General features: G+C 61.5%; 48 protein-coding genes (2 of these 48 running past the window's edge). 23 read left to right on the plus strand and 25 right to left on the minus strand.

Annotated features, from left to right (window positions below):
• From H0241_RS22530 to H0241_RS22565, 8 genes are all read right to left on the minus strand, one after another.
• Nucleotides 1-1,343: the 5' portion of a bifunctional salicylyl-CoA 5-hydroxylase/oxidoreductase gene (locus H0241_RS22530; RefSeq protein WP_181060047.1), read on the minus strand. Its footprint begins 952 nt before the window's first position; 1,343 of the gene's 2,295 nt are visible here — the first part of the coding sequence; its start codon is at nt 1,341-1,343; the stop codon falls past the left edge of the window.
• 142 nt (nt 1,344-1,485) lie between these two features.
• Nucleotides 1,486-2,085 carry a VOC family protein gene (locus tag H0241_RS22535; protein WP_181060048.1) on the minus strand — a complete coding sequence of 200 codons (600 nt, stop codon included), beginning with the start codon at nt 2,083-2,085 and terminating at the stop codon, nt 1,486-1,488.
• A gap of 72 nt (nt 2,086-2,157) precedes the next feature.
• Nucleotides 2,158-2,988 (minus strand): ATP-binding cassette domain-containing protein, encoded by an 831-nt coding sequence (locus H0241_RS22540; RefSeq protein WP_181060049.1) that lies wholly within the window; start codon nt 2,986-2,988, stop codon nt 2,158-2,160.
• On the minus strand, nt 2,981-3,859 hold the full coding sequence (locus H0241_RS22545; RefSeq protein WP_181060050.1) for an ABC transporter ATP-binding protein: 879 nt from the start codon (nt 3,857-3,859) through the stop codon (nt 2,981-2,983). Before H0241_RS22545 ends, H0241_RS22540 begins: the two co-directional genes overlap by 8 nt.
• On the minus strand, nt 3,856-4,704 hold the full coding sequence (locus H0241_RS22550; RefSeq protein ID WP_181060051.1) for an ABC transporter permease: 849 nt from the start codon (nt 4,702-4,704) through the stop codon (nt 3,856-3,858). The genes H0241_RS22545 and H0241_RS22550 overlap by 4 nt, the downstream gene beginning before the upstream one ends.
• On the minus strand, nt 4,697-5,704 hold the full coding sequence (locus H0241_RS22555) for an ABC transporter permease (protein ID WP_181060052.1): 1,008 nt from the start codon (nt 5,702-5,704) through the stop codon (nt 4,697-4,699). Before H0241_RS22555 ends, H0241_RS22550 begins: the two co-directional genes overlap by 8 nt.
• A 189-nt stretch (nt 5,705-5,893) precedes the next feature.
• Nucleotides 5,894-7,423: an ABC transporter substrate-binding protein gene (locus H0241_RS22560; RefSeq protein WP_181060053.1), complete on the minus strand. Its 1,530-nt coding sequence runs from the start codon at nt 7,421-7,423 to the stop codon at nt 5,894-5,896.
• Between the two features lie 110 nt (nt 7,424-7,533).
• The gene (locus H0241_RS22565) at nt 7,534-9,108 is read right to left on the minus strand and encodes a phytoene desaturase family protein (RefSeq protein ID WP_181060054.1); all 1,575 of its coding nucleotides are present in this window, start codon (nt 9,106-9,108) and stop codon (nt 7,534-7,536) included.
• Between the two features lie 119 nt (nt 9,109-9,227).
• Here H0241_RS22565 and H0241_RS22570 point away from each other — a divergent pair, with 119 nt between their 5' ends.
• Genes H0241_RS22570 through H0241_RS22590 form a run of 5 tightly spaced genes read left to right on the plus strand, consistent with a single transcriptional unit; the run spans nt 9,228 to nt 15,876 of the window.
• The gene (locus H0241_RS22570) at nt 9,228-10,019 is read left to right on the plus strand and encodes a cyclase family protein (protein ID WP_181060055.1); all 792 of its coding nucleotides are present in this window, start codon (nt 9,228-9,230) and stop codon (nt 10,017-10,019) included.
• Between the two features lie 14 nt (nt 10,020-10,033).
• Nucleotides 10,034-11,605 carry a phytoene desaturase family protein gene (locus tag H0241_RS22575; protein WP_181060056.1) on the plus strand — a complete coding sequence of 524 codons (1,572 nt, stop codon included), beginning with the start codon at nt 10,034-10,036 and terminating at the stop codon, nt 11,603-11,605.
• Nucleotides 11,605-12,087, plus strand: a complete 483-nt coding sequence (locus H0241_RS22580; protein ID WP_181060057.1) for a MarR family winged helix-turn-helix transcriptional regulator — start codon at nt 11,605-11,607, stop codon at nt 12,085-12,087. Before H0241_RS22575 ends, H0241_RS22580 begins: the two co-directional genes overlap by 1 nt.
• 44 nt (nt 12,088-12,131) lie before the next feature.
• Nucleotides 12,132-14,285 (plus strand): thiamine pyrophosphate-dependent enzyme, encoded by a 2,154-nt coding sequence (locus H0241_RS22585; RefSeq protein WP_181060058.1) that lies wholly within the window; start codon nt 12,132-12,134, stop codon nt 14,283-14,285.
• Complete coding sequence (locus H0241_RS22590) at nt 14,278-15,876, plus strand: indolepyruvate oxidoreductase subunit beta family protein (protein WP_181060059.1); 1,599 nt, start codon at nt 14,278-14,280, stop codon at nt 15,874-15,876. The genes H0241_RS22585 and H0241_RS22590 overlap by 8 nt, the downstream gene beginning before the upstream one ends.
• Before the next feature lie 213 nt (nt 15,877-16,089).
• Here H0241_RS22590 and H0241_RS22595 read toward each other — a convergent pair whose 3' ends face one another.
• The 6 genes from H0241_RS22595 to H0241_RS22620 are packed head-to-tail and all read right to left on the minus strand — an operon-like array spanning nt 16,090 to nt 20,444.
• Nucleotides 16,090-17,349, minus strand: coding sequence for an ABC transporter substrate-binding protein (locus H0241_RS22595; protein WP_181060060.1), 1,260 nt, complete (start codon nt 17,347-17,349; stop codon nt 16,090-16,092).
• A 49-nt stretch (nt 17,350-17,398) separates the two neighbouring features.
• Nucleotides 17,399-17,827 (minus strand): DUF4440 domain-containing protein, encoded by a 429-nt coding sequence (locus tag H0241_RS22600; RefSeq protein WP_181060061.1) that lies wholly within the window; start codon nt 17,825-17,827, stop codon nt 17,399-17,401.
• Nucleotides 17,824-18,879: an aldo/keto reductase gene (locus H0241_RS22605; protein ID WP_181060062.1), complete on the minus strand. Its 1,056-nt coding sequence runs from the start codon at nt 18,877-18,879 to the stop codon at nt 17,824-17,826. The genes H0241_RS22600 and H0241_RS22605 overlap by 4 nt, the downstream gene beginning before the upstream one ends.
• Complete coding sequence (locus H0241_RS22610) at nt 18,876-19,229, minus strand: TIGR04076 family protein (protein WP_181060063.1); 354 nt, start codon at nt 19,227-19,229, stop codon at nt 18,876-18,878. The genes H0241_RS22605 and H0241_RS22610 overlap by 4 nt, the downstream gene beginning before the upstream one ends.
• A 1-nt stretch (nt 19,230) precedes the next feature.
• Nucleotides 19,231-19,713: a DUF3830 family protein gene (locus H0241_RS22615; RefSeq protein WP_181060064.1), complete on the minus strand. Its 483-nt coding sequence runs from the start codon at nt 19,711-19,713 to the stop codon at nt 19,231-19,233.
• Nucleotides 19,710-20,444: a GntR family transcriptional regulator gene (locus H0241_RS22620; RefSeq protein ID WP_181060065.1), complete on the minus strand. Its 735-nt coding sequence runs from the start codon at nt 20,442-20,444 to the stop codon at nt 19,710-19,712. The genes H0241_RS22615 and H0241_RS22620 overlap by 4 nt, the downstream gene beginning before the upstream one ends.
• A 129-nt stretch (nt 20,445-20,573) precedes the next feature.
• Between H0241_RS22620 and H0241_RS22625 the strand changes: the two genes are divergently transcribed.
• From H0241_RS22625 to H0241_RS22645, 5 genes are read left to right on the plus strand one after another with little or no spacing between them, the layout of a single operon-like run.
• Nucleotides 20,574-21,371, plus strand: coding sequence for an ABC transporter ATP-binding protein (locus H0241_RS22625; RefSeq protein WP_181060066.1), 798 nt, complete (start codon nt 20,574-20,576; stop codon nt 21,369-21,371).
• Complete coding sequence (locus H0241_RS22630; protein WP_181060067.1) at nt 21,368-22,117, plus strand: ABC transporter ATP-binding protein; 750 nt, start codon at nt 21,368-21,370, stop codon at nt 22,115-22,117. Before H0241_RS22625 ends, H0241_RS22630 begins: the two co-directional genes overlap by 4 nt.
• Complete coding sequence (locus H0241_RS22635; RefSeq protein WP_181060068.1) at nt 22,114-23,022, plus strand: branched-chain amino acid ABC transporter permease; 909 nt, start codon at nt 22,114-22,116, stop codon at nt 23,020-23,022. Before H0241_RS22630 ends, H0241_RS22635 begins: the two co-directional genes overlap by 4 nt.
• Nucleotides 23,019-23,999 (plus strand): branched-chain amino acid ABC transporter permease, encoded by a 981-nt coding sequence (locus H0241_RS22640; protein ID WP_181060146.1) that lies wholly within the window; start codon nt 23,019-23,021, stop codon nt 23,997-23,999. Before H0241_RS22635 ends, H0241_RS22640 begins: the two co-directional genes overlap by 4 nt.
• On the plus strand, nt 23,996-25,291 hold the full coding sequence (locus tag H0241_RS22645) for an NAD(P)/FAD-dependent oxidoreductase (protein ID WP_181060069.1): 1,296 nt from the start codon (nt 23,996-23,998) through the stop codon (nt 25,289-25,291). The genes H0241_RS22640 and H0241_RS22645 overlap by 4 nt, the downstream gene beginning before the upstream one ends.
• A gap of 194 nt (nt 25,292-25,485) precedes the next feature.
• Here H0241_RS22645 and H0241_RS22650 read toward each other — a convergent pair whose 3' ends face one another.
• Nucleotides 25,486-26,382, minus strand: coding sequence for a LysR family transcriptional regulator (locus H0241_RS22650; protein WP_181060070.1), 897 nt, complete (start codon nt 26,380-26,382; stop codon nt 25,486-25,488).
• A 291-nt stretch (nt 26,383-26,673) separates the two neighbouring features.
• Between H0241_RS22650 and H0241_RS22655 the strand changes: the two genes are divergently transcribed.
• Complete coding sequence (locus H0241_RS22655) at nt 26,674-27,408, plus strand: SDR family NAD(P)-dependent oxidoreductase (protein WP_181060071.1); 735 nt, start codon at nt 26,674-26,676, stop codon at nt 27,406-27,408.
• A 41-nt stretch (nt 27,409-27,449) separates the two neighbouring features.
• Nucleotides 27,450-28,049 (plus strand): NADPH-dependent F420 reductase, encoded by a 600-nt coding sequence (locus tag H0241_RS22660; RefSeq protein WP_181060072.1) that lies wholly within the window; start codon nt 27,450-27,452, stop codon nt 28,047-28,049.
• Between the two features lie 17 nt (nt 28,050-28,066).
• Here H0241_RS22660 and H0241_RS22665 read toward each other — a convergent pair whose 3' ends face one another.
• The 5 genes from H0241_RS22665 to H0241_RS22685 form a co-directional block, all read right to left on the minus strand.
• Nucleotides 28,067-29,614 (minus strand): putative bifunctional diguanylate cyclase/phosphodiesterase, encoded by a 1,548-nt coding sequence (locus H0241_RS22665; RefSeq protein WP_181060073.1) that lies wholly within the window; start codon nt 29,612-29,614, stop codon nt 28,067-28,069.
• Nucleotides 29,615-30,169 carry a heme NO-binding domain-containing protein gene (locus tag H0241_RS22670; RefSeq protein WP_181060074.1) on the minus strand — a complete coding sequence of 185 codons (555 nt, stop codon included), beginning with the start codon at nt 30,167-30,169 and terminating at the stop codon, nt 29,615-29,617.
• A gap of 192 nt (nt 30,170-30,361) precedes the next feature.
• On the minus strand, nt 30,362-30,664 hold the full coding sequence (locus H0241_RS22675; RefSeq protein ID WP_181060075.1) for a hypothetical protein: 303 nt from the start codon (nt 30,662-30,664) through the stop codon (nt 30,362-30,364).
• 1,099 nt (nt 30,665-31,763) lie between these two features.
• Nucleotides 31,764-33,110 carry an HlyD family type I secretion periplasmic adaptor subunit gene (locus H0241_RS22680; RefSeq protein WP_181060076.1) on the minus strand — a complete coding sequence of 449 codons (1,347 nt, stop codon included), beginning with the start codon at nt 33,108-33,110 and terminating at the stop codon, nt 31,764-31,766.
• Nucleotides 33,107-34,867 carry a type I secretion system permease/ATPase gene (locus tag H0241_RS22685; protein ID WP_181060077.1) on the minus strand — a complete coding sequence of 587 codons (1,761 nt, stop codon included), beginning with the start codon at nt 34,865-34,867 and terminating at the stop codon, nt 33,107-33,109. The genes H0241_RS22680 and H0241_RS22685 overlap by 4 nt, the downstream gene beginning before the upstream one ends.
• 1,279 nt (nt 34,868-36,146) lie before the next feature.
• Here H0241_RS22685 and H0241_RS22690 point away from each other — a divergent pair.
• Nucleotides 36,147-37,613 (plus strand): coiled-coil domain-containing protein, encoded by a 1,467-nt coding sequence (locus tag H0241_RS22690; RefSeq protein WP_181060078.1) that lies wholly within the window; start codon nt 36,147-36,149, stop codon nt 37,611-37,613.
• Between the two features lie 459 nt (nt 37,614-38,072).
• Complete coding sequence (locus tag H0241_RS22695; RefSeq protein WP_181060158.1) at nt 38,073-38,240, plus strand: hypothetical protein; 168 nt, start codon at nt 38,073-38,075, stop codon at nt 38,238-38,240.
• Between the two features lie 226 nt (nt 38,241-38,466).
• Here H0241_RS22695 and H0241_RS22700 read toward each other — a convergent pair whose 3' ends face one another.
• Nucleotides 38,467-39,216 carry a Crp/Fnr family transcriptional regulator gene (locus H0241_RS22700; protein WP_210285038.1) on the minus strand — a complete coding sequence of 250 codons (750 nt, stop codon included), beginning with the start codon at nt 39,214-39,216 and terminating at the stop codon, nt 38,467-38,469.
• 378 nt (nt 39,217-39,594) lie between these two features.
• A complete protein-coding gene (locus tag H0241_RS22705) occupies nt 39,595-40,173 on the minus strand; it encodes a hypothetical protein (protein ID WP_181060080.1) in 579 nt (192 codons plus the stop codon).
• A 427-nt stretch (nt 40,174-40,600) separates the two neighbouring features.
• Here H0241_RS22705 and H0241_RS22710 point away from each other — a divergent pair, with 427 nt between their 5' ends.
• The 9 genes from H0241_RS22710 to H0241_RS22750 all read left to right on the plus strand — a co-directional run bounded on the left by H0241_RS22710 (nt 40,601) and on the right by H0241_RS22750 (nt 55,239).
• Complete coding sequence (locus tag H0241_RS22710; RefSeq protein ID WP_235984414.1) at nt 40,601-42,685, plus strand: GumC family protein; 2,085 nt, start codon at nt 40,601-40,603, stop codon at nt 42,683-42,685.
• A gap of 15 nt (nt 42,686-42,700) precedes the next feature.
• Nucleotides 42,701-43,264, plus strand: coding sequence for a transcription termination/antitermination protein NusG (gene nusG, locus H0241_RS22715; protein ID WP_181060081.1), 564 nt, complete (start codon nt 42,701-42,703; stop codon nt 43,262-43,264).
• A gap of 33 nt (nt 43,265-43,297) precedes the next feature.
• Nucleotides 43,298-45,274 carry a nucleoside/nucleotide kinase family protein gene (locus H0241_RS22720; RefSeq protein WP_235984415.1) on the plus strand — a complete coding sequence of 659 codons (1,977 nt, stop codon included), beginning with the start codon at nt 43,298-43,300 and terminating at the stop codon, nt 45,272-45,274.
• Between the two features lie 263 nt (nt 45,275-45,537).
• Entirely contained in the window at nt 45,538-45,981 is a 444-nt protein-coding gene (locus H0241_RS22725; RefSeq protein WP_181060082.1) for a GFA family protein, read from the plus strand.
• A gap of 69 nt (nt 45,982-46,050) precedes the next feature.
• Nucleotides 46,051-47,271, plus strand: coding sequence for a glycosyltransferase (locus tag H0241_RS22730; RefSeq protein ID WP_181060083.1), 1,221 nt, complete (start codon nt 46,051-46,053; stop codon nt 47,269-47,271).
• Nucleotides 47,272-47,403: 132 nt separating this feature from the next.
• Entirely contained in the window at nt 47,404-48,777 is a 1,374-nt protein-coding gene (locus H0241_RS22735; RefSeq protein WP_235984416.1) for a polysaccharide biosynthesis/export family protein, read from the plus strand.
• Nucleotides 48,778-49,109: 332 nt separating this feature from the next.
• Nucleotides 49,110-49,988 carry a sulfotransferase family protein gene (locus tag H0241_RS22740; protein WP_181060084.1) on the plus strand — a complete coding sequence of 293 codons (879 nt, stop codon included), beginning with the start codon at nt 49,110-49,112 and terminating at the stop codon, nt 49,986-49,988.
• 157 nt (nt 49,989-50,145) lie between these two features.
• Complete coding sequence (locus tag H0241_RS22745) at nt 50,146-51,651, plus strand: lipopolysaccharide biosynthesis protein (RefSeq protein WP_328824788.1); 1,506 nt, start codon at nt 50,146-50,148, stop codon at nt 51,649-51,651.
• Nucleotides 51,652-51,792: 141 nt separating this feature from the next.
• Nucleotides 51,793-55,239: a hypothetical protein gene (locus tag H0241_RS22750; RefSeq protein WP_181060085.1), complete on the plus strand. Its 3,447-nt coding sequence runs from the start codon at nt 51,793-51,795 to the stop codon at nt 55,237-55,239.
• A 237-nt stretch (nt 55,240-55,476) separates the two neighbouring features.
• Here the strand turns inward: H0241_RS22750 and H0241_RS22755 are convergent, their stop codons facing one another.
• The 3 genes from H0241_RS22755 to H0241_RS22765 form a co-directional block, all read right to left on the minus strand.
• Entirely contained in the window at nt 55,477-55,719 is a 243-nt protein-coding gene (locus H0241_RS22755; protein ID WP_328824793.1) for a hypothetical protein, read from the minus strand.
• Nucleotides 55,720-55,802: 83 nt separating this feature from the next.
• Nucleotides 55,803-56,795: a nucleotidyltransferase family protein gene (locus tag H0241_RS22760; RefSeq protein WP_181060151.1), complete on the minus strand. Its 993-nt coding sequence runs from the start codon at nt 56,793-56,795 to the stop codon at nt 55,803-55,805.
• Nucleotides 56,795-57,671, minus strand: the 3' portion of a protein-coding gene (locus tag H0241_RS22765) for a PqqD family peptide modification chaperone (protein ID WP_181060086.1). It continues 284 nt past the right edge of the window; 877 of the gene's 1,161 nt are visible here — the last part of the coding sequence; its start codon lies beyond the right edge, outside the window; the stop codon is at nt 56,795-56,797. The genes H0241_RS22760 and H0241_RS22765 overlap by 1 nt, the downstream gene beginning before the upstream one ends.

Consider the following 57,671-nt stretch of genomic DNA (forward strand, 5'->3'; position numbering starts at 1 on the left):
TCGATATAGACAAGCCCGGCGCCGCCCTTGGCACGCTCGGCATAGTGGGCGAAATGCCAGTCGGTCGGACAGCCATCGACGGCCTTGTACTGCGCCATCGGCGAAACGACCATGCGGTTGTTGAGCTGCATGTCGCGCAGCTTGAATGGGGCGAACATCGGCGCCCGGCGCTGCCTGTTGCCGCCTGCCCCCGCCTGGCGCTGGAACCATTCCTCGGCGCTTTCAAGCCATTTGGCATCGCGCAGCCGCAAATTCTCGTGGCTGATGCGCTGCGAGCGGGTCAGCAGCGAATAGTTGAACTGCACCGGATCGAGGCCGAGATAGCGCTCGACCTCCTCGAACCACTCCAGCGAATTGCGCGCCGCTGACTGCAGCTTCAACACCTCGGTGCGGCGGGCGTCCTCATATCTACGGAAGGCGGCGTCGAGGTCCGGTTCGGTTTTGACATACTCGGCCAGCGCCACCGCGCTTTCCAATGCAAGCTTGGTGCCGGAGCCGATCGAGAAATGCGCCGAGGCCGCCGCGTCGCCCATCAGCGCCAGGTTCTTGTAGGACCAGCGTTCGCACAGCACGCGCGGGAAATTGATCCAGGCCGAACCGCGGATGTGATTGGCATTGGTCATCAGCGCGTGGCCGCCGAGATGCTTCTCAAAGATGCGCTCGCACATGGCGATGGATTCCTGCTGCGACATCGCACCGAAGCCGAAGGCAGCCCAGGTCTGTTCGCTGCACTCGACGATGAAAGTCGCCGTCTCGCTGTCGAACTGATAGGCGTGAGCCCACACCCAGCCATGCTCGGTCTTCTCGAAGATGAAGGTGAAGGCGTCGTCGAATTTCTGGTTGGTGCCGAGCCAGACGAATTTGCATTTGCGGGTGTCGATGTCGGGCTTGAAGACATCGACGAAGGTGTTGCGCGCCCTTGAGTTCAGCCCGTCGGCGGCAACAACCAGATCATGCGACGCCATGTAGGGCTGAGGGTCGGCGATATCGCTCTCGAACATCAGCTTGACGCCGAGTTCGCGCGCGCGCCGCTGCAGCAGGATCAGAAGTCGTTTGCGGCCGATGCCACAGAAACCGTGGCCCGACGAGACCGTTCGCACGCCGTCATGGATGACGGCGATGTCGTCCCAATAGGCGAAATGCTTCTTGATCCAGACAGCGCTGACCGGGTCGTTTTTGGCAAGGTTGTCGAGTGTTTCGGCCGACAGCACGACGCCCCAGCCGAACGTATCGTCGGCGCGGTTGCGCTCGAACACCGTGACCTCATGCGCGGCGTCTCTCAGCTTCATCGAAATGGCAAAGTAGAGGCCAGCTGGTCCGCCGCCGAGAACCGCAACCTTCATCCGTGCGATCTCCTCTTCGCTTGCTGCACCCCAAGTATCGCGCTAGAGATAAAATATTTCAAGCTTAAAGTTTCGTACCGAATGATTGTCTGGACATCGGGTGGCGCGCTTGCGAGCCAGTCCCGCAAGCGCGCTCTGGAAATCACTTGTCCGGGTTCTTCGGGCTCCACAGGACGGTGTCGGCGCTCTTCTCATAGGCCATCCCGTCGGGATAGCTGATCGCCTCCAGTTGCAGCCCCCATGGCGCCTGGAAATAGAGGATGGTCTGGCCGGCGGCCGGACCTTCCTTGACCGGCAGCGGCCCCATACGCGTCTTCACACCCTTGCCATCGAGATAGGCTTTCGCCGCGGCGACATCATCGACATACAAGGCAATGTGGAAGCCGCCGATATCGCTGTTCTTCGGCGTCAAATCCTTCTGGTCGGGCGCGGTGTATTTGAACAGCTCGATGTTCGATCCATAGCCGCAACGAACCATGGTGACCTGCTCGATGACAGCCTTCGGATCGACGCCCAGAAGATCCTGCATGAAGGTGCCCTTGTCGTCAGCGAACGGACCGAACGACATCGCCTTCTTGCAGCCGACGACGTCGGTGAAGAAGTCGACCGCCTGCTTCATATCGGGCACGGTGATGCCGGTGTGGTCGTGGCCGCGCATGCCGGGGATCGCATCGGCCGAGGCCGCTCCCATCGAGCCGAACAGGATCGCGGCAAGCATCGTGCCGCGGGTTGCGTGGTTCATGTCACCCTCCGTTCGCGGGCTGATTTTGCCCATCATGCACGTCCGAGGCCCGCGGTTCGGCGTGCGGGAATCCTATGCCGGCGCTTTCGTCGCTGGCCGCAGCCAGTCCGCGTCGATCTCGGGCAGAGGAATGGCGGCAAGCAGGTCGCGCGTGTAGGTCTCCTTGGGATTGTCGAACAGCGCATCGGTGGCGCTCGCCTCGACGATCCTGCCTTCGCGCATGACGATGACTTGCTGGCAGAGCCGCCTGATGACCGACAGATCGTGGCTGATGAAGGCGACGGTCAGCCCCATCTCCGCCGCTAGCTTCTCCAGCAAGGTGAGGATCTGCGCCTGCGTCGACACGTCAAGGCCGGAGACGATCTCGTCGGCCAGCACGAATTTCGGCGACAGCGCCAACGCACGCGCAATGCCGACGCGCTGGCGCTGGCCACCCGACAGTTCATGACGATAGCGGCTGGCGAAGCTTTGCGGCAGGCCGACGCGATGCAATGCCTCGGCGATGCGTTCCTTGAGCCTGTCGCCAAGCCCATTCTGCTTGAGCGGCGCGGCAATGATGCTGGCGATGGTGCGACGCGGGTTGAGCGACGACATCGGGTCCTGGAAGATCATCTGCAGGTCGCGGCGCTGAGGTCGCAGTTGCGCCTCCGGCAGATGGGTGATGTCGCGACCCTCGAAACGGATGCTGCCGGCGCTCGGCTCCAGCAGGCGCACCAAAGCGCGGCCAAGCGTCGATTTTCCGGACCCGGATTCGCCGACGATGCCGGTCACCGAACCGCTCGGCAGATCGAAGTCCAGGCCTTTCAGAATCTCAGCCAGCGGCGCGCGGCCGATCACAGGCTTGCGGGTCATGTCGGGCAGCGCCACCTTCAGCCCGCGCACGGAAAACAGCGGCTCAACCATGCGGCCGCCTCCACGCCTGGTCTGCCGCGGCGATCTCGGCGGCAAGCCCGGCCAACACGGTCTCGTCCACCGGCATCAGCGAGGCGAAAGGATCGGTGTAGCGGGGCGTGGCGGCCATCAATGCCCGCGTATAGGGATGCTCAGGCGCGGCGAAGAGAGCGGCCGTGTCAGCCTCTTCCACCACCTTGCCGGCATAGAGCACCGAAACTTTCTGGCTGATCTTGGCTACGACGCCGAGATCGTGCGTGACGAACAGGATCGCGGTGCCATGCTCGCGCTGCAACTCGGCGATCAGGCGCAAGATCTGCTTTTGCACGGTAACGTCGAGCGCGGTGGTCGGCTCGTCGGCAACGATCAGCCTTGGCTCGGCGGCGAAGGCGGCGGCGATCAGCACACGCTGGCGCATGCCGCCGGACAGTTCGTGCGGATAGCTCTTCAGCACCCGGTCGGGGTCGCGGATCTGCACTTCGTCCAGCAATTGCCGGATGCGCGTATCGGCCTTCTCTCCGCCCCAGCCGAGAATGCGCACCAGTCGGTCGGTCATTTGCGGGCCGATGCGGCGCGACGGGTTGAGCGCAGTCAACGGATCTTGCGGGATCAGCGCCGTGCGCGCGCCGATCAGCGTGCGCCTTGCCTTGGGCTGCAGCTTGCCGAGGTCCTCGCCTTCGAGCTTCATATTGCCTTCGACGATGCGCACGCTTGATGGCAGCACACCAAGCACCGCCTTGCCGATCATCGTCTTGCCGGCGCCGCTCTCACCGACCAGTGCTCGCACCTCGCCGGGTTGAACGGACAGCGACACCGAGCGCAGCACGCGCTGGCCGTTCGGCAGCACCGCGCTCAAATCGCGGATGTCGAGGCAGGCGCTCATCGCAGCACCGGATCGAAGCGCGTCTTCAGCGCCTCGCCGAACTGACTGAACGACAGCACGGTGAGGATCAGTGTGATCAGCGGAAACACCAGCACCCACCAGGCCTGGTGGATCGACAGCCGGCCCTCGGCGATGATGCCGCCCCAGGTCGGATCGTCGGTCGAGATCGACAGATTGACGAAGGACAGGATCGCCTCGACGATGACGGCGATGCCCATTTCCAGCGACAACAGCGCCACGATCGACGGCACCACATTGGGCAGTACCTCGCGCAGCATGATGCCGATGCGGCCATAGCCGGCGATGCGGGCGTTCTCGACATAATCCATGCGCGACTGGCCCATCGCTTCGGCACGGATCACCCGGCAAAAGCGCGTCCAGTCGATGATGCCGATGGCGAGAATGACGGAGCTCAGGCCGGTGCCGAGCACGGCGACCAAAAGGATGGCGAACAGCACCGGCGGAAACGCCATCCAGACGTCGACGATGCGCGAGATGATGCGGTCGGCCCAGCCGCCGAAATAGCCGGCGACCAGCCCGAGCGTCGAGCCGACAAGGCAGGCGGCAATGGCAGCGGCAAAGGCGACGATGAAGGCGATGCGGCCGCCGAAGATCAGCCGTGACAGCAGGTCGCGGCCGAGGCTGTCGGTGCCCAGCCAATAGCCGGGCTCGGCGCCATCGAGCCAAAAGGGTGGCAGCCGCTCCAGCATCAGATCCTGCGCCAGCGGGTCCTGCGGCGCCACCAGCGGCGCGAAGATCGCGGCCAGCAACGCCAGCAGCAGCCAGCCGCCGGCCAGCCAAAGCCTCGGGCTCAGTCTGCGTCGGGCAATGCGCGCCTCATCCATGGCGCAGCCTCGGATTGAGCAGCGCGTACATCATGTCGACCGCAAGATTGATCAGCACAAACAGCAGCGCGAACACCAGCACGATGCCCTGGATCAGCGGCAGGTCGCGGTTGATGACGGCGTCGATCGCCATGTTGCCGAGGCCTTCATAGGAAAACAGCCGTTCGACGATGACCGTGCCGCCGATCAGGAAGGTGAACTGCACCCCCACCAGGGTCAGCGTCGGCAAGGCGGCGTTCTTCAGCGCCTCGCGCAGGATGACCTGCGTTTCCGAAAACCCCTTCACCCGAGCCAACACGACATAGTCGAGGTCGAGCACTTCCTTCAGCGACTGTTTCAGCAGCTGCGAGATGATTGCCGCCAGCGGCAGAGCCAGCGCGATTGCCGGCATCAGCATGTGCTTCAGAAGGTCCCAGGTCAGGTCGAGGCGCAGTCGCAAGATGCTCTCGAAGAAATAGAACTGGGTGACGAAGGGCAGGTCGAGTTGCGGCGACACCCGGCCGGAAATGTCGAAGATCGGCACCAGCACGCCAAACAGCAGGATCAGCACGAGACCCCACAGGAAATCGGGAATCGAAAGGGCGGCACCGCTGGCGACATCGATGCCGGCCTCGACCACCGTGCCGCGCTCGCGCGCACCGAGGACGGCCGTCGTGCCGCCGAGCGCCACCGCCATGATCAGCGCGACGATGGCGAGTTCCAGCGTTGCCGGCAGCCGGTTGAAGACGAGGCCGAGCACATCTTGCCTGAGCGAAATCGAGGTGCCGAAATCGCCCCTGACGACACCGGACAGCCAGATGAAGAATTGCTGCACGATGGTCTTGTCGAGCCCGTAGAGTGCGCGCAGCCGGTCGATGTCGGCATCCGTCGCGCCGGGCGGCAGCATCATGGCGATCGGGTCACCAGGTGCGACGCGGATCACGACGAAGACGACGACAGCCACGCCGAACAGCGTGATCAGCATCGTCAGCAGACGGATCAGGAATCTTTGCAGGAGCATTCTGGTGTAGGCCCAGTGCGTTTCTAACGAAGAGCCCCCTCATCCGTCCGCTTCGCGGCCACCTTCTCCCCGAGGGGGAGAAGAGGTCACGGACGGCTGAGCTGGTCTCTTCTCCCCAGCGGGGAGAAGGTGGCCCGTAGGGCCGGATGAGGGGGCCGCTCAGCGAAGAGTGGCGCCCACAAGCCGATATCAGGCCGGAGTCATCAGCGCCGGCAGCAGCGCGCCGGACACATGCTGCACCACGTTGACGCCCTTGGCATGCACGATCGGCTGCGCATACTGCATCAGCGGCAGCACATAGGCCTGCTCGGCGATGTATTTGTCGACCGCCTTCCAGCCGGCAACGCGCTTGGCCTCGTCCTTCTCGCCCCACAGCGGGTTGATCATGTCGATCAGGTCCTGACTGTCCCACACCGAGTGCGGGCTCGGGCCGTACATGGCAAAACCGGTCGACGTCGTCGGGTCGCCGATGGCATTGCCCCAATTGTAGAAGGCGGCCGGCGCCAACTTGTCGGCGGCGCGCAGCTCATAGTGCTTGGCGATCTCGTAGACCTCGATCGTCGCCTCGATGCCGACCTTGCGCCACATGCCGACGATCGCCTGGATCATCTCATAGTCCTTGGGCTTGAAGCCCTTGGTCGTCTGGATGGTGAACTTGACCGGTTTTTCGGGCGAATAGCCGGAAGCCGCGAGCAGCTCCTTGGCCTTTTCCGGATTGTGCTCGACCTTGATCGAGGCATCGAAGGCCGTGTACTCCGGAGTCTCCAGCGTAGCGATCGGTTGGCCGTAGCCGCGCAGCAGCCGCTTGACCAGGAGCTCCTTGTCCACTGCCATGACGGCGGCCTGGCGGACGTTCTTGTCCAGCATCGCTTCGATGTCGTTGAAGAAGATCATGCCGATGTCGGAAACGGGCTTGCACGAGCCGGCAAGCCCGTCCTTGGCGATCAGCCGGTCATACTCCTCATAAGGAATTTCGAGCGTCACCTGCGAAGAGCCGGATTCGATCTCGGCCACGCGGCTTCCCGCGTCGGTGACGAACTTGATCGTAACATTCTCGAAGGCTGGCTTGCCGCCCCAATAGGTCGGGTTGGCCTTGAGCCGCAGGAAGGCGTTGCGTTCGAATTTTTCCACCATGTACGGGCCGGTGCCGATCGGCGCCTTCTCGAAGCCTTCGGCGCCGACCTTCTCATAGTAAGCCTTCGGCAGGATGTAGCCGGTCAGGAACGACATCCATTTGAAATAGACCGGATCGAACTGCACGACGTCGCCGGTGATCTTGTTGCCGTCGATCTTGAAGTTGCTGACGTTCTTCCACACGAACTGGATCGGGTTGCCGGTCTTTTCGTCGCCCGCCCGCTGCAGCGACCAGACGACATCCTCGGGCGTGAAGGGCGAGCCGTCATGCCAGGTCACGCCTTCGCGCACCGTCATCGTCACCTTGGTGCGGTCGTCGTTCCAGCCCCATTCGGTGAGCAGGCCTGGCGCGAAGGAGAGGTCCGGCTTCTGCGGAATGAACTGGTCGAACACGGACTGGTAGAGACCCTGAATGGTCGGGTTGACCGCCGAGGGTCCGGTGGTCGGGTCCCAGGACGGCAAATTGACATTGTAGGCGATTGTCAGCTCGCCGGCGGCCGCCTTGGCGATATGGGGCAGGCCGACTGCGGCCACCCCAAGTGCTGCGGCACTGTATCCCAGCAATTCGCGTCTGTTGATTGTCATGGTCGTTCCCCTTGTTGTTTGTTGTCTTTGCGCGGCACTATCAGTTCATAGCTTCAGGCTTCGTGGGCAGCAGCGCCTTGCCTCTCGTCGCCTTCATGAAATCTTCCGAGCTACCTCCCGCCAAGCTGTTGCGCGAGCATAAAGCCCGAGGCCGCGCCGGTGCCGGCGCCCGGCCATGTGGCGGCGCCCGTGAGATGCAGATTGGCGACCGGCGTGTTCCAACCTGCATAGCGTCGCGCCGGGCGAAACAAGAAGTTCTGCGCCAGATGGTGGCTGCCGCACACCTGGTCGCCACCGACGAGGTTCGGATTCTCGCGCTCGAGGTCGATGGGCGAAAACACTGCACGGCCGAGGATTTTCGTACGCAGGCCGGGCGCATAGGTCTCGATAATGTCGAGCACGCGCTTGGCATAGGCATCCTTGACCTGATCCCAATGCGCGGGCGCGATCTTGCCGGCCGCGTCGCCCAGGATTTCGGCGGGCAGCATGCGCACCTGAACCCACAGTATGTGCTTGCCTTGCGGCGCGCGCGACGGATCGATCGCGGTCGGCTGGCCGACGACCAGCACCGGTTCGTCCGGCAGCATGCCCGCCATCGCCTGCTGATAGGTACGCGACATCGCGTCGAGCGACGGCGACAGATGCACGTAGGCGAACTGCCGCAGTTCGGCGCCGGAACGCCAGTCCGGCAGGTCGTCGAGCGCCAGATGGATCATCATCGTGCCCGGCGCGTGCCGAAACTTCTGCATCGCCGTGTCGAAGCCGGCGTCGCCGGAACCGTTTGGCAGCAACTTGCCGCTCAGCGCTCTGGGCGCGACGCCGGCAATGACCGCCTTGGTTGCCGTATGCGTCTCACCGGATGCGAGCCGCACGCCGGATGCCTTGCCGGCGGAAACGGTAATTTCGGTGACCTCCGACCCCGTGACGATCTTGCCGCCCGCCGAGGTGACCATACCTGCCAGCGCCCGGATAATGGTGTCGGCGCCGCCTTTGCCCAGCACCATGCCAAAGCTCTGATTGGCCATCGATTCCAGATAGGGGAACACAGCGCCGCCGGCGATGTCGGGTGCGAAGTCGAGATGCATGCCCCAGGTGGCGAGCGTTGCCCGCACATGCGCGGACTCGAAGTTTTCTTCCAGCCAGGCGCGAGGCGATGACAGCAAAAGCCGACCGGTGTCGAGCGCGCCTGACATGCCCTTCTTGCGCCACAGGTTCCATGCGGTGCCGGCAAGCGCACGCGCACTCATTGGCGAGCCCAGCAGCCGGAACAGATGCTCGGCCTCCGCCGGGAAGGCAACGACCAGTTTGCGCCATGTCGTTGCATCGGCGGCGGAGAATGTGGCCATGCGCGTCGCGGTCTTTTCCAGATCATTGCTGACGCCGAACCAGCGTCCGTCCGGGAAGGCGCTGGCGAAACAGTCGGCGACCGGCGCGAACTCCAGCCCCTGTGCTTTCAATTCATTTGCATATTTCCGGTGGAAGGCAGAGCCGGCAAACAGGCTCAGATTCATCGCGCCGAAATCGTGACGGAAGCCTGGAAGGGTTAGTTCGCGGGTCTGCACGGCGCCGCCGATTGTTGCACTGCGCTCGAAAACCGCTGTTTTCCAGCCTTTGAGCGCCAGATGCGCGGCGCATGCCAAACTGTTGTGGCCCGCCCCGACAAAGATGGCGTCGAACTCGCTCACGCCCCGTTCCCATTTCCTTTATGCTTAAAGATAATTGCAGATGCATATGTTTTCGTCTAGTAGGATATTAAGGGCCGAGACGAGCCTTGATCATCACCAGAAAGAGGGAACTTCAGACCATGGACACGCAAAAACTCCTCGGCGAAGTCGCCGGCCAGCTGCTCTCAGGCGCCATCAGGGTGGTCGACCTGTCGGCGCCGCTCGGGCCGGACACGCCGCTGATCAAGCTGCCGCCGGAGCTCGCCGTGGACACGCCGAAGGTCGAGATCCACAACATCTCCCGCTACGACAAGAACGGCCCGTGGTGGGCCTGGAACTGGCTGAAGCTCGGCGAGCATTCGGGCACGCATTTCGACGCGCCGCAGCATTGGATCAGCGGCAAGGACTATCCGGACGGCGCTACCGACACCATTCCGGCGCAGAACTTCGTCGGTCCGGTCAATGTCATCGACTGCTCGAAGGAAGCCGCCGCCGACCACGATTTCCTGCTCACCGTCGACCACATCAAGGCGTGGGAAGCCAAGCATGGCGCGATCAACGCCGGCGAATGGGTGGTGATGCGCACCGACTGGTACAAGCGCAACGGTTCGGAAGCCGAGTTCCTCAACGCCAACGAGACCGGCCCGCACACGCCTGGCCCGACGGCCGAAGCCATCCAGTTCCTGATCAGCAAGAACATCAAGGGTTGGGGCTCGGAGACGATCGGCACCGATGCCGGCAAGGCCGGCGGCATGGAGCCGCCATTCCCGGCGCACACACTGATGCACAAGGCCAACCGCTACGGGCTGGCCAGCCTCTGCAACCTTGACCAGCTGCCGCCAAAGGGTGCGATCCTGATCGCGGCACCGCTCAAGATCGAGCATGGCACCGGCAGCCCGATCCGCGCGCTGGCACTGGTCTCGAAAGGCTAAGAAAGCACGCTGAGGTGAGCCAGCCGGATCACATCATCGTCGGCAGCGGCATCAACGCGCTGGTCTGCGCGGCGATGCTCGGCGGCAAAGGGGCGCGTGTGCTCGTCCTCGAGCGCAACGACCGCATCGGCGGCTGCATGCGCACCGAGGAGATCACCGCGCCCGGCTTCATCCATGACGTGATGGCGACAACCTTCGTGCTGTTCATCACCTCGCCGGCCTTTGCAGCATTGGGCGGCGATCTCGCGCGGCATGGGCTGGAGTTCTGTCACACCGGCACGCCAACCGGCGTGCTGCGACCGGACGGCAGCCATGCCGTGCTCACCACCGACCGCGCGGTCAATGTCGCGGCAATCAATGCGATTGCCGCCGGCGATGGCGATAGCCATGCGGAGGATGTCGGCGGCATCGAGCGCAATGCCGGCCTGCTTTTCGGCCTGCTCGGTGGCAGCCTGTGGTCCTATCCGACGGCGAAACTGCTGGCCGGCGATGCCTGGCGGCGCGGCCCGCGCGGTCTTGCTGCGTTTCTCGGTGAAGCGTTGATACCGGCGCGAAGCTGGCTGGAAAGCACCTACCGGTCTGAGACAGTCCGCGCGTTGTGGGCGCCCTGGGTGCTGCATGCCGGGCTTGGACCGGAAGACGCCTTCTCAGGGCAGATTGCCAAGGTCATTGCCTTCGCGCTGGAAGCGGCCGGCGCGCCGATCGTCAAGGGCGGGGCAAAGACCCTGCTCACCGCCTTCGAAGCTCTGATACGGGAACGTGGTGGCGGCATCCGCACCGGCGCCGATGTCGCCTCGATCGTCCAGAGCGGTGGCCGCGCGACCGGCGTACGGCTAGCATCTGGCGAAACGATCACTGCCAACAAGAGCGTCATCTGCTCGGTCACGCCGACGCAGCTCTATGGCCGGCTGCTCGGTGCGGATGCTCCCAAAGCCGATGTCGAGGCGACGCAGAAATATCGCTACGGCAAAGGCAATTTCCAGATTCACTATGCGCTGCACAAGCCGCCGGCATGGCGCGGCGATGGCCTGGACAAGGTGGCGCTGCTGCACCTGACGCCGGGGCTCGACGGCGTCTCAAAAGCCTGCAACGAGGCAGCGCGCGGCATGCTGCCGGAAGTGCCGACCATCTGTGTCGGCCAGCCGCACGCACTCGATCCGTCTCGCTGCCCGGAAGGCAAGGCGATCCTGTGGCTGCAACTGCCCGAAGCGCCCCGCCACATCAAGGGCGACGCTGCCGGCAAGCTGCAGACACCCGCTGACGGACAATGGACCGACGCGTTGCGCGAAGCCTATGCGGATCGTGTCGAAGCCATCCTCGCCAGCCATATCGATGGTTTCAAGGACAGCGTGATTGCGCGGCGCGCCTATTCGCCGGCCGATCTCGAAGCGATGAACATCAATCTGGTCGGCGGCGACCCCTACGGTGGTTCGTCCACCATCGACCAGTCTTTCCTGTGGCGGCCGTTCAAGACCAGCCGCAACCATCAGACCGGCATCAAAAACCTCTACCATATCGGCGCCTCCACCCATCCAGGCGCGGGTCTTGGCGGCGGCTCAGGCTTTCTCCTGGCGGGGAGGCTGTGATGGAGCAGAAGGTCGCGGAAAGGCGCCAGCGCATTTCGACCCTCGGCCAGATCGGCCTGCAGCAATTCGCACCCTATCTGATGAACCGCATCATGGGCCGCTACAACGCCACCTTGCGCGACGATTTCCGCAAGCAGGGCCTGACCATCCCGCAGGTCCGCACGCTTGCCGTGCTGTCGGTGACCGACGGCGTCACCGTCAACGACCTCTCGGTCTACACCGTCATCGAGCAGTCGACCTTGAGCCGCACGCTCGACACGCTGGAGGGGCAAGGCTTCGTGCGGCGCGAGCAAGGCGTCACAGACAGCCGCATCCGCCATGTCTTCCTGACCGACGAGGGCCGTGCCGAGTTCACCCGCGCCTGGCCGGCCATGCATGACGCCTTCGAGGCGATGTTCGACGATATCGACGATGCGGAATATGCAGCCCTGATCGCGACGCTTTTGAAAATGCTCAAGAACATTCGCAAGCACGACATCTAGACGTACGCGCCGGCTGCATCGGCCGGCAACGGAAGGTTGGAAAAATGGCCGAACGGTCTTTTGCCAGGGAAGTCGAAAAACTCAGGCTCGGCGCCGGCGAGGAATTTGCTGGCGAGGGCATTCTCGCCATCACCAAGGCGCTGCTGCAATGCGGCGTCGGCTACGTCGGCGGCTACCAGGGCGCGCCGATCAGCCATCTGATGGATGTGCTGGCCGACGCGCAGGACATTCTGGGCGAGCTCGGCGTGCATTTCGAGGCCAGCGCCTCGGAAGCGACCGCCACCGCCATGCTGGCTGCCTCAGTGCATTACCCCATTCGTGGAGCAGCGACCTTCAAGTCGACCGTCGGCACCAATGTCGCTTCCGACGCACTGGCCAACCTCGCCTCCGGCGGCGTCACCGGCGGCGCGCTGATCATCGTCGGCGAGGATTATGGCGAGGGCTCCTCGATCATGCAGGAACGCAGCCATGCCTTCGCCATGAAGAGCCAGGTCTGGCTGCTGGACCCGCGCCCGAACCTGCCGTCGATCGTCAAGGCGGTGGAGGACGGTTTTGAACTGTCCGAAGTGTCCAACACGCCGGTCATGCTGCAGGTGCGCATCCGCTGCTGCCATGTCCATGGTCACTTCATCGCCAAGGACAACAAGCGCCCGCCGATGACGGTGGCCGATGCGCTCGACGCGCCGCGCCGCGACACCGGTCGCATCGTGCTGCCGCCCGCTTCCTTCCTGCATGAGAAGGAGAAGGTGCAGAAACGTTGGCCGGCGGCGGTCGATTTCATCGCCAGGAACAAGATCAACGAATTCTTCGGCTCGGATCACGGTTCGGTCGGCATCGTCATGCAGGGCGGCATGTACAATTCAGTCATCCGTGCCTTGCAGCGGCTTGGCCTTGCCGACACCTATGGCGAGACGGATGTGCCGCTCTATGTGCTCAACGCCGTCTATCCCCTGATCGACGATGAGTTCCTGTCTTTCTGCGAAGGCAAGCAGGCGGTGCTCGTCGTCGAGGAGGGCCAGCCCAACTACATCGAGCAAGCCTTTGCCGCCATGCTGCACAAGGCCGGGCGCGGCACCAGGCTGGTCGGCAAGGAATATCTGCCGATGGCCGGAGAATATACCGGCCAGGTCATGCTCGACGGCATCGGCGCCTTCCTGCGCGCCGAGGCCCCGCACCTGCTGCCGGGCGAGGTGCGCGCGCCCAACAAGGTCGGCGACGGCGTCGACACCGCGGACCTGATCAATGTCGTGCCCGGTCGTCCCCCGGGCTTCTGCATCGGTTGCCCGGAGCGGCCGATCTTCGCCGCGACAAAGCTGATCGAGCAGGAACTCGGCAAGCACCACATCGCCTCCGACATCGGCTGCCATCTGTTCTCGATCATGCCGCCCTTCGAGCTCGGCGCCACCACCATGGGCTATGGGCTGGGGCCGGCCTCGGCCTCGGCCTTCAATTCGCCCGACGCCAAGCGCCGCTCGATCTCCTTCGTCGGCGATGGCGGCTTCTGGCACAACGGCCTGACCTCCTCGATCGGCAATGCGGTGTTCAACAAGAACGACGGCGTCATCGTCATCGTCGACAATTTTTACTCCGCCGCCACCGGCGGGCAGGACATCCTGTCGTCGCGCGCGGGCAACAAGACCAAGTCGACCAAGCATCCGATCACCGAGGCGGTGAAGGGCATGGGCGTCAAATGGCTGCGCCACATCGACCGCACGTATGACGTCGGCAAGATGCAGGACGTGCTGCGCGAAGCGCTGACGACGGATGAGAAGGGTCCCAAGGTCATCGTCGCCTCGTCCGAATGCATGCTCAACCGCCAGCGCCGCGAAAAGCCGCTGGTGGACAATGCGATCAAGGGTGGCGAGCGCGTGGTGAAGCCGAAATTCGGCGTCGACGAAGACATCTGCACCGGCGACCACGCCTGTATCCGGCTGTCCGGCTGCCCCTCACTGTCGGTGAAGTCGCTCGACGATCCGCTGCGTGACGATCCGGTGGCATCCATCGACCAGAGTTGTGTCGGCTGCGGCAATTGCGGCGAGGTGGCGGACGCTGCCGTTCTCTGCCCGTCGTTCTACCGCGCCGATGTCGTGCACAATCCGAGCCGTTGGGATCGCTTCCTGGAGAGCGCTCGCCGCGCCACCATCAGCCTGCTGCAACGCCGCCGCGAAAGCCGGCGCCTGACCTTTGCCGATGCTTGACGCTGTCCCGCCATTCCGCGCCCGGACCGGCGCTCAGGACGACGAGCGCGTCATCAAGCTGGCCGTGCTTGCGGTCGGCGGCCAAGGCGGCGGTGTGCTGGCCGACTGGATCACCGATGTTGCCGAGCGCAGTGGTTACATTGCGCAGTCGACCTCGGTTGCTGGCGTGGCGCAACGCACTGGCGCCACGATCTATTATGTCGAAATGGCCCGAAACACCGGCCGGCTGCCGGTCTTTGCCCTGTCGCCTTCGCAAGGCGACGTCGACATATTGATCGCCGCCGAGCTGATGGAGGCCGGCCGCGCCATCATCCGTGGCTTCGTCACGCCCGATCGCACCACGCTCATCGCGTCTTCGCATCGCATTGCCGCGGTGTCGGAAAAGATCGAGCCAGGCGACGGCCGGGCCTCATCCTCCAAGGTGAACGCGACAGCCGAGGCCGCATCGAAACGCTTCATCGCCTTCGACATGGAAAAGATCGCCGCCGACAACGGGTCGATGATTTCCGCCAGCCTGCTTGGCGCGCTGGCCGGCTCCGACGCATTGCCGTTTGCCCGTGAAAGCTATGAGCAGGCGATCGGCGCCGGCGGCCGGGGCGTGAAAGCCAGCCTCGCTGCCTTCGGCGCCGCGTTTGACCGCGCCCGCGGTACGGCGGCGCCGGGGCCAGAACCAGCAGAGCCAGCAATTGTCGAATCTGCTTCAGGCGCAGGCCGCGTAAACGGCCCGCAAAACCTGCTGCATGGCTGGCAGACGCTGGCCGCCCGCATCGACCTGATGCCCTTGCCGGTGCGCGACATGGCGCTTCGAGGCTTGAGAAAGGTCGTCGACTATCAGGACATCGCCTATGGGCGCGACTATCTCGACCGGCTGGACAAGGCCGTCGCGCTGGATGGCGCCGACCATTCCCATGCGTTGTCCATCGCGGCCGCCAAGCATCTGGCCAACGCTCTATGCTACGACGACATGATCCGCGTCGCCGATCTCAAGACGCGCTCGACGCGTGACCGGCGTGTGCGCAAGGAGGTGGGCGTCAAGGACGGCTCCGTCCTGCAGGTGACCGAATATTTCCATCCGCGCATCCAGGAATTCTGCGGCACGTTGCCGGCGGGGCTCGGCAGCTATATCGAGAACCGGCCGAAGCTCGCTGCTTTCCTCGATCGCCGCATCAACCATGGGCGCCACATCCGGACCGATAGCTTTGCCGGCTTTGCGGCCCTCTGGTTCATCGGCGGACTGCGCCGATGGCGCCGCCGCCTGCTGCGTCACAAGGTCGAGACGGCACATCTGGAGCGCTGGTATGCCCTGGCGCTCAGCCACGTGCCCCATGACTACGCGTTGGCCGTCGAAATCCTCAACTGCCGCCGGCTGATCAAGGGCTATAGCGACACCCACGTCCGCGCCCAGTCGAAATTCGACCGCGTCCTCTCGGCGCTGGATCTGGTCAAGGGCCGCGCTGACGCTGCCGACTGGATCAGGCGGTTGCGCGAGGCCGCGCTGAAGGACGAGAAAGGCGACATGCTCGATGGCGCGTTGAAGACGGTGGCGTCGTTGTCTGATCATAGTGTGGGAGGAGGAGGAGGTCGACCTTAGGATGGCACCTCTCTGTCGCGCCTATGACGATCTCATCAATGGCGATGGCGCCGAAGTCGGCGAGGCGATCTCGCGTATCTCGACCTGGTCTCGATCACCGGTTCGACGCGGGCCGGCGTGCTCGCGTGCACGGCAGACTCGGTGACGGCTGCTTGTCCGGCAACGATCTCCCTGGGATCGGATGGGGATCGCGCCGGACAAGCATATCAGCGCCTACTGCAGCTTTGCCTGCAACGCATTGACGTCGTCGGTCGTCATTTCGCCGTCGGTCGTCACCTTGCCGTCGACGATCTTCCACAGCCGGAACGGTCCGGTGATGTCGCCATATTTGTCGAAGGCGACCGGACCGATGACGCCTTCATAGCGGATCGGCTTGCCGTCCTTGATCAGGCCGAGCGCCTTGGCGAACTCGTCCTTGCCGGCAAAGATCGGCGCGCCGGCCGGGTCGACCGCCTTGTACATCGCGTCCTTGATCTTGGCCGGGTCCTCGGAGCCGGCAATGGCGATGGCAAGGCCGACAATGGCGCCGGCATCATAGGAACGGTCGGCTGCCGGGTTCGACGGCTCGATGCCGGAGAATTCCTTGTAGTTCTTCATGAAGTAGTCGGTGGAGGCCGTCGGGCTGGTGCCGGAAGAGGTGCCATAGGCATCCTTGAGGTAGTCGGCGCCGACGGATTCGATAAAGTCCGGGCTGTTCATGCCGTCATTGAGCAGGAATTTCTGCACGCCGCCCTGCGAAATCCAGGTGCGGGCAACCGTTGCGCCGTCGACCGGCGTGCTGACGAGGTAGAGCCCGTCCGGTTCGCCGCCCATTGCGGCTGTGACTTCCGAGGCGTAGCTCGACTGCTTTTCGTTGTAGGGCGTGTCGGAGACGATGGTGCCGCCGAGCGCTTTGTAGGCACGCGAGAATTCGGCCACCATGTTGACGCCGAAGTCGTTGTTGACGTGGATGATCGACAGCTTCTTGAAGCCCTTGTCGATGGCGTATTTGGCGGCAGCCACGCCTTGCAGCGCATCCGACGTGATGGTGCGGAAGAAGATGCCGTTGGTCTTGCCGTCACGGCCGAGCGTGGTCAGCGTCGGCGAGGACGAAGCCGGCGACACCTGGACGATCTTGGCCGGCCCGGTGACCGAGGTCAGGATCGGGATCGACACCGACGAGATGATGCCGCCAATGATCACCGGCACCTTCTTGACCTGCACCAGTTGGGTCGCGGCGTCGACCGCGATATTGCCCTGGCTCTGGCTGTCGCGCGTGTCGGTCACGAGATCGCAGCCGCGCACGCCGCCGGCTTCGTTGATGTCACGGAAGGCCATTTCGACGGACTTGGCGCCGGCCTGGCCGTACTCGCCGGCAGGGCCGGTCAGCTCCATGACCAGGCCGACGGTGATCTTGCAATCGGCGGCCTGCGCGGCGCCGGCCATCGTGACGAGGGCCAGTGCGGTCGTGAGTTGGAGTATCGTGTTTCTCATTGTTGTTCCCCTTGAGTTACTCGACTGGATTTTGATCTCTGGAGCCTGTTCAGCTTTCCGGCACCTGCAGCCAGGTTTCATGCAGGTGCCGCCATTCGACGCCGTTGGGCGCCGATGAACTGGTGGTGAAGACAGCACTGGACTGCCGGCGACTGTACTTGCCGGCGCGCAGTTGCGCCTCGATGTAGAAGACGACGATCGTGTCCGCGTCCTGCCAACCCGGCCTGATATCCTCGATCGATATGGCAAAACCGTCGTCGCAAGTGGCGCGACTTGTTCGGACATGATCGACAACCGCGTCGCGGTCGAGGATCTGGCCATTCGGCGCGACCATGGCGAAGCCTTCGCCCATGACAGCTTCGAAGCGGCCGAGCTCCACGGAGTTGGCTCGCGCGGCGGCAAACCAGTCGACGAAGAAGCGATGCAGATCGACGACCTCGGCGCTGGCACGCGAAAAAAGGGATGGTTCGCCGCTCATTTCTTCCCCGCATTGAGGTTGTAATGCATGATCGAGCCGTGGCGGCCATGACGGTCGCGCTCCAGCGTGTAGACGTCGCCCTCGAGGCCGGTGCCTTGTGCTATGACAGCAGCAATCCGCGCGCGATCGTCGGCGTCGAGTGCGACGTCCATGATTTTAGCATTGGCCAGCGCATGCGCCTGGTTGCGCGCGCCGACAATGACGGCCGCCACGTGTGGCTGGTCCAGCACCCAGGCCGAGGCGATGGTGGCGATGTCGACGCCGTGGCGATCGCCGACAGCTTTCAGTGCCTCGAGCAGGGACTGAAACAGCTCCCAGCCACCGAAATCGTCGATGATCAGCTTGTATTTGACCAACGAGCGGTTTTCGAGCGGTGTGGCCGGCTCGGCCACGCCGAGCCATTTGTCACTGAGGAAGCCGCCGGCCACCGAGCCGTAGCAGAGGAAGCTGACACCGTTCTTCGCGGCGAGGCCCGCCAGGCTGTTTGCCGGCCGCTGGTCGAGCACCGAGTATTGCAGCTGCTGGCTGACCAGCGGAATCCCCGCGGCAAGGATTTCGGCGAGCCGCGGCGTATCGAAGTTCGTGGTGCCGAGATTGCGTACCTTGCCTTCGCGCCGAAGCTCGTCGAGCCAACCCATCGCATCGACATAACGAGGCTGGTCATAATCCCACCAGTGAAACTGCACGAGATCGATCCGCTCGGTCTTGAGCCTGCGAAGCGACTGATCAACGATGCCCCTGATGTAGTCGCGGCTGATGCTTGCCAGTCGTTCGAGGTCGGGCACCAGCTTGGTGTGCACCTTCATCCTGGCCGCGACATCGAGACCGCGCTCGCTGGCCAGCCGCAGGCGCGCGGCGCCGATCAGTTCCTCGACGCCGGTGTAGATGTCGGCGCAGTCATAGGTCCAGATGCCGGCATCGAACGTGGCGATCAGGTCGGTTACCGCTTGGCTGCGGTCGATGGCGCCATGGCCGCCGGCGAGCTGCCAGCCGCCGCGGATGACGCGCGAGATTGTATAGCCGGGGCTGAGTTCGACGGTCCTAGCGCTCATCCCTTGTCGGTCTCCTTCGGAAGCGGCACGGCCGTGGTTTCGGCATGGCTGAACCGCCGCTTGGCCAACCTGACGATCCGCAGCCGGCTGGCGCAATTGGGATCGGGACAGGCGATCTCGGCATCCGAGGTCATCCAGTCATTTGCGTGCGTCGGGCGCTGCTTTGCCGCCAGCAGCGGCAACACAGCCGCAATCGAATAGATCGAGAAGCCCTGCCCAGGCGGCAGCGACAGCATCTCACCCTTGAGCTCGAAATAGTCGCCCGCCCGGGCGCCGCAATAGATCGGCTTGCCCTCGGGAATGACCGCCTCGACGCGCAGATCGAAAAGCTCGAAACTGTCGTCGGCCATGTCAGGTTTCCACTAGGCTGAAGGTGACGTCACAGGCGCCGTTGCGGCGGATGACGCCGCAGGCGGCGGCGAACTGATCGCGCTCTTCGGCAAGCACTTGCGCCACCACGCTGCCGGCCAGCCAGCCGATCGGGAACAGCAGCCGCGCCCCCTGCCCGTAGTACAGGCCGATATCGAAGATGGCATTGGGATTGCCGCCCCACATGCGTGGCGGCACATAGGACAGCACGATATCGCCCGGCTGCGGCGTCAGCGTCGCATTCTCTGGCGGCAAGGGCTGGGCATAGGCCTGGCCCTCGAGATCGGCTGACGGAACCGGGCACGAGATTTCCGGTCCCGTCCACATCGCATGGATGCCCGGGACGACGCGCGGGGCGGCGAGGTATGCCTGGAGAAAAGCCGCGTTTTCCGGCGCCTTTTCGGGCAGCAACGGCGCCGTCACGAAAAGCTTCGAGCGCGGCTCGGTGATCCTGATGCCGGTCATGTCCGGTCCTTCGCGGCGGCGGATTGAAGTTTGTCGCGCAGGAATGCAAACGGCCGGCTGATGTCTGCCACCAGTGCTTCGCGCGCCGCTTGCGCATCCTGTTTGGCAAGAGCCGCGACGATGCTACGATGATAGTGCGCAGTGTCGACCTCGCCGGCTTCAGAAAACGCGTAGATGGCGACGCGTATGCATGGTCCCGATTGAAGCCAGAGGCTTTCGATCATCGGGATCAGCACAGCCGAGCCGCAGCAGCGGTAGATCTCGAAATGGAAGCTCTGGTTGAGCGTCGCTTCGCGGTCGATGTCCTTCTTGTGCTTCAGCGCCCGCATCTCGTCCCACTCGCCAAGCATGGCTTCGATGGTGGCGATCTGGCGCGGCCCCATCCGCGTGGCGGCAAGCGCGATCGCTTCGCCTTCGATGAGGGAGCGCGCGCGCAGGAGGTCGTCGATTCGCTCCAGCGTGATCGGCGGCACACGCACGGAACGGTTGGGCAGCGCCTCCAGCGCCTTTTCCGTGATCAGCCGGCCGAGCGCCTCTCGCACCGGCATGGTCGAGGTGACCAGCGCATCGGCGAGACCGCGGATGGTCAGCACCTGGCTCGGTTCGAAAAGACCGCCGATCAGGGCCCGACGCAACTCCGAGTAGACACGATCCTGCACGGTCTCGCGGCCGACCGGCGTGAGCTGGGCCGCGATCGTTTCGTTGTTTCGCTCGATGGCAGCCTTTTGCATGGCATTCCCGGTCTTGGCCCGTTTTCGGCTTGCGGAGAAAATTAAAGCCGATTAGCGTGATCAAAGCAAGTGTGATCACAAATCAAAAAAAAATCAGAAGGCGGCAAAGACCGCTCGGCCAGAGGGTGCATGAGCGAGACAGCTGAACGGCAGGACGAAATCCGCGCACCGGTTCTGTCGGCGAGGAATGTCGTCAGGCGGTTCGGTGGCCTCGTCGCCGTCAACGATGTCTCGTTTGATGTCAAAGCGGGCGAAATCCTCGGCCTGATCGGACCGAATGGCGCCGGCAAGACGACAATGTTCGATCTGTTGGCGGGCAGCATATTGCCGACTAGTGGCGATATCCTTCTCAACGGCACGCGCGTCTCGGGTGAAGCCGCTCATCTGCGCATCGGTCGCGGCCTTGGCCGCACCTTTCAGATCCCGCGTCCGCTGCCCAATCTGACGCTGATCGAAAACATCATGCTGGCGGCACAGGGCCAGGCCGGTGAAAAGCTGCTCGCCAATTTCGTCACGCCGTGGCGCGTCGCGGCGCAGGAGAGAACGGCCAGAACAAAGGCACTCGAACTACTGGAGCTCGTCACCCTCACCCATCTCGCGCATGAGCCGGCGCGCGTGCTTTCCGGCGGCCAGCGCAAGCTGCTCGAACTCGCTCGCGTCATGATTGCCGACCCGGCGATCATCCTGCTCGACGAGCCGGCTGCCGGCGTCAACGCGACGCTGCTCGAAGTCATAATCGACCGCATCCGCGATATCAACGCGCGCGGCATCACCTTCCTGCTGATCGAGCACAACATCGACATGGTGACGCGGCTCTGCCACCGCGTCCTCGTCATGGCGAGCGGTCAGCTGCTCAGCGAAGGCACGGCGGAAGAGGTCGCCCGCGACCCGCGCGTCATCGAGGCCTATCTCGGAGGCGCCACATGAACGAGACCGTCCTCGACGTCCGCGATCTCGAAGCCGGTTACGAGCCCGGCGTACCGATCGTGCGCGGCGCCTCGATCACCGTCGGCAAGGGTGAGATCGTCGTCGTTCTCGGTCCCAACGGTGCCGGCAAGTCGAGCCTCATCAAGGCGATCGCCGGCCTCGTCCCGATCACCGGCGGCACGGCGTTTCTTGACGGCAAGGACATCACCGCCGCACCTGCACACACCATGGTTAGGCTTGGCCTAGCCTTCGTGCCGCAAACCGAAAACATCTTTCCGCTGATGTCGGTCGAGGACAATCTGAAGGTCGCCTGCGGCATTCTCGAGCGGCGCGAAATACCAGGCCGTATCGAGGAAATGTATGCCGCCTTTCCCGACCTCGTACGCCAGCGGCGGACCACCGCTGGCAATCTGTCGGGCGGACAGCGGCAGATGCTCGCCGTCGCACGCGCCCTGATCGTCCATCCCAAGGTGCTGGTGCTGGACGAACCGTCGGCCGGCCTGTCGCCAAAATTCGTCTCGATGGTGTTCGAGATGCTGGCCGGCATCCGCAAGTCCGGCGTCACCATCCTGCTTGTCGAACAGAACGCCAAGGCAGCCCTGGCCATCGGTGACCGCGCCTATGTGCTGGTCGAAGGCAAGGACCGGCACGAGGGTGTGGCGTCCGAATTGTGGAACGATCCGGTCGTCGCCGAACTCTATCTCGGCCAACGCCCTTCTCACGCCAGCAAGGGAGGAGCGGCATGAGCCTGCAATTCGTCGTCGACGGACTGCTGACCGGTTCGATGATCGGCCTCGGCGCCATCGGCGTGACGCTGACCTATTCGATCCTGCGCTTCTCCAACTTCGCCCATGGCGACTTCATGGCCTGGGGGACCTATGCGACGCTCGCGGTCGTCAGTGCCATCGGCGCTACCTTCGGCAAGGTAGCGCCGATCGCACCGCTGTCCTTCGGCTGGCCGCTGCTTGTTGCACTGGTCGTCGGCATGGCCTTCACCGCCGTGCTGGCGCTGCTGCTCGACAAGGTGCTGTTTTCGCGGCTGCGCTCGCAGGGCCAAGCCATCATCGTGGTGATGGCGAGCTTCGGCGCCTCGATGGCGCTGCGCAGCCTGCTCGAATTCACCTTCAGCTCGCGCCCGACCTATTTCAGCCGCGCAATCCAGATCGCCATGCCGGTCGGCTTCGGCATCCGCATCACGCCAGACCAGATCACGCTTCTGCTGCTGACCGCTGTGCTGGTGCTCGGCGTGCATCTTCTGATGACACGCACGCAGACCGGCCGCTCCATGCAGGCCTTGAGCCAGAACGCCGCACTGGCCCGCATCGTCGGCATCGACGTAGCCTCAGTGGTGCGCGTCACCTGGGTCATCGGCGGGGCGCTTGCCTGCGTCGCCGGCGTGATGATCGGCATTCTGGTGCAGATCCGCCCGTTCATGGGCTTCGACATGCTGCTGCCGATGTTTGCGGCCGCCATTCTCGGTGGCATCGGAAGCATTCCAGGCGCGGTTCTCGGCGGCCTGATCATCGGGCTCGCCGAAGCGGGCGCGGTACAGTTGATCGGCGCCGAATGGCGTGCCGCCGTCTCCTTCATCATCCTGATGGCGGTGCTGTTCGTGCGGCCGATCGGCCTGTTTGGTGTGAGGGAACGCTGATGGACCTGCTCGGCTATGGCGCCTTCTTCCTGACCACCGCGCTGATCTTTTCGCTGGTCACGCTGGGGCTCAATCTGCAGTGGGGGCTGACCGGGCTGTTCAATGTCGGCCTCGCCGGCTTCGTTGCCATCGGCGCCTATACCTCGGCGCTGCTGACCACACCGGACGATGCCGCCCGGCTCGGCGGCTTCGGCCTGCCGATCCTTGTCGGCTGGGCGGGCGCCATGGTCGTTGGCGGCATCGCCGCGGCACTTACCGGCATGGCGACGCTGCGTCTGAGATCCGACTATCTGGCGATCACCACTTTCGGCGTCGCCGTCGTCGTGCAGTTGGTCGCGCTCAACGCCCAGAAACTGACCGGCGGTCCGTTCGGCATCGGTTTCATCCCGCGCCCATTCGGCAGCCTTGCCGAGACGCCGCTGCTGTTCAACCTGTCGAACCTTGCCGTCGTCTCGGCGGTCACGCTGATCGCCTATCTCGCTCTGGAGCATCTGTCGCGCAGCCCGTGGGGACGCGTCTTGAAGGCGCTACGCGAGGACGAACGGGCGGCGATCTCGCTGGGCAAGAGCGCACGTTTCTACCGCGTCCAGGCCTTTGCCGTCGGCGGCGCCATCATGGCGCTTGCCGGTGCGCTGCAGGCGCATTTCACCGGCTTCATCGCGCCCGACAATTATCTGCCGATCCTGACCTTCCAGGTCTGGGTGATGCTGATCGTCGGCGGCTCGGGCAGCAATCTCGGCGCCGTCATCGGCAGCATCCTGGTGTGGGGAATATGGGCGGGGTCAGGCACGCTGACCAGCATCCTGTTTTCACCCGAACAGCAGGCGCGCGCCGCCTCGCTGCAGATCGTCGCCATCGGCGTCATGCTGTGCCTCATCCTGCTGATCCGGCCGACTGGCCTGTTCGGCGACCGGCCACGGCGGCCGAAGCCCGGCAAACAGACGAAGGCGGCCGGCGAGAGCGGGGCCGGATCATGAATGCCATGATCCGGCAAGAGGTGCATGGCATTTCGCTCTGGGATGCCGTCAGCCGCAACCGCCGCGACCGGGGCGCGCTGCACGGCGGGCTCGACGTCGACCTCGCGATCATCGGCGGCGGCTTTTCCGGCCTGTCGACGGCACTGCACGCAGCCGAGAAAGGGCTTTCGGTCGCCGTCCTCGAAGCCGAATTCATTGCCTGGGGTGCGACTGGCCGGAATGCCGGTTTGGTCGTGCCGAATTTCGCCAAGCGCGACCCTAACGACATCATCACCGAACTCGGACCCGAGCGCGGCGAAAGGCTGATCGACTTCGCTGCTGGAAGTGCTGACCTCGTCTTCGGCCTGATCAAGCAGCACGGCATCGAATGCGACGCGATGCAGAACGGCTGGATCCAGCCGGCGCATTCGCCTGCCGCACTGGAAAAGACAAGATCGCGCGCCGAGCAGTGGGCGGCGCGTGGCAGGCCGACTGTCACGCTCGACGCCAAGGCGGTCACGGAGCTCACTGGTATCAACGGCTATGCCGGCGGCTGGATGGACAAATCTGGCGGCGTCCTCAATCCGGTCGAGTATGCGCGTGGTTTGGCCGACGCCGCGGAGAAGGCCGGCGCACGCATCTTCGAGAAGACGCGCGTCGCCTCCATCGATCGGACAAAAGGTGGCTGGGACCTGAAGACCGCATCCGGCGCTGTGCGGGCGAGCAAGGTGGTGGTCGCCACCAACGCCTATGGTGGAGCGCTGAACTCCACACTGGCACGGACCTATATCCCGCTGAAGGTTTTCCAGATCGCCACCGCGCCGCTGCCGCGCGCCCTACGCGCCCGCCTGCTGCCCGGTGGCCAGGGCATTGGCGACACCAGGCGTAACCTCTTCACCTGCCGCTTCGACAGCCAGAACCGGCTGATCAGCGGCGGCATGCATGTCGTCGGCGCCGGCGCTGATACGCGCGTGCCGCAAACAGTCTGGCGACGGCTTGCCAGGCATCTCGATTTGCCTGACCTGCCGCCGCTTGCCTACAGCTGGACGGGCGTCGCGGCGGTGGCACCGGATTTCCTGCCGCGTCTCATCGACCTCGGCCCGGGCTTGATCGCCGGCTTCGCCTGCAATGGCCGCGGCATCGCCATGACCACGGCGATGGGCAAGGTGCTGGCGGACTGGGCGAGCGGAACGGATGCCCGGGACTTGCCGCTTCCCTTCGCGCCGCCATCGCCGATCCCGTTCCACGACGTGGTGCGCTACGCACCGAACGTGCTGCTTCCCTGGAGCATGCTGCGCGACCGGCTGGATTAGACGGCCAAGCCACTAACGCCATGAGCGCACAAAGCTGTTCCTGTCGCAGATCCTGCACTGACGGAAGCGTGCGCTTCGATAAGCAGTCGCGCGGGTTGTTGGTTGTCATCTATCCTGGATCGAGGCCCCAGCGGCGTGCGCTCCAACGTCTTGGGCTGCAAGAGGCTGGGCGCCCGCCGGCGACCTGCCGGGCGTCAGTCGCGCGATATGGACAGCCCCGCGAGAAGCGGAGCGTAAGCGGCGAGCCTGCGGGATACGAACTCCGTGAAGAGCCGCACGCGCTTCGTCTTGCGTGTGTCCCCCTGCGTGAGAAGCCAGAGCGTTCCGTACATGTGCAGGTCGGTGCCCGGCACCCTCACCAGTAGGGGGTCGGCATCTCCGACGAAGCACGGCAGTGTCGTGATCCCGAGCCCTTGCCGTACAGCAACGATCTGCGCCTCGGCGTCCGTGGTCCTGAATGGAACCCCCGTGGTGCGAACCTCACCCTCGCTGGCCCAATCCGGAATGCCATGAATGCTTATGACGATCCACCGGATGGGATCAGGCGCGCCCGCACGCCACGCGGCTAGTCGATCGCGGGACATGTAGACGCCGCCGAACACCTCCGGTCCCTTCAGGCCGTGAAGATTGAGCGGCAGGGTTTTGCGGTCGTAGACGACGCGGATCGCCACGTCGGCCTCTCGGTTGGTCAGATTTGCCAGCTCGCCGGACGACAGGATTTCCATCTCGATGTCGGGATGCAGACGCGCGAAATCGGCGAAGTCCGGCATGAGCAAATGTGTCGCGAGGGGCGGAGCCAACGTTACCCGCAGAAGCCCGCGCACGCTCTGGTCGCGGCCGAAGACGCGCGTCTCCAGCTGGTGCGACGACGCTTCCATCTGGTTCGCGAGCTCGAGGACCTCCTCGCCCGCAGCCGTCAGGCGGTAGCCCGAAGGCAGCTTTTCGAACATCTGCGCCCCGAGGCGTTCCTCGAGCTGGGCGATGCGCCGCAGCACGGTTGAATGATTCACCCCGAGGTGCGCGGCGGCAGCCCGCACCGAGCCTCCGCGTGCGACGGCAAGAAAGTAGCGAACGTCATCCCAGTCGATCATGGTGCAATCCCGCACCGTCCGGTGCGCCTTCCAATGCCCGTGTCCAACACATCAAACAGCATCTCGTATGTGGGTGGCGCGGGGCGATCATCATAGCCTATCCCGACAAGCGCGGCGCAATTCCGAGCGGCGGACGCCGATTGTCGCGGCTGCGTCAGCCGTCCAGCCGGATCGATTTCGCACCACCGATGTGCGCGCTTCCGCACTCAACGCCTGGCCGCGGCGAACCTACTTCGAGGCTCTCGGGGGACTTCCCCGAACGATCAACGACAGAGCCTGAAAGGAACGGTCATGGGAAAGCTAAACGGTAAGGTTGCAGTCATCACGGGTGGCTCCAGCGGTATGGCGCTGGCGAGCGCCAAGCGGTTCGTTGAAGAAGGCGCCTATGTTTTCATCACGGGCCGGAGACAGGAGGCGCTGGACGAGGCCGTCGAGCTGATCGGCCGGAACGTGACCGGCGTGCGCGGCGACGCGTCCAATCTCGACGACCTCGACCGCCTGTTCGACACGGTCAAGCGGGAAAAGGGCAAGATCGATGTCCTGTACGCGAGCGCCGGCACGGGCGAAGCCGTCCCACTGGGCGAGATTACCGAGCAGCATTTCGATGCGGCCTTCGGCCTGAATACGCGCGGCACGCTGTTTACGGTTCAGAAGGCGTTGCCGCTGTTCAACGATGGCGGATCGATCTTCATGACCGGGTCAGTTGCTTCGATCAAAGGTTTTCCTGGTTACAGCGTCTATGCGGCGAGCAAGGCGGCGTTGCACGCATTCGCACGCGGGTGGCTCAACGAACTGAAGGGCAGGAATATCCGGGTGAACGTACTGCACCCAGGGCCGATCGCCACACCGATGCAGGACCAAGTTCTCACCGAAGAGGCGAAGCAGATGTTCGAATCCCTGATCCCGCGGGGAAAGATGGGGCGTCCTGAGGAAATTGCGGCGGCCGCGCTGTTTCTTGCTTCAGACGATTCGAGCTTCGTGAATGGGGTGGAGTTGTCTGTCGACGGCGGCTTCTCGGCCATCTGAACGACCGGGGAATCAATATCAACACGGATCGGAGAAGTATTATGAGCTATGCGATTGTAGGATTCGGTAAGATAGGCCAGGCCCTCGCCCACGCCTTCGCCCGTAAAAATATCGACGTGACCGTCGCGAGCCGCCGGCCGCCCGAGGCGTTGGCGCCGCAGGCTCGGGCGATTGGACCCACGGTCGTCGCCAAGTCGCTACGGGAAGCACTCGAGGCCGACACAATCATCTTGGCGGTCCCTTTCGGGGAGCATCGCGAGGTTGCGCAAGCCCTGCCGAGCTGGGAAGGCAAGACGGTCATCGACGCGACGAACGCGTTTCCTGTCCCTGAAGAACTGGACGGCCTCCCGTCCTCCGCCTTCGTCGCGAAGGCGTTCACCGGCGCCAAGTTCGTGAAAGGCTTCAATCACTTGATTGCAGCCACCCTGGCTGCCGATCCGATCGTCGAGGGCGGGCACCGGGTCGTCTTTCTGTCGAGCGACGACGAGGATGCGATCGCTCCCGTGGCGGCCTTAGCCAAACAACTCGGGTTCGCACCCGTCAAGCTGGGAAAGCTCAACGAGGGTGGCGCGCTGGTGCACGCACGCGGCCGCACTTGGGGCCAGCTCATCTTCCAGGATTTGTTCAAGAAGGTGCCGTAATCGATCTACGATCGTACTCACGCCCGGGACGCGGGCTTTCTTTGGGTGGTATGCATCGGATTCAAACCGGCCTCAAGATATTGCTTGGTCTCACGCAAGGGCATCGGCCTGCCAAACAGATATCCCTGCTGGACGAAACAGCCGCAACTGGTCAGCCTGAGCGCCTGGCTTTCGGTTTCAATGCCTTCTGCAATGATACCCAGGTTCAGGGCCTGTGCGAGTTGAACGATCGCTTTGACCACGGCTTCGGCCTGTCCGTCGGAGCTGATGTCCCTGGCAAAGGAGCGATCGATCTTGATAACATCCAACGGCAATCGCCTGATGTATGAAAGGCTTGAATAGCCCGCTCCGAAATCGTCGAGGGCAATTCGGATGCCCAGCGCGCGAAATTGTGAAAGCCGCTCCTCCGCCTGCTCGAAATCAATGAGCAGCAGGCTTTCCGTGATTTCAAGCTGAAGCGCCGAGGGCGGAAAGCGATGACTGGCCAACGTCGCGGCGATCTGCTCGACCACCGAGGGCGAACGCAAGTGGCGCGTCGATAGATTGACCGACACATAGTCCAGACGACCTTCGCGAATGAGCGGATACATCTCCTGGCAGCAGCGATCGATCATTGCCTGGCCGAGTTCAACGATCAACGAACTTTCCTCAGCCAACGGGATGAACAGGCCGGGAAGAAGGAGCCCGCGCTCGGCATGCTGCCATCGTGCAAGCGCCTCCACCCCGACGATCCTGTCGCTCTGGGTAGAGATAATCGGCTGATACCAGGGTTCGATCTCTCGCGCCGCTACGGCGCTGCGCAATTCTGTTTCCAGGCCCTGGCGGTGCTCAAGCTCGGCCGCCATCGTTTCGTCAAATTCCATCCATGTCGAGCGCCCCGCTGACTTGGAGCGGTACAGAGCTATATCGGCGAAGCGCTGCAGCGTTGGCGAATCGGTGGCGTCACGGGGGAAGCTTGCAAAACCGACCGAGCAACTGACGACCAATTGCAGCCGGCCACAATCGATAGGACCGCTCATGGCCTCCATGACCTTCGCTGCGATCTCCCGGGCACGTTCGCCATGAATTGGCGTCACGCAGATGACACCGAACTCATCGCCACCCAGCCGGCCGGCCACCTCCTGCTCCTTGCAGATTGCCCGCAACCGGTCCGCAACGCCCAGCAGCACCGCATCGCCCACGGCGTGACCGTAATTGTCGTTGATCTCCTTGAACCGGTCGAGATCTACAAACAGAAGTTGCACCGACCCGCCCTGAAGCTGAGCCGCGCGGATAGCCGCGTCCAGGTCGCGAGCGAAACTGAACCGGTTGGCGAGCGTGGTCAAAGGATCGCGCTCCGCGAGGAACATGGCCTGCTGGCGCGCGACCTCCAATTCGTGCGTGCGGTCGAGGACTCGCATTTCGAGATCGTTGGCCAGCACAGTCAGGTGGCTGTTGGCATGGTAGAGCTCAAGCGATTTCGCCTCGAGCAGCCATTCGGCCTCTTCGCGTGCTTTCCGTTCGCGTTGGAGACGCCGTTCGAGACGCGCAACGCGGTCCTCGGAATGATCCGTTTCCGAGAGCATTTAAGCTATCGCACCGGTCTTCTGGATCGAAAAACGAACGAATTTCTCGCCACCGTTTTCGTGGGAGCTTCGCTCTATCCGCACGGTCTCACCGTAGATATGAGCCGCTCCAAGAATGAGGCCGGAGGCAAGCGCCTCGAAGGGACGGCTGCTGCGATAGTCAAGGTTCATTGCCCCATCACCTATGCGCTCGGCCCGAAATTCGGGCAGCTCGGCATCGGGATAGAGCTTACGCACCTCCACATGGATGTGCCTATCGATGCTTTCGAGGAAATCAAAGAGGGTGGCCGCCGTCTTGAAGAAGTCCGGGAACGAAGACTTGAACCGCCCGATCAAATGCTGGCCGAATAAACCCAGCAACTCGTTTGCCGGCGTGTGGCTTTGCGCGGCCAATGTGGTGACGAGAGATTGCATCTCCTTGTGGTCATAAGTACCCACCGCGGTGTAGGCGCCCCCACTCGGCAGAACGGAAGCCTCTATGAGGTCATCAACCGCATCCGCCCCAAAAGTCTGTTCCACAAAGCCCAGCAACTCGGTGAACACCATACCCTTCATATTGCCTTCACTCCCCCCAATGGACGGCCCGCTTCTGAGCCTAGGCCACAGTATAGAATGTATAGTTAAGGGTATAATTAAGAATGAAAAAACCAACGCCCATAGGTTGTCTCTCTTCGTAACGCTGTTCGTTTCGCGGCAAATCGTACAGCAAGTCGCGAGGTATAAGAACTGGCCTTCGTCGCAAGCAGTTCACATCCAGCGCATCAGACGGTTTTGAAAGACGGTTTGCGAGGCCAGTTTGCTCGCAATGGTCCGGGATTGAAGCACATTGCGAGGCGGCAGTGGGCAAGATGGGGCGATGACTTCAATCGTGCTTGCTCGACCGAGGTCAATTGATGGCAGACGGTGGAGTGAGGGATCGCCTCGACGTGCGCTCGATACGATCATCGCCGCCATCGCGGTAGCCAACCACGGCATTGTCGTGACCGACAAGACTTCCTCGACATAAGTATCGTCAACCCGATCAAGGACCGCGGCCAGCGGAAATGACACCAGCCGCTGTCTACGGATCGCCGCGAGACAGTCGGTCCCACGCCGCGACGCCACTACCCCTGTCCGTCAGCACAGACTTCCGTGTCTCGAGCTTCGCCCGCGTCCCAGCCTTCGCCCATGCCGGAACATGCTAAAGTACCGTCAGCGCGGAACGTCATCTGTGGGCGATTTTCTTTACATGTTTCAGAATGTTGGGCTGAGAAAAGTACCGTCAACCCCGAAAATCCGGGACGGTACTTTTCTCGAATGTTGAACCGCGCATGAAAAGTACCGTCAAAAAGTACCGTCAAATTGATCTGCTAGCCTTTAATTCCAGCGTGCCCCTGGTTTGCAGAGGTCAAAAAAATCAGTGACTTAGACAGTCAATGGCTTCAGTTGATGATGTAGATCCGATTGTGAATGAGATAAACTGCAAATCGTTGTTTTTTCTACGAAAAACTACGCCGGAGCACTCCAGACTACGCTAACCCCTCACTCCCACTCGATTGTTCAAACAGCATATAACCCATTGAAATTGCTGTCAAATATTTCTTATTGCCACGAAACGACCGACACCAGAACCGTCAAAAAATTACGCATTTGATTTTAAAGGGAAAATCGCCACGAAAAATATTTCGAGGTTTCAGCAACTATCGAGACCAATCGGACGATTTTTGCACTTTTCGGGCTTTCGACGAGGCGTGTCTGCCGTCTCGAAAAGTACCGTCACCCGCTACAAATAGGGGCATTTTTCATCGCGAAATCAATGGTCATGGTAGGCCCGGAGGACATCATATAGATAGGCCAAAATCAGAAAGCTTCCCGAGGCGTTCCGCATGGTTCCGCCACACGGATAGGGATTTGACTTCTTCTACCCCCGCGTCGCTCGATGACGATCGGCAAATCAAGACCCGCCTGCAATCGCAGACCTTGCTCAGTCCAGCGGCCGAACCTGCGGCATAGCGGCGGCGAGCGACCGCTCGAAAGCATCGATCAGTGTATCGACCTGGGTTTCGGTAATAATCGGCGGCGGGCAGAAGGCAATCGCATGGAGCGGGCGCCGATCAATCCGGCGCCCGCTTCACATCTGAAATTTGCGATATCCAGGAGGCGGGCGGGCCTACCTCTCCCGGAAGGCGCGCTGGAACGAATCCACCAGGGGCTTGGTCAGATAAGCCAGAAACGTTCGCTCGCCGGTTGAGATGAATGTTTCGACCGGCATGCCTGGATAGATCTGCTCGGGCCTGATCTGCGGCGGCAGCTTGTCGGCCATTTTAAGCCGGACGGTGAAGTAAGGCAGTCCCGTGCTGGGTGTTATCAGCCGGTCCGCCGAAATGTAGAACACCTTTCCGGGCACTTTCGGCGTCGTGCGCGCATTGAGCGCCGTGAACATCATATTTGCGTCCTGCCCCACCCGGATTGAGTCGATATCTTCGGGCTTTATCCTGGCCTCGACAATGAACTCGTTCGTGGTCGGCAGAAGCTCCATCACAACCTCCCCAGCACGGATGACGCTGCCTTGGGAATTGTAGAGCGATCTAACGATGATGCCGTCCACCGGCGCCCGGATGGTCGTCCGGTCCAGAACCGATCGGCCAGCGTTGATTTGTTCCTCGAGATCCGCGACCTGCGCCCGTGCTTTGTTCAATTCCATGACGGCATCCTCGACCCGGCTGGTTGTAAGCCGTTCAATCTGCTGACGCGCTTCCACAGTCTGCGTCGCCGAGCTAGCGATCTGCGCTTCCAGAGACCCTGCCTGGCCTACCAACTCGGCGGTGCTGCGCAGAAGATCGGTGTATTCCGAACGATTTGTGAGTCCTTTTTCCAGCAGGTCTTTTTTTCGCTCCGTCTCCCCGTTGACGATCGCAATTTGATTTTCCGCTGCCTTCTTTTGAGCCCTTAGCCCGACAATCGCGTCCTGGAGGGCCATTACCCTTTGCTTCAGAATCCCCTGTTCTGCGGCATAGCGCGCCAACCGAGCCTGAAATTCCTTATTTTGCTCTCCGAAGACATCGCTGTATTCGGAAGCGTCTGAATAGGATCCGAGATCGCTGGGCAAGACAATCTTCTCGAGGCCGTCCCGCTCTGCCTCAAGCCGCGCAATGTCAGCTTTTTGGGCAACCCATTGCTTGAGAACGCGGTTGAGCTGGGACTGCGCTACCGTCGGATCGAGCACAATCAGGGCCTGGCCTCTTGAGACCTTGTCGCCCTCTCGGACCTTGATGCTGCTGACCACGCCTCCTTCGAGGTGCTGGATCATGACATTTTGCCCTGCCGCTGCTACCACGCCTGGCGCGATCGTTGCTCCTGCAATCGGTGCAGTGGCTGCCCAGAATCCGAAGCCGAGCAAGAAAAGGGCCACGCTTGCATACCCCGCCAGCGTGATCCGATCGGTGCGTGTATCGACGTCACGTTGCCAGCGATACGTATTGGCGCCCGTCTGGATGGTTTGGCTACGAACCGTCATTGGCGACCTTTATCTCCACGCGTGTAGGTAACGGGAAAAGGCACCACTCCTTCGTTGTCACGTGACTGGGAAGCTGCGGGCGATGTGGCTTGCCCCTGTCGCTCGGCAAGTTTGTCGAGCACGGCCTTGGTCGAACCATCGATCTCGACCTGGCCATTGCGCAGCATAAGTATGCGATCGCATTTGGCTGCGAGGGAAGGCCGGTGGGTGATGACAAGCACGGTCGTTTTTCGTGAACGTGCCTGGATGATCGCGCGCTCGAGCGCGGCTTCGCCATAGGTGTCAAGATTTGCATTGGGCTCATCGAGCACCAGGATCTTGGGATCGCCGTAAAACGCGCGCGCAAGGCCGATGCGTTGACGCTCACCGCCTGAGAGGCGAACGCCAGCGGGGCCGATCACAGTCGAGTATCCGTTCCTCTGCCCCAGGATGAGCTCATGCACCTGCGCCTGTTGGGCCGCCCGGACTAACTTTTCGTCAGGTGCGTCCGGCTCAAAGCGCGCAATGTTCTGGGCGATTGTTCCTGGGAAGAGTTCGACATCCTGCGGAAGGTAGCCCATATGCCGGCCGAGCTGCTCGGGATTCCAGTTTCGAATATCGCCGCCATCGATGCGGATCGCGCCAGAACGGGGTTGAATGGCACCGACGATAAGGCGCGCCAGCGTCGATTTTCCGGCTTGGCTTGGGCCGACGATTGCGACGGTTTCCCCAGCGGGGACCTCGAAGGTCACCCGCTTTATGAGCGGCAGCGCGCCGTCGGCCGATCCAGGAAGATGATAAACTATCTGATCCGCGCTCAACGCTCCTTCAGGGGCGGGCAATGCTATGCTTTCCTGCTTGTCCGGCCCGGATCGGGAAGCCGAAAGCCTCTTCCATGCAAGATTGGCGTCGGTGATCTGCCGCCAGCTTCCAACGATTTGATCAAGAGGTTGCAAAGCGCGCGCGGAAATCATCGAGGACGCAAATATCATCCCGGCGGTCATCTCGTTGTGCAGAACCAGATAAGCGCCGACGCCTAGTATCGCGATTTGCAGTACCGATCGCGTGGTGCGAGATACACCGCCATAAAATGCGTTGATGCGAGCGAGCCGATCCGAGGCGTGCAGCGAGCCGGAAAAACGGGCGCCCCAGAACTCTATCGCGTTGGACACCATGCCGAGTGCACGGACCGTTTCGAAGTTTCGCGCGAAGGCCTGCGCCGAATTCATTGAGGCACTGAGATTCTCCGCCGCCTCGTTGCCGGGCCGCGAACTCGCGACCTGATTCAGCACGGCAATGGACACCATGAGAACCGCTCCGATTACCGTTACAAGGAAGAGCAACGGGTGGATGAAATAGAGGAGGCCCACGAAGATCGGCCCGAAGGGAAGGTCGAAGAGAAAGAAAATGGTTCGTGAAGCGATGAACACCCGCAGGGTGGCCAAGTCGCGTAAGGCCTGGACATCGCCGAGCCCAGCTCGGGGGCCGCTCATTGCGGCGAGAAAAGACGATGCACCAAACGCAACATCGAGCCGCGCGGCGAGCCGGCTCGCGTATATCCCCCGAACGACTTCGAGCACTCCGAAGAGCAAGAGCGACGAAAGCGCAAGTAAGGTCAGGTAGGTGAGAGTGTCCAGATTGGCTGCAGGCAAAACCCGATCATATACCTGCAACATGTAGAGGGGCAGAATCAACACCAGGGTGTTCATCACCGCGGAGAAGAGGCCCATTTCGGCCACGCTTCTCGATAGCACCGTTCTGTTCGAATAATTGGGCATCCCGAACTTGCCCCTCGGACAAGCGATCATATTAGACAAGTTTTATATATCATGCGGGTTGGTCACGCTATCGGTTGCGCATCTTTTGATAGCCATGGTGAGACAGCCAGCGCAGCTGAGGCCTCACATCATGGTGAAGCCCTTGCGACTCTGCTGAAGATCACAAAGCATGAGCATCACGTTGCGATAGCACCCGTAGAGGAGTTGCGTTCACGTCAGTGCCACGGAGACAAGACGCTAGGGTGTTGAGGATCCCAACCGTCCTGCCCGGAGTTGCTCCCGCACTCGCCCGCGACACTTTTGCCTCCCTTGCCGGCTGAATCGAGCTCGCGCTACTTCTGGGGCGCATTGCTCCAAGCCGGCGTTCGGACATTCGAATTTCAGCCCACGATGTACGATGTCTGGGCGAGCTCTGGTTCAGCCACAGGCGCGCCACGTACCCGGCAGCGATATGCGCCTTCATGCTGGGCTAGACCTGGAGGCCATGCGCCCCCTGTACGGCTTACTGCCCGCGCACAACCAGCCAAACAGATGCTAGCCGGGTGAGTGGGCCGACGATCACGCCAGCCCAGGTGGTGGCGTGCTGTCGGCGGTCTTTGCATTCTTGGCGGATCATATTTTGGACTTCAGAGTAACCAAGTGGCGTCAGGATCCAGCTGTTAAGCTGGGACGATTTCCTCCACATTGGGTCCTTGTCGCCCGCGTAGCCAATCGGGATATTGAGGCGATCCGCCTTCCGGACTAGTCGCCGCGTTTTTATCTCCGCAATCTGTTCATAGTATAGCAGCGTTTCCCAATAATGTCGGTACTCCGCCTGTTCCCGCTCCCTAGGCGTGCAAGCATTTGCCAGGTCGACGTTATAGGCGTGGTCGAGTGCCCTAATGGTTCGCCGATATACCCCAACTTCCAACAACTCTTTGATTTGTAGCGGTATCATACGGCTCCCCTGCCTGCGCAAAAAGGAACGCTACGACCTCATATGGCATTCAGTCCATTCCACCACTTGGATGAGCTCACAACGCAAAAGAACTAGGATGAAGTAAAATTTTTTGCATTTGAACGGCGGCCTCCACACCTGTTGATCAACTCATGGACTTGCGCCGGCGTGATACCCGTTCTGATGGGCGAAATGCCTAAGCCCCGCTGCCGGAGATTCGGCCCAGATCACGAGGATAAAGATCCTGGCAACGGGGGGCTTCCCCTGCGCAATCAGCGGATGTAAGGGTATATTAGCAATTCGTTAAGTTCCTGTTGGAGTTTGCGTAAGGGGAGTTCGGTCATGAACTTCAGAGGCCTGATCAAGCGTGCTGAAGACGTAGACAAAGCAATTCAGGACCTGCAGACCGATTTGGCGGACGCGCTGGATGCAAGTCTCGACGCCGAAGAGTTGATGCCGCCCAAGAGCGACGATGTCCCGGAATCCGCGGCGAGATCTGGTGACGGGCCACCCCAAGCCGATGCGGCAAATGGCGATGGTGCGACGAACGCGGACAGTGCGGGCGATGCAGACAGTTCCGAAGCGGCGCCACGCCTGACCGCCCATACCCAGACCCGACTGGCGGCATTGAGTGCCTTTGAAGGGCTCTTCCATGACGCCAGGAACTATCTGGAGGAGATCAACGACAAGCTGTCGGAGATCGGCACCTCACACCATTTGACGCGCGAATTCCTCAACATCCTCCACAACGACATTCTTCGCGCCAACGAGCTGGAGGTTGCAAATGCCGGTCTGGCCGCCGAACAAAGGACGCTGTCGGAAAAGCTGCACGACGCGGTGAGAAAGCTGCGCGAGCGTGAAGGCGCATTCGAAGCGCTGCAACAGCGCGAGACAAGCCTGGTTCAGGACCGGGAGGCGCTTCGTGCAGCGCTTGCCGCGACAAGGCTGGAACTTGTGGAGACAGCCAATGCGAGCGCAAAACGCGAGGCGGAGTTCGGCGACATCGCCAAGCGGCTGACCGCCAGGACGGTCGAGGCCAACAGGCGCTTGCGCGAGAGCAAGATGCTGCGGGAAAAGCATGTCAGCCTGTCGATCGAGCTCGACAAGGCGCTGAAGCGGGAATCCCAGGCGCGCCACAGGCTCGACGAGCTCTCGACGATCCATGCCAGCGAAGCGGCGCGGCTTGCGGAGCTGCTGGCCGCGCTCGGCAAGAGCGAGAAAGAAGAGATGCGGCTCCAGAAGGCATTTGAGGCCGCACAGGCGAAGCTGACGGAAACAACCGAAGCGGCCCGCCTGATGGAAGGCGACAAGGAAGCCGAGCTGGCTCGCAGTCAGGCGGAAATGCGCGGGTTGGGATCGGAGATCCAGAATCTGCAATCGCGACTGGAGCAAACGTCGAACGAGAACAGCGAGGCCGCCAACGAGATCGCCAGGCTCAAGGGCGAATTGAACGACACCCTGGCCGAAAAGAAAATCGCCGATGAAAGGTTGTCCGCGCTCACCCAGGACAACGAAAACGACAAGATGAGTCTTTCGAAGGTGAACGCCAATCTTTCACAGCTTGCGCTGCAACAGGCATCCGAACAGATACAGTTCGACGTCCAGAGGCAGGAGTGCGAGGATCTCAAAGCCGAAATCGTGTCACTCAATGCCCGGATCAAGGAACTGCTGCCCTACGAGCGGCTCCATAAGGCCACCAGCGGTAGACCGCGCGAGGACGGGGTGGTCGAGATAGCCGGGTTGATGGCGAAGAAAGCACGGACAACGGGCAGGCGGCGCATCCGCAGGAATGTCAGCGCCGCTTCGTAACTCGCTTTCTGATTTTCCAGCGTGTCCGCGACGTCGCTTCGCACGCGCTCCAGAGGTGGCAAGGACGACAGTGCCACGATGGGAGGCCGGCACCTCACCCGGAGAGTAAACCAATGGGGCACCGGCCAGGCGGATCGACAGGTCCGCCGCGCAGCCAAGGTAGCGTGCGTCGGCACTGCAGGGCATTGGTGCGATCACGGAAAGTGCAAGCGACAATCCCCTGGTCTTCTGATTCGAACCCTTGCGGGAACGTTCAGCCGGCAGGCTGCAGACGCGTCCGGGACGCAATCGCGGGCCGGCCCGGATCCTTCTCAGTCGAACGGTTCGTGCTGGTAAAGCTCGTCCATGTTGAGCGATGCCAGGGCGCCGAAAGGTGCCTGCTTTTTCACCCGGCCGCCGCTCAGGATCACCACGTCGTCACAAAACGAGATGGTGCTGTGATGGTGGCTGATAACGTCAATGCCCCATGTGCTGATCCTGCAGGATGGTAAGGCGCAGAAGCAGCGCACAAAGTTCGTATCGCAAGAGCGCGTGTACATCCTTGGGCGGGGCGGGTCTCGCGGCGTCCTGCTGCATCCCGGCGATCGCCTCATTCACAGCGTCGAAATCGGCAGTGAACAGGGATAGGATTCGACGAGCCGTAAGGCTCCAGTAGCGTGACGGCATAGCAGCGGAATGTGACCGATGATCCGCGCCCAGCCATGACAGTCGCCGAACGATGGACCTGCCATGATATTCCATCGGCATGGCCTGCTCCGATTGAACGTGCGCGGAGACTGCGATCTCGACGCATGCTCGCGGAGCGGCGAACTTTCAAAGTAGCGACGTGCGAGTTCCCCACGGCGCTTTGGCGTCAGGTCGAGATGTACGACCGATCAAATCCGGCTGCTTTGATAAGCCCCGCATGGTCGTGCAACTCGACCACACCATTACGGAATGAAGCCAATCCGCTTTCTCGCAAATCCTTCAACACGCGACTTACATGCACAGCTGAAAGTCCTAACGCGTCGGCCAGTTCGGCCTGGGTCAGCGGGCATTCAAAACGGTCCGGATAGGTCGTTGCTGATCGATGTGCGCGGCAGGCCAGTTCAAGAAGAAAGTGAGCCGTGCGTTGCACAGGTCCCCTTCTACTGACTCCGGCCAGATGTTCCGTAACCCTGGAATACCGCCTTGCCTCAGCCAGCAGGATAGTCTCGCAAATGGACTGCGGATAGCGTGATAAACAAGTGCGGACAGGACCGATCAACCCTATCGCAGTCACGTCGGAAAGAGCCGTTACCGTCTCGCCCCCTTCTCCGCTGAACTCAATCGAGGCAATTTCGCGAGGGAGCGCAAAATCGATGATGTGACGCGAGCCGTTCGGCAATGTCTTGAAGAAAGCGACCCATCCCGCAGTCACAACAAGGATAAGGGAGCTAGCCTGATGCTCGCGTACAATCGTCGTGTTCGCTGGATAGAGGCGGCGCACAGCGCCCGGCAGTACAGAGAATCCCTTTTCCCAACTCGCGTCGGCAAGCGTAGGTTCCCTCGCCAATCCAAAAGCCTGTTTTGATAAGCCCATTTTGCCCAGATAACTCCCCCCAATGATCGCCCCTTCGATCAACCTGAGGACGCAAACCATCAACTGGACAAAAAGTTCCCTCTAATCCTTCAGCCGAATGGCTTCGCTGCCTACCACCGTTGGGTACGGCCTTACCGCTTTGGGTGCATCCGTCGTGGCGCCCTGGCACACAACGACGTCCGGGAGGATCGCGCAAACCGCCTGAATCATTGGTATAAAGGTCGATCAAGCTTCGGTCATCTGGGTCGAAGCTGGCCCCTACGATCTAGTTGCGGGATTGCCCTCAGCTGGTTGCCCTGGGACTTCCGACAGCGCCGATCGTACGCTTTCGAACACATTTTTTTCTAGGCTGCGCCCAGCGAACGTCACCGCTACTTTGCGATCGCGTCAGCTGTTAAAACCCCTCGCCAAACAGAATGCTCAACTTGATAGCAGCCCTGTTTGACGCTTTTCTGAAAGTCCGTCGGGTACTGCGGCTCGCGCTGAAGCCGGAATAGCTAATCCCCCACGCGGATCGGGAGCCGGTAATTCTTGCCAAGGCGGGCCGGCGATCACCCGGGTATCTCTTTCGAGACCCTCCGTCGCGCCGGTCGAAACGATTTGCTCCATCGGCTTGGCTGCCGACTTCCGGCGCCGCAGCGCACGCTTGGCGTTGTAAGTCTGCCATCTTTCTTCGGCCACCTCCAGGTCGTCGAGTGCAGATATGACCGATGCAAGGCGGGTCTCGATTTGGGCAAGTCGCTTCCAGGCGGAAAGCAGGGCAACTGAAACCAGCAAACTGTAGGCCAAAACGACAACGGCTGCACCAGCGGGGCGTTCGATGCCGAACACAATCAAGGCCCCGGCTCCAATAAAAAAGGCAAGGGCCCCATAGCCCAGCAACCGGCCCTTGTTCAGAAGGAGCATCAACGGCCAGGTTGCTGACAGCATCAGAATGGACAACGGTCTGTTGACCGCCCAATCCACAAGCCCCGCAATAACGTCGCTGTAAGTATCCATATCAACCTCTGACGAAGGCCGACTGCTTGCTTGGCGTCTGGGAGCGCAAGCTCTCCCGCGCGCCTGATCGCGGTCGGTGGTAGCGTTCCAGACCTCCCGGAAGAGCGACAGATGTCCCGGCGAATGTCCTAAGGTCTGAAAGGCTTGTCGGGTAGACCAGATCGACCTTTAGCCGATTTACTACTCAATAATGGTAATGGCGACGATGTTCGCGAAGCTGTTATGTTTCGGACTGGCCGGCGATGCTACCGGTCGTCGGGCGGGAGCGATTTGGACATACCGAATGGCGGGGACCAACCCTGTTAGGTGTTTTCATTGCGCTTAAACAGGCGGTTGCCCGAATTATTTTGACGTGAAGCAAATTCAGCCGACGCTGGAGGGGCGGAGTTGTGCTGCTGATCGCAAGGATTCGGAAATGGCAAGTCCAATGGACAATCCGATCATAACCCGAGAGTTGCTACCATTGGACGTCAGGGAGATCCTTGATTTCTTCCTCCGCCGATGGAAGCTCGTGTGCAGCATTGCAGCGGTCACCTTCGGCATATTTGTGGTTGCCGCCTATGTGCTTCCGCCATCGTATACAGGGGCTGCACAAATCTTACTCGATTCCCCGATCGACTATATGACTCCGCAGGATTATTCCAATTCTGATTTCGCCGACAATTCGACATTCATCGAAAGTCAGATTGCGGTTCTGAGATCCGCATCGCTCCTTCAGAAGGTCGTCGACAGCGAAAAGCTGCCGGAGGATCCCAAGATCGGGTTGGGGGCATTAGGATGGCTGCAAGGCGCGCTCGGAGTGTCGCGTGTCGGGATGGCGGATGTCATTGAGATTTCAGTGACCGCTTACGACCCGGGAAAAGCAGCCTCCCTGGCGAACGCAATATCCCAGGCCTATCTCGCTGATCGCGTAAGGTCGCGCTACGAAGGGGCCAGGAAAGCGTCCACATGGCTCAGTGAGCGGGCCGCATCTCTGCGAGCGGAACTGAGCGTTTCGGAACAAGCCGTCCAGAAGTTTCGGATCGATCACAATTTGTTGGCGACGCCAGCAGGCAGTTTGACTGACCAGCAGCTGTCCGAATTGAATATCGCGTTGATTAACGCGCGCGCCGAACTGTCAGAGAAACGGGCACAATTTCAACAAGTTGACAAATTGCAGACTAGCGGAGGCGACATCCAGTCGATACCGGACGTACTGCAATCCGTGGTGATCAGCGCACTTCGGGCTCAGCTCTCTGGAGTGACACGACGGGAAGCCGACCTCAAATTGAAATATGGCGATCGGCATCCGGATGTCATGACGGCTCAGGCAGAGCGCCGCGACATCGAGGGACAGATCGCCGCCGAAGTACAGCGTCTCATTGGCAATCTGAAGAATGAAGTCGATGCCGCAGAGGCCCGGGAAGCTTCTCTGGCTCGAGCCTTGGATTCGGTATCCAACCGGTCCGAAATCGAAGGTCAGGTCGGCGTCCAGTTGCGCGACCTGGAGAGGATTGCCGCCGCGAACAAAGAACTCTTTGAGACATTCCTGTCACGCGCCAAGCTCACCGAGGAGAAGTCCACCCTCCTCAACAGCGGCGTACGTGTGATCACCGACGCGGGTGTTCCGGATTCGCCGAGCTTCCCGAACAGGCCTCTCTTTGCGGCCCTGGGACTTGTCCTCGGCTTCTTCGTCGGGGGCGCCGGCGCCGTTCTTCGTGAACTTTTCGCTTCCGGCTTCATGGCAAAGAAGCAGATAGAGGACGAGTTGGCCGTTCCGGTTCTTGCGTCCATGCCAAGGATGTCGGGCTGGTCGAGAGACGCCCAGTCGCAAGCCCAGCCTGTGGCCTATCTCGAACGCAGACCACTGTCCAGGTATAGCGAAGCCGTGCGGCGGCTTCGTCTGGGCATCGAGGCGACACCGGAACTGGTCCGATCCCCCCGCCTCATGCTGGTGACATCGGCGATGCCCGGCGAAGGAAAGACAACCCTGGTATTGAGCCTGGCTTGCTCCGCGGCCGCCGACGGCGAACGGGTTCTGGTCGTCGATGCGGACTTGCGGCTTTCTGCTGCCACGGCCTTCTTCGGCATGGCGGATAAGGTCGGGTTGGTCGACGTTCTGACTTTGCCGATGAGGGCTGCAAACGCAATTCATCGGGACGAACGCTCGGGGATTTCCCTCCTCCCTGCCGGCACAAGGACCCGGAACCCGCCTGCCCTTCTTGCTTCCGTGCGAATGCGCTCGGTCCTCAACGAGCTTCGCGGGAGATTCGACACGGTGATCATTGACGCACCACCTGTTGGACCTGCGGCCGATGCCTCGATCCTGGCGAGGTATGTCGACAAAGTCCTCTTTGTCGTGAAGTGGCGTGAAACCTCGCGCGAGGCCGTTGCCGAAGGAATTCGCCATCTTGGCGGCCGGTCCAAGATTGCCGGCATCGCCTTGACAATGGTGGAGGAACCAAAGCTGCCGAAATATGGCCGCTACACGTCCTTGGAAAGTAGTGTTTCTGACAGTTACTATCTCAACTAGAGAAAATATTTCGCCATGCAGCACGCTGACCTATCTCATAGTGGCTCTCTTGAGCCGATCGGGAGAATTCACGACGGGGACGCCGCGCGCTGGTGCGTGGTCCAGACGCACCAACATTCGGAGAGCTTGGCGGAGCGGCACCTGTTGTCGCAAAACTTCCAAACCTATCTGCCCAAGCGAAGACGAACCGTTCGCCATGCTCGCATTGTCAGAACCGTCTCCAGTGCCTATTTCGACTGCTATCTGTTCGTCTCGCTGGCTGTTCATCAGCAGAGTTGGTACCCGATCAACTCGACCGTCGGCGTCCGAAAGCTCGTGATGAGCAAAGGAATGCCGATACCGGCGCCATATGGCGTGATTGAGTCTTTGATCTCAGCAACCGATGACGACGGTATTTTGCACCCGGACATTCTATTGAGGCCGGGTCAAAGAGTTAGGATCATAGACGGACCGTTTTCGGACCAGCTTGGCGTTCTTGATCATGTCGGAAGTGCTGGAGCAGTCAGAATTCTCCTCGATATTATGAACCGGTCGATTCCAATTACGATCGACCGGGATAAACTTTCAGCAATTGCTTGAATTCTATGCGTTAGTTTTCACCTAACAATTTTTATGTCGAAGATGCCGAGACCATTGGGCAAGGAGGGACGAATTGGCACCCAATTCACCCTCGATGCGGCAGCTTGCAAAAGCCGACATCCCAGCCTTCAGGCCGGCATTGAGAACATTGGACGCTACGTCCCACCAGTCAGCCGCCAATGGATGGATATGGCGCCAATTCGACGACTTTCCGGCGACGATGAGCGATTGACTCTCGACGCGATCAACTGGGGAAACCCCTTGCAACTTTCACGGAAATCCAAACCCGGAAGCCACCGTCCCGCAGACCCTGGAGCGCCTCGGAATGGCCTGCAGCCGCAACAGTATCGTCGCTGGGCTCCAGAGGCCAAGGCAAGCATGCTGACCGAAGCGTTGACGCCGGGGGCGAGTGTTCCAGCGCCAGCCAGGGTGGTTGGCGCAAGCCCGTCGGGCAGCAGAGCAGATGCAGGTCTTACACATACCGACGGAAGCGCCCCCTTCCTGCCCCTCAAGACGGTGCCGTCCCTGCCGATCGCCACAGAATTGTTTCGAGCATTCAATGAGGGCGGTCTGAAGTACGGAATAATTCAGGATCTCGCATCCCTGCAATATGGGCTTGCGGGCCGGGACGATCTGGATGTCCTTCTGGACAAACACGACTACCCAGCCTTCTGCTCGATCGTGAGCAAGCTGCACGGCTGTCGCGGCGTGAGCCTGTCCTGCTACGACAATGTCTGCGCCGGCCGAGAGGACTGGTTCCTGCCCGACTTTTCGCATGGCCGCTATCTCCATCTCGACATGCATATCGGCGTCCGGGTCGGCTGGGAGTTTCGTAAGCGCTATCCCGTATTCGACTATGCGGCGATTACGCGATGGGAGACGATTTGTGTCGACGGCGTAGCGGTCCCCGTCGTCTCTCCCGAAGACGAGATTCGAATAGCAATTGCACGCTTCGCCTTTAGGGCCTGGGGGCCGCCGTGGAGGCAATGGATCACCGTTGGGGATGGTTGGAAGGACCAATTTGCACGTCTGCCATTTTTGTCGGGCGAGCATGGCTTGCATGTCGTGGAATACACGTTTGGCGGCGGGAGATCGGCGAGCTGCAGGTTCCTGCAAAGCACCGACAGTTTGCTCGCCCACCGTGGAGATCTTTCCAGGCTGCGGCGTTCAATCCGGGAAATGTGCGGTTTCACGGGACGCTACGGAGTAGCCGACGCCGGCGTTCATCTGGCCCGCAAGACCTCGTATCTCGCATTGAGATCCCTTCAGCGATTGATGCCCGGCAGATTTCCACCAAAGAGACGGCCTGCGGCTGGTGGCTTTGTAGTGGCGCTCATAGGACCTGATGGCATGGGAAAGAGCACTCAGGTTGATCGGCTGACACAGATATTTCGATGGAAATTCGGGTGTGCGCAAGCATATGTCGGGACCGGAGACGGCAATGGGTGGTGGCTTCGCAAGGCGTTGCAGACCCTGGTTTTTCCCCATAGACGCCGCCTTAAGTCCTTGGCCCAGCAAGGTGGCAACAATTCCGCTAGCCGAAATTGGTCGAAGGGAGGAGTTGCTGCCGCCGCGCTGGCATTGTGGGCAGTTTTGATCGCGTTTGAGCGATACGCTGTCGTGAAACGTGCACATCGATGGGCGACGCGCGGCCTGATCGTCATTTGCGACAGGTGGCCGCAAGCGCTCGGCAGGGGATATCTGGACGGGCCAACCATCCCACCGCACCTGTTCTCCGTCCCTGGCTTGTCAGCTCTCGCCCGGCTTGAGCAGAGGCTCTATCAGAAGATGGCGGAATGCCGGCCACACCTCACTTTGCACCTCGTTTCCGATTTTGCCGTCTCCGAGCAGCGAAAGCCGGGAGAAATCAGGAAAGAAGCCTTCGATGCGCGGCTGTCGCTGATGGCGGAGCTGCGAGCCAAGGACAAGACCATCCGAACCATTGACGCAAGCGCTGGCATCGAGGCGGTCGGCCGCGAACTGTTCAGGCATATCTGGCTGTCGTTGTGAGAGGCAGGGCGGCCGGCTCATCGGCCAGTATCCATCTCCAACAGCCCCTGACGCACGGCCTTCCGCCATCGCGAATCGACAGGTGTTCCCTGCCAGGCGGGGGAAAGACCGCCGAACGCTCGCGCTCGATGGCGGCGCGCTGACAGAGCCTGTTTCATCCCGGGATCAGCACGGGGCTCCGACTCGAACGAGCCAATATGGCTCTGCTTCGGACGAGCACCTGTCCCATCCGGCCGCAGCTCCACGCAATGACGGAGGTTGCCATGTTCGACACCATACGCAGGACCGGCAGTTGCCTGTGCGGCGGCGTGCAGTTCTCGGTCCGCGGTCCGCCGCTCCGCATTGGTCTTTGCCATTGCAAGGATTGCCGCAAGGCCGGCGGCTCGGCCTATTCGGCCTTTGCCATCTGGCCGCGCGAGGCCTTCGAGAAGACGGGCCTCGTCAGCTCCTATGGCATGCGCAGCTTTTGCCCGACCTGCGGCGGCCGCGTCGCCCGGGTCGACGACAACGAGGCCGAGGTGATGATCGGCAGCCTCGACGTCGCGCCGACCGATCTCGTACCCGAATATGAATTGTGGACCGCAAGACGCGAAACCTGGCTGCATGCCTTGCCCGGCACCGAACAGTTCGAGCGCGACCGGCCAGCGGCGAACAGCGCAGAAGTGCCGGCGCCGAGGTCGCTGTCGGACGTCGATGCGGCCGCGTGAAATCTGATTTTGCGCTCGCCCTTTCACCCGGATGCGCCCCGGATTTCATGTCCCCTGAGGTATAAGCAAATGAAGATCGTTCATGTGCTCACCAGACTGCTTCGGGCAGGTTCCGAAGAGAACACATTGGCCTGCTGCCTAGCTCAGGCGCGGCATGGCCACGAGGTGCTTTTGGTTCACGGCGACGAGTATGACCCGAGGTTGCGGGCATCGGTTGCCGGAGCCGTCAGAGTGGTGACTCTGGAAAAACTCATCAATTCGATTTCACCATCCCAAGACGTTTCTGCATTCGGGCAACTCACTCGCCTTATGCGCGATTGGCGGCCTGACATCGTGCACACACATCAAAGCAAAGCCGGTATCGTCGGCCGGCTTGCCGCCAGGGAAGCCAATATCCCTTGCATCATCCATGGCGTGCACATTTTGCCTTTCGTGCATGTGGGCCGCGCGCAGAGGCTGATATTTCTGGGCGCCGAACGCCTGGCCGCGAAGTTCACACAGGCTTTCATCGATGTCAGTCAGGCTATGCGCGACATCTGCATCGCCAATCATCTGGGCAGCGCCGATCAGCACCATGTCGTCCACTCCGGCTTCGATCTGGCGCGCTTCGCGAACGCGCAATGGCCGCAAGACCCCTATCTGCTTCTGGGGACGACCGCCGGAGAGCCAAAGCCACCAGTAGTCCTGATGCTGGCTGCACTGGAGCCGAGAAAACGCCATGTAGAGTTCATTGAAACATTTGGGCAAGTCGTCGACCGGATTCCCAATGTGCGACTGATCCTGGCCGGTGAGGGGCCGGCGCGATCCGCTATTGAATCGGCGATTGAACGATCCCCGTTCGCAAACAACATTCGCATGATCGGATACCATAGCGAGCCTGAGCGGCTGATCAGTCTAGCGGACGTGTGTGTGCTGACGTCGATGCGAGAAGGACTGCCTCGCGTCATGATGCAGTATCTGGCGGGCGGTCGAGCCAGTGTGGTCTCGCATCTGCCAGGAGTGGAAGAGGTTGTGAAGCATGGCGTGAATGGAATTGTGACGCCCGGGGAAGACGTTGGCGCCGCAGCGGCTGCGATCGCCGACCTTCTCCAAAATGAGCACTGCCGCGCTCGACTGGCTGATGGCGCGAAACTCACCGACCTTTCATCCTGGGGGCTGGATGCCATGTGCGATAGGGTCGAGTTGATTTATCAATCCGTTCTTGAATCAGCCCTTTCATCCGCAAGGCCAACCGAGACGCGAATTCGCGATGGCCTCGCCAAGCAACCCTTAGGACTGCTCGGATTTTGATCCCTTTTGCTCCTTCGAAGGAGCACAGATTTCCAAGGCTTACTGCTCGAACCTAACGAACACCTGCTGTCACGCTCCGGTCGACGAATGTCGATTGGTCCTGACGGCAGGCAAGACAACCGGAGTACGACGATGCGTTTGCGTGCTGACCAGCAATTTCCTTCCAAGCTTTTGCGAATGAAGGATTGGGGCCGACGGCTTTTTCCCGGATTTGAACCTGTGGCCGGCCGCATGCTGGCAATGATTTGTGGTCTCGCCATTGCCTTTTTTCTGCTCACCGCAGATGCAGCCTGTGCGGATGGATATACATTCGACACCGGTGACGTCCTGCGTGTATCCGTGATTGGCGAGGAATCCTATCCGCTGGACGTCGTGGTCGATGATCGGGGCTCGATATCACTTCCCATGTTGGGTGATATTCAGGCGCGCGGCATCACCGCCGTTGCCCTTTCGCAGGCCATTCAGCGTGCATTTCAGCAGCAGAAGCTCATCCTCGAGCCGTTCGTGAGAGTGGAGATCGGTCAGTACCGGCCATTCTTTATTTCCGGAACGGTGGCTCATCCCGGATCGTACCCGTTTCAACCCGGAATTACGGTTCGGCATGCGCTCACCATAGCCGGCGGCTTTCGGGCCACCGTCGTGGGAAACACGGAGCCGGCCCTGCAAATAGCTGATCTGCGCAGCGCACGCGCAGGTCTGGCGATCGAAGAATATCGTCTGAAGGTTCGGCTCGCCCGGCTTCAGGCGGAAAGCCGGGCGGACAAATCCTTCGTTGCGCCGGCGGATCCGCCGGTCGAGTTTGGCGGACACTTGATTGCCGACATCATTGCGTCCGAACAAGCGCAACTGGACGCTCGCCTTACCGCATATCGGGATGACGTTTCCTTCTTCGAAGTCTCGCTGGATCGGGCCAGGAAGGAAGCAGATATGGTCGCTGCCACGCGAAAAGAGAGGGAAAAGACCGCCAACCTTCAACTCGAGGAACTGCAGTCTGCCCGGTCGCTGCGGGAAAAAGGTCTGGTAACCAACTCGAATGTCATGACGGCGGAAAGAGCCCATACGAGCTATCGCGCCGAACTTGCGCAGACCGAACTGCAGCAGGAGCAGGCGCGGCAGGCGATGCTGAACTCGGAGAGTGAGCTGAGAAAAAAGAAGCAGAGTTATGAAATGGACTTGATCTCGCAAACGCAGGATACGCAGGTCGAGCTGGGAAAAATTCAAAGTCAGATAAGGTATGTTGCTGATAAGCTTCTCTTTATCTTCACATATGGCGAACAGAGGACCTTCGACGACCTGCAAGGCTCGGTGAAGATTTCGATTTTCAGGCGCGACCAGAAAGTCGCCCACGACATCGTCGCCGATGAAAATACGGAAGTCAGAGCTGGCGACGTCATCGAGGTTTCGATCGTGGCCAACAAGGGGTTCTACGCACCGGACACGTCCGGAACAATGGCGGCACCTAATGCTGAAGGCCCGGCACTTCAGCCAAGCATTGTCGGCCAATAGCACCAACGGGGTGTCCGCTCCATCGAACACGGGCTTGCTGCAGGCCTGCCGTCGTCGCTCCGCAACATTCTTGCTTCGCGCCTTGATCGACCGACCTGGCCCGGCCCCGCCTTAGCCGGGGTAAGAATCTCATCGTCAGAACTTTGACATGATCTTTGGGACAGCACTGGCAGTCGTGGGGAACTGCCTCCGGCGGCCGAATTCCCATGTCGACGTTACGTCGCGCCCGGCGCCGCCTTCCCATCGTCCGATCGCGCATCGCGGGTGCAATCCCCAGCTTGTCGTGCGGATCGGCGCAATCATGGCTCACCCTTTAGCGACGGAGACTTGTGATGACGGAAAAAGAGCTGAAACCTCCGATTTTTCTGATCGGCAACTATCGGTCGGGGACCACAATTGCACAAAAATTGATCGGGCTGCACCCCGACATCGTTACCTGGTACGAGCCAAAAACCTTGTGGCTATACGCCGATCCGGCGCGGCGTCATGACGAATTCGTCGAAACCGATGCCACCGATAGGGTCGCTCGTTACATTCGCGGCCGGTTCCTCGACTATCAGTCGCGGCACGGTGACCGGCAAATCATGGAAAACACGCCTGCCAACGTCTTGCGCGTGCCGTTTGTGCACGGGATTTTTCCGGAGGCTATATTTCTCTATATTACGAGGAACCCATTTTCGTACATAAGCTCGATGGAGCTTAAGTGGCAGCGAGCAAAGTCTATCAAGGGACTAATACGCCTCTTGAAAATAACTCCTGTCACACAGATCCATTATTACGCAAAAGATGTTATAAAACAGATGGTCACGAAAAGACTGCTTGGGAGGAAATACACCTCGATCTATGGGCCACGTTACAATGGAATAGATCGGGATCTGAAGGAGCATGAAAAGTTGACGGTGATCGCGCGCCAGTGGGCGCGTGGCAATCGAAGGGCTCGAGAAGATCTCGCCAGGCTGGGCAACGGCCGCGTGCTGTCCTTTCGCTATGAGGATTTGATACAGGATCCCGAGTTGGTCTTGCGCCGCATCTATGAACATTGCGGGCTGAATTGCACCGACGATATCGCTCGCAAGGCCAAGGAGATGATCGACCCGGGCCGCCAGCAGAAGTGGCTCCGCCTCGAAAAGAAAGACCTGACGGCGATCATACCAGAGGTCCGGGATGAGATGGAATTCTATCGCTACGAAATTCCGTCGCTTCTTCAATAGGTGAGGCGCGTAAGGCGCGGGCGGTCGGCACGGCGGCCGAGCCGCCACATGACCAATGCGATCGTGACGTTGCTGGCGCGTCGCCGAGCCGTCGCTCAGCGAATCCAGGGTCGACGCAATGGTCCCTGTTTGGGTCGGCCGAGGAGTGAAGACAGACGTGAGCAACAACAGGCGCGGGCTGGCAAAACAAAGTGTCGTGGGCATGTTCTGGACGTCCTTGTCCATGGGTGCCCTCGCGGTCGCGGAGCTTGTCGCTCTTCTCATTCTGGCCCGGCTGCTATCGCCCAATGAGTTCGGTCTTTACTCCGCAGCGCTGATCGTCATCAAGTTTTCGGCGATCTTCCAGGGACTTGGCATTACCCCCGCGATCGTCCAACGACCTGTGCTGGAAGAGCGGCATATTCGGGTGGGGTTCACCTTGTCGTGCCTCCTCGGCCTGTTTGTGTCCGCGTTGGTCTGGGCGATGGCACCGGCAATTGCCGGCCTCCTTCGGCTCGCCGATCTGGCTCCCGTCGTTCGTGCCATCTGCTTCGTGTTCCTTTTCCAAGGGGCTTCCATGGTCGCATTGGCCGCGGCCCAGCGCGCGCTGCGATTCCGCTGGCTGGCGCTCGTCGATGCCTGCGCCTTCGCGACGGGCTACGTCGTTGCCGGTCCGCTTCTGGCTTGGCTCGGCTTCGGCATCTGGGCCCTTGTCGGCGCGCTCCTGATCCAGCAATCCATCCGCATGGTCGTGCTGCTTGCTGGCCAACCGCATTCGATGCGGCCTTTGCTGGAGCGGCGCGCCATCACCGAACTGCTCTATTTCGGAAGCGGCTTCACCATTGCCCGGGTATGCAATTACCTGGCCACCCAAGCGGACAGGCTTGTCGTGGGCCGCTGGCTCGGCGCCGATGCGCTTGGACTGTACGGCCTGTCGTCACAACTGATGACGACGCCCGCGGTCATCGTCGGTCAGGTTCTCGATCGGGTGCTGTTCCCGACCATGGCGCTGGTCCAGGAGCAGCCCGCGCGGCTTGCTCGTGCCTATCGCAGCGCAGTCGCGGGTTGCGCTCTGCTTGTCCTGCCGGCCAGTGTGGTCGTGGCGATCGTCGCGCCGGAGTTGGTTGCGGTCATTCTCGGACGGGGATGGGTAGGGGTAGTCGACCCGCTCCGGATTCTTGCGTTCAGCATGCTGTTCCGCACGAGCTACAAGCTTAGCGATTCCGTCTCGCGCGCAACAGGAACGGTCTACGCTCGCGCCTGGCGCCAGGCGGTGTTCACCATCGGCGTCTTCGCCGGCTCCCTCATAGGGCAATTCTGGGGCATAGAGGGCGTGGCGTTCGGCGTCGGCGCGGCCTTCGGGATCAACTTCTTGCTCATGGCACAGTTGAGCCTCCGCGTGACGGGGATGACGTGGGGGGACTTCCTTGCGGCACACCTGCCCGGGCTCGCGCTCGCGGGCGCTGTTGGAACCGGCGTCTGGGCACTGGTGGAATGGCTGCGCGAGTTCCATCTATCTCCTCTTCCCCTGCTCATCGATACGGCATTGCTGGCATCTGCCGGGGGCTTGCTGCTGTGCTGGATCCTGCCCTCGCTGTTTCTTGGGCGGGACGGGCAATCACTGCTGCGCTTGCTCGCCGCGGTGGCGCCCGCCTGGCCCAGGATGAAGAAGGCAACTGACTAGTCAACGACAGAACATTTGGGCCGCGGCTTTCGTGCGCTGCGTTACCGTCGCCATGCTCGATCTGGGTATCGGAGCTGACGCCCTGTCGGGCACGTCGCAATTCCGGATTTAATCGAGAGAAATGCGAAAAGGAAATCCAACATGGCTAAACTGCCTGAGCTTCCCTGGGGTGACGCGAAACTCTTGACGACGGAGTTCGGCATCGACGCCTTCGACTGGCCGAACATAGACAATTGGACCCAGCCTACCGGATCAGCGAGCGGCAGCGAGACTCCGCACGTACTCTCCGAGCTTGGCGATGGGCTCGCTGCCGAAACCGGCAAGGGCAATCACACCACCAGCTTTGATCCCGCCGCAAAACAGCTCGATCTCGTCTCCGAGCATCAGATCACGCCGGCATGGGGGAGCGAGGGCGGATTGAAACCGACTGGCCTCACCGAGGCGACAGCCAGACTTGGCATTCATCTGGACAGCACGCTTCTCGACAGGCTTGCGGCGAAGGCCTCTGGGTTGTGGCACAATGTGGAAAAGGGTCACGCCGACAGCTTGCTGACCTCCACCACCACTATCCCTGAGGCAGTTGCTGACATCGGCACGGGCTCGACGCGCGCCACGGTCACCACCAGCAGCCTCCTCGCTGCCAGCTCTAATGCGATCGACCCGATCTTCGAGACAAGGGTGGCGAGCGCCGGCGACGATGTCGAGCAGAAGGGCTCGGGCGCGATCTCAACCAACACCAACGATCTGGAACTGGGCTATGACAGCAGCACCCGCCAGACGGTAGGCATCCGCTTCACCGGCATCGACATACCGCAAGGCGCCATCATCACCAGCGCCTACATCCAGTTCCAGGCCAATGAGGTAAAGACCGGCGCGACCTCGCTGCTGATCAAGGGCGAAGATGGCGACGACGCGAGCGCCTTCACCAGCGTCAGCTTCAACGTGTCCTCACGCGCGACGACGGACGCGTCCGCCGCCTGGACGCCGGACCCGTGGACCACGGTCGGCGCCCACGGCTTGGCCGAGCGCTCGCCCGACCTGTCGACGATCGTGCAGGAGATCGTCAACCGCTCGGGCTGGGCGGCGCTCAACGACATGGCATTTATAGTCACCGGCACCGGGACGCGCACGGCCGATTCCTACGAATATTCGCCGACCGGCGCTCCGCTGCTGCACATCGAATATCTGCTGCCTGCATCCGGCGCTCCGGTGGCCTTCAACACCCCGGCCGACGCCGACGCCGCCGCCAACCAGATCGCCGAGCTTGCCGCGGCAGGTGTACCCACCGGGATCACCGCCTCCGCCACGGATCCCGATGCCGGCTCGACCGTCACCTATAGTCTCAACGATTCACGCTTCGCCATCGACGCCAGCAGCGGCGTCATCACGCGCTCAGCCACCGGCACGCTCGACTTTGAGACCCAGCCGTCGATCAATCTGACAGTGACGGCAACCTCCTCCGACGGAGGCACCGCCAACCAGGTCTTCACCCTCGCCGTCCTCAACAGCCCTGAGCCGGTCGCCTTCAATTCCTCGCCGGACGCCAACCCCGCCGCCAACCAGATTGGCCAGAACGCCGCCGCCGGCACGGCGATCGGGATCACCGCCGCAGCGACGGATCCCGACGCCGGCTCGACCGTCACCTACAGCATCGACGACTCTCGCTTCGCCATCAATGCCAGCACCGGTGTCATCACGCGCTCGAGTACCGGCACGCTCAACGCGACGTCGGAGCCGTCGATCGCCCTCACCGTCACGGCCACCTCGTCCGATGGCAGCATCGATACCCATGCCTTCAACGTCGACGTCACGGCCAACCAGCTGCCGGTGGCCTTCAACGCACCTCCCGACGCCAACGCCGCCGCCAACCAGATCGCCGAACTTGCCGCGGCAGGTGCATCCACCGGAATCACCGCCTCGGCCACGGATCCCGATGCCGGCTCGACCGTCACTTACAGCATCAATGACTCGCGCTTCACCATCGACGCCAGCAGCGGCGTCATCACGCGCTCAACCACCGGCACGCTCGACTTTGAGACCCAGCCGTCGATCAATCTGACAGTGACGGCAACCTCGTCCGACGGAAGCACTGCGAACCGGGCCTTCAGCCTCGCCGTCCTCAACAGCCCTGAGCCGGTCGCCTTCAACTCCTCGCCGGATGCCAATCCCGCCGCCAACCAGATCGCCGAGCTTGCCGCGGCAGGTGCACCCACCGGAATCACCGCCTCGGCCACGGATCCCGATGCCGGCTCGACCGTTACCTACAGCATCAATGACTCTCGCTTCGCCATCAATTCCAGCAGCGGCGTCATCACGCGCTCAGCCACCGGCGCGCTCGACTTTGAGACCCAGTCGTCGATCAATCTGACAGTGACGGCAACCTCGTCCGATGGAAGCACCGCCAACCGGGTCTTCAGCCTCGCCGTCCTCAACAGCCCCGAGCCGGTCGCCTTCAACATTTCGGCGGATGCCAACCCCGCCGGCAACCAGATTGCCCAGGACGCCGCCGTCGGCACGGCGATCGGGATTACCGCCGCAGCCACGGATCCCGATGCCGGCTCGACGGTCACCTATAGCATCGGCGACTCGCGCTTCGCCATCAATGCCAGCACGGGTGTCATAACGCGTTCGGGTACCGGCACCCTCAACGCGACGTCCGAGCCGTCAGTCGCCCTCACCGTCACGGCCACCTCGTCCGATGGCAGCATCGATACCCATGCCTTCAACGTCAACATCATGGCCCACCAGCTGCCGACGTCGGTGACCCTGGCACATACTATCGCGACTTCGCTGTGGTCGCCGCCGAGCCCCGACCCCACTGATATCGTCTATATCTCCCACTTGGGCACGCTGCTTGTTGCCGACAGCGAAGTGGAGGAGATGTCCATTTTTACCGGTAAGAATGTCTACCAAACGACTCTGAGCGGCAATCTGGTGGGAACACTCACAACCGTCAATTTCTCCGACGAGCCCGCCGGGATCGCTTATAATCCTGCTAACCACCATCTCTTCTTCGCGGACGATACCGGGACGAAGAGCGTGTACGAACTGAACCCCGGCAATGACGGACTTTACAATACGCCCGACGACATCGTGACCTCGTTCAGGACGTCGGCATTCGGCAGCACGGATCCGGAAAGCGTTGCCTATGATACCAAACGTGGCGTCCTGTATGTCGCGGATGGCACAACGCACAACATCTACACCGTCGCACCGGGTCAGAACGGCAAATTCGACGGCGTCGCGAGTACGGGCGGCGATGACATCGTGACGAGTTTTTCTGCTTCTGCGCTGGGAACCCCAGGTGACGCAAGCATCGCGTATGACCCGGGCAACGATCTCCTCTATTACATTCAGTCGGCCAAGTCAGTGGCAATGGTTACAACGACAGGGGATCTGTTGGGTACACTCGATATCTCCTCGGCCCACGCGAAAAAACCGGCCGGATTGGCGCTGGCGCCGAGCAGCGACGATCCGACCCACCATATGAGCCTCTATATCGTCGATCGGGGCGTGGACAATGACACGAACCCAACCGAGAACGACGGCAAGATCTATGAATTCCATTTTAATGATTGGCTCGTCTGAACCGGCACGGCGCGATGGCTCAATCCCTCGGTGCGCACGTCACGCCGGCCGAAAGCCGCGCTGATTGCAGTTCGGGATGATGCCAATGCAATGTGAGGCTGGTCCGAGCCGACAAAGAGAAGCCCGGACCGCTCGCGGCACTCTGGCGTACCGCGAGCGGTCCGGGCTTCCAAATGAAAAGGCTGGAGCCCTATGTCCTCAAGACGCTGTTTTCAGCGACCACGATGCTGCAGGAGCTTACGCCTGGCCGGGAGGGCCAACGTGAATATGGTTCTTGTCTCCCCAACCATTGCCCGGTTTTGATCCGCCCGATTTGGCAATCGCCCTGGAGTTCAAGCTTGTGCCGAGCAAGAGCGTCACTGCCGGCGGCGTAACCGCTGCAAAACGCCCCGCCTTCTTGAGAAATTCACGGCGCGCTTGAGCCTCCGAGACCAGGGTTTCCGGCGTCCGTTCCGAGCGTTTTGTGCTTTCAGTTGACATGTCAGACCTCTTCACAAACTTTCTCAAATTCACAGCTTTCACCTTAGGCTCGCTGATACGGGGGTACTAGTTCCCCAAAAGGCTTAGATTTTGGTACGAGGGTTGAAGAGCGTGCGAGCGATGCGACGCAAGAGGTCGGACGGTCCACGTCGCGCCAAACCGTAGTCACGTGAAAACCGCCATGTGCCCCACATCAAATTGCCGGCCAGGCGCAGCGGGGCGCCGATGATGGGGTGGGTCGCCGTGAAGATGCGCCTCCAGTGCTGGAAACGGACCATTGGGCGTTGTGCACATTTTGCCGGGATTCTGGTCCCGAAGAAATGGTGCAGGGCCAGCAGCTGGGTGTCGAGCGCATTGCGGGCGCTTCGATCCGACATGGATGCCTGCAGTGCCGTCCAGTCCACGCCGTCGCTTTCCGCCAATCTGGCCAGATCATGAAGGTGTCTGAGATCTATCCTTCCGCGCCAATAATCTCCCTCCTTGAGAAGGTCGTGCACCATCCAGTGCAGGGCGCGAGACTGAGCGGGCGGAATTTTTACCCGAAGGCCGTCTCGCTGGACGAGCTTGGGCGGTTCAAGGCCGTTCGCCCGGCTCGTCCGGAGCTCCAGCATGCCGGCGTCCTGCTGGCGGGCCATGCCTCGAGCGCCCGCCACATCGACGTAGCCAAGTTCTTCAAGACAGGCTCGGGCGATCGCCTCTTCGGGGGAGTCAACGGCTAGATCCAGGTCACTCGTCATCCTGCTGGGAACCCGGCCGGCCGGCGAAAGGAACAGGGGAATGGCGCCCTTGAGCAGGAACGGAACGACGTCGCGGCGGTTGAGGGCCGCAACGGCTTCACGCAGTTGGGTACGCAAGCGCAGGTTCCGTTCGCGATTGCAGTCGTGAACGAACTGAAGGTACTCGCGCACGTCCTCCGGAAGGTAGTGGGTGTGTCCGGATTGCGCGAGGGACGAGAACAAATCGGGTGTGAGCAGAGTGTGATTGGCTAGAGCAATCACGGCCCGCCAATCGGTGCGGTCGGTCGGACTACCGCGCAGTCCGGCGATCAACGCCTCAAGCGCATTGCCCCTGCTCATCACCGGCATGCTTTCGTGATCAGTTGCACCGCATCATCAAGCCTCGAATAGGTCAGGCAATAGGTTTCCGCCGATCCGATGAGTTGGACCAGGACGTCAAACGCTGTGCCGCTCAGCTCTCCGCCGGGTGCAAGCGCGCCGTTGAGAAGGCCGCGCAATGCGTGAGCTGGATCGACCGGCTCCAGGCTAGCTTTCGAGTCGCGACCTCGACGGAGCAGGACCACACGGCCGATGGGGAGGGGATCAGGAGGCAAGGGCACGAACGCCTTGGGCACGGCAAACCGTACACGCCTGCGATCTGGGCGGCGACAGACTGGAACGGCAGCGAGGCCGGGGCAGTATTCGGACAGCAACGGCCATGATCCCGCCTTGACTGCCGGGGCAAACGGAAGGCCAATGCCATGCCCCATAGAGTCCAGCAGCGTCACATCATCGGCGGCAAAGCCAAATCCGGCATGGACCAATGCCAAGGTCAGCGTTGTCTTGCCGGCGCCTGGATCGCCACAAAGAAGGACGATGTGTTCGTTTCTGAAAAGCGCTGCCGCATGGAGAGCAAGTTCATAGGCGCCGTAATCCAGAACCTCGGTCAGCAATTGCCCCTTCAGCATGACGGGTAATTCGTCGAGCGAGCAGGACAAAATCCACTCGCCATCCCGCAACAGATGGACTCTCCCCCCGTGCCCGACCACCTCGAGTAGAACGTCGGCAGTCTCTCTTTTGACCTCAAGGTGCTGAAACACGGTGATCGCGGGAAAGGCGCAGGCTGCCGGATAGACGATGCGTATGTTGAGGCCTGCAACGGAGACCACCTGGCTCACGGCCTTTTGAGCTGAAGAAGCAGACGAAGGCGCGAAGCGCCGTATCAGGTTCAGCCGC

The sequence above is a fragment of the Mesorhizobium neociceri genome, assembly GCF_013520985.1.
GTDB classification, from domain to species: Bacteria; Pseudomonadota; Alphaproteobacteria; order Rhizobiales; family Rhizobiaceae; genus Mesorhizobium; species Mesorhizobium neociceri.

Excerpts from the sequence above, each read along its gene's own strand:
- H0241_RS22755 (WP_328824793.1), bottom strand. The coding sequence starts at position 55,719 with ATGTCAACTGAAAGCACAAAACGCTCGGAACGGACGCCGGAAACCCTG.
- H0241_RS22695 (WP_181060158.1), top strand. The coding sequence starts at position 38,073 with ATGCCCCATGTGCTGATCCTGCAGGATGGTAAGGCGCAGAAGCAGCGC.
- H0241_RS22630 (WP_181060067.1), top strand. The coding sequence starts at position 21,368 with ATGAACGAGACCGTCCTCGACGTCCGCGATCTCGAAGCCGGTTACGAG.
- nusG (WP_181060081.1), top strand. The coding sequence starts at position 42,701 with ATGCAGCACGCTGACCTATCTCATAGTGGCTCTCTTGAGCCGATCGGG.
- H0241_RS22670 (WP_181060074.1), bottom strand. The coding sequence starts at position 30,169 with ATGAAGGGTATGGTGTTCACCGAGTTGCTGGGCTTTGTGGAACAGACT.
- H0241_RS22760 (WP_181060151.1), bottom strand. The coding sequence starts at position 56,795 with ATGAGCAGGGGCAATGCGCTTGAGGCGTTGATCGCCGGACTGCGCGGT.
- H0241_RS22685 (WP_181060077.1), bottom strand. The coding sequence starts at position 34,867 with ATGCCCAATTATTCGAACAGAACGGTGCTATCGAGAAGCGTGGCCGAA.
- H0241_RS22560 (WP_181060053.1), bottom strand. The coding sequence starts at position 7,423 with ATGACAATCAACAGACGCGAATTGCTGGGATACAGTGCCGCAGCACTT.
- H0241_RS22580 (WP_181060057.1), top strand. The coding sequence starts at position 11,605 with ATGGAGCAGAAGGTCGCGGAAAGGCGCCAGCGCATTTCGACCCTCGGC.
- H0241_RS22735 (WP_235984416.1), top strand. The coding sequence starts at position 47,404 with ATGCGTTTGCGTGCTGACCAGCAATTTCCTTCCAAGCTTTTGCGAATG.
- H0241_RS22535 (WP_181060048.1), bottom strand. The coding sequence starts at position 2,085 with ATGAACCACGCAACCCGCGGCACGATGCTTGCCGCGATCCTGTTCGGC.
- H0241_RS22600 (WP_181060061.1), bottom strand. The coding sequence starts at position 17,827 with ATGAGCGGCGAACCATCCCTTTTTTCGCGTGCCAGCGCCGAGGTCGTC.
- H0241_RS22730 (WP_181060083.1), top strand. The coding sequence starts at position 46,051 with ATGAAGATCGTTCATGTGCTCACCAGACTGCTTCGGGCAGGTTCCGAA.
- H0241_RS22725 (WP_181060082.1), top strand. The coding sequence starts at position 45,538 with ATGTTCGACACCATACGCAGGACCGGCAGTTGCCTGTGCGGCGGCGTG.
- H0241_RS22690 (WP_181060078.1), top strand. The coding sequence starts at position 36,147 with ATGAACTTCAGAGGCCTGATCAAGCGTGCTGAAGACGTAGACAAAGCA.
- H0241_RS22635 (WP_181060068.1), top strand. The coding sequence starts at position 22,114 with ATGAGCCTGCAATTCGTCGTCGACGGACTGCTGACCGGTTCGATGATC.
- H0241_RS22595 (WP_181060060.1), bottom strand. The coding sequence starts at position 17,349 with ATGAGAAACACGATACTCCAACTCACGACCGCACTGGCCCTCGTCACG.
- H0241_RS22750 (WP_181060085.1), top strand. The coding sequence starts at position 51,793 with ATGGCTAAACTGCCTGAGCTTCCCTGGGGTGACGCGAAACTCTTGACG.
- H0241_RS22680 (WP_181060076.1), bottom strand. The coding sequence starts at position 33,110 with ATGACGGTTCGTAGCCAAACCATCCAGACGGGCGCCAATACGTATCGC.
- H0241_RS22710 (WP_235984414.1), top strand. The coding sequence starts at position 40,601 with ATGGACAATCCGATCATAACCCGAGAGTTGCTACCATTGGACGTCAGG.
- H0241_RS22705 (WP_181060080.1), bottom strand. The coding sequence starts at position 40,173 with ATGGATACTTACAGCGACGTTATTGCGGGGCTTGTGGATTGGGCGGTC.
- H0241_RS22590 (WP_181060059.1), top strand. The coding sequence starts at position 14,278 with ATGCTTGACGCTGTCCCGCCATTCCGCGCCCGGACCGGCGCTCAGGAC.
- H0241_RS22540 (WP_181060049.1), bottom strand. The coding sequence starts at position 2,988 with ATGGTTGAGCCGCTGTTTTCCGTGCGCGGGCTGAAGGTGGCGCTGCCC.
- H0241_RS22545 (WP_181060050.1), bottom strand. The coding sequence starts at position 3,859 with ATGAGCGCCTGCCTCGACATCCGCGATTTGAGCGCGGTGCTGCCGAAC.
- H0241_RS22620 (WP_181060065.1), bottom strand. The coding sequence starts at position 20,444 with ATGCAAAAGGCTGCCATCGAGCGAAACAACGAAACGATCGCGGCCCAG.
- H0241_RS22655 (WP_181060071.1), top strand. The coding sequence starts at position 26,674 with ATGGGAAAGCTAAACGGTAAGGTTGCAGTCATCACGGGTGGCTCCAGC.
- H0241_RS22665 (WP_181060073.1), bottom strand. The coding sequence starts at position 29,614 with ATGCTCTCGGAAACGGATCATTCCGAGGACCGCGTTGCGCGTCTCGAA.
- H0241_RS22660 (WP_181060072.1), top strand. The coding sequence starts at position 27,450 with ATGAGCTATGCGATTGTAGGATTCGGTAAGATAGGCCAGGCCCTCGCC.
- H0241_RS22605 (WP_181060062.1), bottom strand. The coding sequence starts at position 18,879 with ATGAGCGCTAGGACCGTCGAACTCAGCCCCGGCTATACAATCTCGCGC.
- H0241_RS22550 (WP_181060051.1), bottom strand. The coding sequence starts at position 4,704 with ATGGATGAGGCGCGCATTGCCCGACGCAGACTGAGCCCGAGGCTTTGG.
- H0241_RS22555 (WP_181060052.1), bottom strand. The coding sequence starts at position 5,704 with ATGCTCCTGCAAAGATTCCTGATCCGTCTGCTGACGATGCTGATCACG.
- H0241_RS22650 (WP_181060070.1), bottom strand. The coding sequence starts at position 26,382 with ATGATCGACTGGGATGACGTTCGCTACTTTCTTGCCGTCGCACGCGGA.
- H0241_RS22720 (WP_235984415.1), top strand. The coding sequence starts at position 43,298 with ATGTCGAAGATGCCGAGACCATTGGGCAAGGAGGGACGAATTGGCACC.
- H0241_RS22645 (WP_181060069.1), top strand. The coding sequence starts at position 23,996 with ATGAATGCCATGATCCGGCAAGAGGTGCATGGCATTTCGCTCTGGGAT.
- H0241_RS22625 (WP_181060066.1), top strand. The coding sequence starts at position 20,574 with ATGAGCGAGACAGCTGAACGGCAGGACGAAATCCGCGCACCGGTTCTG.
- H0241_RS22615 (WP_181060064.1), bottom strand. The coding sequence starts at position 19,713 with ATGACCGGCATCAGGATCACCGAGCCGCGCTCGAAGCTTTTCGTGACG.
- H0241_RS22740 (WP_181060084.1), top strand. The coding sequence starts at position 49,110 with ATGACGGAAAAAGAGCTGAAACCTCCGATTTTTCTGATCGGCAACTAT.
- H0241_RS22570 (WP_181060055.1), top strand. The coding sequence starts at position 9,228 with ATGGACACGCAAAAACTCCTCGGCGAAGTCGCCGGCCAGCTGCTCTCA.
- H0241_RS22585 (WP_181060058.1), top strand. The coding sequence starts at position 12,132 with ATGGCCGAACGGTCTTTTGCCAGGGAAGTCGAAAAACTCAGGCTCGGC.
- H0241_RS22610 (WP_181060063.1), bottom strand. The coding sequence starts at position 19,229 with ATGGCCGACGACAGTTTCGAGCTTTTCGATCTGCGCGTCGAGGCGGTC.